Below are 45,044 nucleotides of genomic sequence, written 5' to 3'. Positions count from 1 at the left end.
GTCGAGCCCGAGCCTGTGGTTGAGCCTGTGCAGTCCGATGCGTGGGGTGCTCCTCAGGCCGAGGCTGCTCCCGTGGTTGAGGATGTTCAGCCGGTCGTTGAGCCTGAGCTGGTTGCCGAGCCCGAGCTTGTGCAGTCCGATGGGTGGGGTGCTCCTCAAACTGAGGCTGCTCCCGTGGTTGAGGATGTTCAGCCGGTCGTTGAGCCTGAGCCGATCAACGAGGCGCCCCAGGTGGCACCCGTGACGGAGACTCCTGCGGATATGGCCTCGTCGATCTCGGACGAGGATCTCGAGCGCACGATCGTGGAAGGAACCCGTGAGCGTTCCATGGCCGAGATTGCTGCCGAGGAAAACGCTGCGGCGCAGGCCTCCGCTTACGGCCAGAACCCGGCCCATGCCGCCGGTGCTCCGCAGGGCTACGGCCAGGCGCAGTACGGTTCGCAGGCGGGCCAGCAGTCCCCGTACGCCGCTCAGAGCGGTCCGCAGGGGTATGCGCCGACCGGTCAGCAGTCCCCGTACGCTGCCCCGGGTGCTCAGCAGGGCGCGTCGACTGGACAGCAGTTTGGGGCTGCGGCACAGCAGTTCGGTGCGGCCGCGAACACGGCGTTCAACCAGTTCCAGAACGCTGTCGTCAACGAGACCGGCAAGGTGAAGGGCCGCTCCGTGCGCGCGACGTACGCGCTCATCGGCATGGCGGCGTCCTTCGTGCTCTCGATCGTGTCGATGATCCTGCCGTTCGCGTCGGTGTACGGCATGTCCTTCTCGATGCTGGGGGCGGGCGGTTACGCCTTCTTCCACATCGTCCTCATGCTGGTCGTCCTTGGCCTGGGAGCTGCCTACTGGTTCACGAATCAGAAGTGGGCGTTCCTGTCCTCGGGTATCGCGGCGATCGTGGTTGCCCTGCTGGGCGTGCTCCAGTTCCTGAGCATTCTCGGTAAAGCGACTCCCAGCATTGGCGGTATTCTCTTCTTCCTCTTCTCGATTGGCCTCGGTGTCTCCGGCGGTCTCCTGCTCCTGGAGCTCAAGAATGGCAAGGTTGCGCCGGTCGATAACCCGAACGCTTTCGGTGGCGCTTTCACTGGGGCACCCATGAACCAGCCTGGCCAGCAGCAGTACGGTCAGCAGGGCCAGCAGGGTGGTTTCCAGGCTCCGCAGGGTAACCAGCAGGGCCAGCAGCAGTATGGCCAGCAGGGTGGTTTCCAGGCCCCGCAGGGTAACCAGCAGCAGTACGGCCAGCAGGGTCAGCAGCAGTACGGTCAGCAGGGCCAGCAGGCCGGTTACCCGGGTGCTCAGCAGCAGTATGGCCAGCAGGGTCAGCAGTATGGTCAGCAGGGCGGTTACCCCGGTGCTCAGCAGCAGGGTGGCTTCCAGGCTCCCCAGGCGGCACAGGGCCAGTATGGCCAGCAGCAGTACGGTCAGCAGCCTCAGTACGGCCAGAATCAGTATGGTCAGCAGGGCTACAACCAGGGTCAGCAGGGCGATAAGCCGTACAACCCCTTCGGGACGCGTTCCTGACGCGTTGAGAGAACGCAGGGAGGGCCCGCGGCGAATGCCGCGGGCCCTCCCGTTTGTGTCGAACGTTTACTCGTCGTCGTCTTCGCTGATGTCCACGCCGGCAACGCCGTCGAGGTCGGCGAGCGTGGTGACGAGGAGAGACCGTGAGAGGTCTTGGCGCGTCGTCGCCGTGAATCGGGCGGTGGTGGCGCGCTCGGACGAATCCGTGCGGGTCGATACGCCTGAGACGTTCCAGCCGAGGGAGGAGACCTGGCCGAGCAACGTTGAGAGAACCCCGTGTCCGGGCGTGTAGTGGATGGTGAGCGTGACCTTATGCCCGTGGGTGCGCATGAGGATGAACTGGACGAGTGGGGTTAGCAGGGCGATGACGATGAAGTGCAGGACGGTTCCGGCGAGGGCGAGCCACCACAGGCCAGCGCCGCAGGCCATGCCGATGGCGGCGGTTTCCCAGATTGTCGCGGCGGTCGTGAGGCCTCGGATCGCCCCGTGCCGGGTGAGGATGATGCCGGCGCCGAGGAAGCCGATGCCCGACACGATCTGTGAGGCGACGCGCGAGGGGTCGTAGCGGGTGATGCCGTCGACGAGGATGTCGGAGAAGCCGTACTTGGAGATGAGCATCATGAGGCAGGCGGTGAGGCCGACGATGGCCTGTGTGCGGATGCCTGCGCTCTTGCCTCGGATCTGTCGTTCGAGGCCGATGGATGCAGAGAGGACGAGGGCGAGGAGCATCCAGCCGATGCTCATGAGGGAGTGTGTCATAGGGACCTCCTGCGGTGGCGTGGGTGGGTTTAGTGTAACCGCCTCGTGTGTGTGAGGCGCGTGAGGGGCGACGAGGCGGTGGCAGGGAAGGGGGTGTCAAGAGCGGAACTCGGCCCCGACCTCGTTAAAGAATGAGAAAAGAATCTACCAAGTTCGACACAAGCATTTGTGGGGCTAAGATGGGACTCGACGATCGACAGATGAGGAACCCAGTCATGGAAACCCCCACTCCCGACGACATCGCCACCGATGTGCAGGAGCGCTCCAATACGGCGCTCAAGCGCGGCTTGGCGTCGCGCCACATGCAGATGATCGCTATCGGCGGCGCGATCGGCACGGGCCTGTTCCTGGCCTCCGGTGCGACGGTCGCGAACGCCGGTCCGGGCGGTGCACTCGTCGCCTACGCGGCAATCGGCCTCATGGTGCTGCTCCTGATGCAGTCCCTGGGCGAGATGAGTGCGCATCAGCCGGTCGCGGGCTCCTTCCAGACCTTCGCCACGAAGTTCATTTCCCCGTCCTTCGGCTTCGCCATGGGGTGGAACTACTGGTTTAACTGGGCGGTGACGGTGGCCGCGGACTTGGTGGCCTCGGGCTTGGTGATGGCCTACTGGTTCCCGTCCGTGCCGTCGTGGATCTGGGCGGTGGGCTTCCTCGGCGTCGTCGTCGGGCTGAACGCGCTGTCGGCGAGAGTCTACGGTGAGGCCGAGTTCTGGCTGGCCGCCATCAAGGTCGTCATCGTTATTGTGTTTGTCCTGTCGGGTGTGCTCATGATCGCCGGCGTGATGGGCCAGAATTCGCCGGGCCTGTCGAACTGGACGACCGGGGACGCGCCCTTCCACAACGGTTTCGTCGGCGTCATCGCGGTCTTCATGATTGCGGGCTTCTCCTTCCAGGGCACCGAGCTGGTGGGCGTGGCCGCGGGCGAGTCTGAGAACCCGCGCAGGGACGTGCCGCGTTCGATCCGCACGGTGTTTTGGCGCATCATGTTCTTCTACATTGGTGCGATCGCGGTGATCGGCACGCTGCTGCCGTACACGGATCCGAGCCTGCTGAGTGCGGCCGATGACTCGGCGAACAATATTGCTCAGTCGCCGTTCACGCTCGTGTTCGCGCGCATGGGGGTTGGCGCGGCGGCAGCCGTCATGAACGCGGTCATCCTGACGTCGATTTTATCGGCCGGTAATTCGGGCCTGTATGCGGCCTCCCGTATGCTGCATTCGATGGCCCTGAAGCGTCAGGCTCCCGCGATCTTTGCGCGCGTCACGAAGGGCGGCGTGCCCGGCTACGCGATGGCGGTGACCACGGTGACGGCGGCGTGCGGCTTCCTCACGCAGCTGGTTTTTGAGGACGCCTACATCTGGCTGGTGAACATCGTCGGTATTTCCGGCATCATCATGTGGCTGGGCATTGCGGTCAGTCATATTCGCTTCCGGCGTGCCTACCTGCTGCAGGGGTACCGCCTCGAAGACCTGCCGTATCGTTCGCCGTTCTTCCCGGCTGGTCCCATCGTTGCGTTCATCATGTGCCTGGTGGTGATGGCCGGGCAGAACTATGAAGCCGTGCTTCACGGGCAGGTCTGGGAGGTTGCCTCCTCCTACATCGGTCTGCCGCTCTTTGGTGTGGTTTGGTGGGGCTACCACGTGGCGCGCAAGGATCGGACGGTGCCGCTCGCTGAGATGGACGTGGCCCCCGTCGAGATCGAGCCTGTCACTCGATAGCGGGGACGAGGCCGGGGCGCGGCGGGTGGTTTGCTCGGGTGCGCCGCTTGTCACCCCTGGGTGCTGCCCGGCGTGGCGGTGTGAGAGCTGCGTGCCGCTCCATAGGATGGGCGCATGATCAACACGCGACGCATCCTTGCCGTGACTTCCTTGTCTGCTCTCGTCCTGGGCATTGCTGCCTGTTCTCCGAAGGGCACGACCCCCGAGCAGGGGTCCACGACCTCGTCTGCATCCCCGAGCGCTTCGGCCTCCCAGAGCGGTATGCCCGCGCAGAGCGGCGCGGGCCCCCAGAGCGGCGTGCCCGACGAGGGCAACCAGGCGCCCGAGGTGAACGTCTCCGACAACGACCAGCGCTGCGACCTGTCGAACCTGCAGCCCTCCATCGACTCTCAGCAGGAGGCTGGCGGCACGACCTACGTGTCTGTGGGGTTCACGAATGAGGGCCCCTCGTGCTGGATTGAGGGCTTCCCGCAGATTATTTTCTCTGGCGGCGGCTCGGTTCTCTCGACTGCTGTGCGCGAGGGCGAGGACCCCGGCAACGTGTACACGGTCGCTCAGGGCGGCCGCGTGGGCGTGACCCTGACGGCGGAGTCGACGGACGGCGTCGACGGCTGCAATCCGGCCGATTCGGAGCTGATCGACATCATGCCCGAGGTCGGCAGCGGCGCGACGAGCCTGCAGCTGACCCTGCGCGTGTGCCAGGAGATTCCCTCGGTGTCGGTGAGTCCCTTCGAGCCGCTGTCCTGAGTGAGCGTGTGCTGCTGCCGGATGCGCGTGGGGTGTCTGGCAGCTGCATATGTGGGTGCGCGGCCACACGGAAATAGGTGATTGGGCGCACTGCTGATACGCTGAGTCTGCTAGAAGAAGGAACTCCTCTTTCTCGTCACATCGAAGCGAGTGTGGGCGTGTATGTCCTTCTTCGCCGGTCGACGCGTGACCTGTGCGCGCCGACTGCGCTAACAGAGATCCTGAAGGAGACACTCATGGGTATGCGTTCCACGACGCAGGCATTCCAGTTCAACGTGCCGTTCGAGCAGCTGTTCCCGGCAGCTACCCAGGCCGTGCAGGCGGTCAAGAAGGCGACGCTGACGGGCGCCGACCCGAATGGCCGCGTGATTACTTTCGATACCCCGATGGGCATGATGTCCTGGGGTGAGAACCTCGTCGTCGGTTTCATTCCGAATGAGGAAGGTGTCGTCGTCGAGGTCACCTGTTCGACGAAGGGCATGCCGAACCTCATGCAGAACGGCCTTAACCGTAAGCAGATCGGCGCCTACATCACGGCGCTGTCGAACCTGGTGCAGGCGCCGTTCGTCGAGGTCGCCCGCTCCTGACGCTCCGTCTCACGCTGACTCGGTCCCGGCCTCGTCCATGAATTGACGAGGTCGGGGCCGAGTTTTGTGATGCGCAGTACAAAAGAGTGTGTCTGGTTTGGCCGCTGTGGTTATTCAGTAGATGTATGCTGGCGCGCATATTGCTTCTATCAACGTCGAACTGGGAGTAATGCGATGGCGCGTGGCTACAGGGCAATTGTGGAATTGGATGGCAAGGAAGGCGCGTTGCAGACCGCCGACCGTCTTTTTCACGAGTGGGTGAACAAGAAGTACCCGATGAAGGGTGCGAAGGCAGGTGTCGAATGTGACGCGGAGGGGATCTACCGATTCGGAGAGCTCACCTCCAGCAGGGGTGAAACATCCAGCGTCGTTGCGACCAAGCTGACCGAGGCGTCCGAGGACAAACACTACGAACGCCAACTCCTTGAGATGGTTGAGCGTCGAGACAATGGCGTGCAGTGGACAACGCGTCTCTTCGCCATGCACGCGACCAAGGAATCGCGCTATCGAGACGTTCTCTGGGTGGAGGTTACCCCTCCGCGCGAGAACGAATGGGACGCCAAGCCCCCGCGTCTGGTACGCGATCTCATCACCGAGGGCCACTGCCACGACCGCGGTATGCCGCTGTCAGATTCCCTCCAGACCATCTCCGATGATCGGCAGGTCGAACAGCTGATCGAGTGGATACGTGATGGGCGTCGACGTGCATCCGTCGTCGTCGCCGCTCCTCTCACGGATGGGAACGATTCAGGGGAGCGTGCGGCAGAGCATCGGTGGAAGGATATTCTCGGTTCCCTGACGAAGGATTCCCTCGGTTGTGCCACCTACTTCCTTCTCACCCCTGATGCCTACCGTGAGTTCCACACTCGGATCGGGCAGGGGTGCGCGATGCCCAAGGGGAGCCTGCGCACGTACCTTCCCGACTTCAATCCCGCCGAACCGACGGACACGCTTCGGCACAGGGTACTGACCGCGGGCACGCTGCTGCGAGGCTACGACGAGAAAAGCAAGCGATTCCGCCCCGAACTGTCGGCGATCATCGCGCGAACGCCCTGCGAATACCTGTGGGAAAATGGGCTCGACAAGGAGCTTCGCCGGGCCCAGGCGCCTCTGGATAAGAAACGCCTGTCGGTGCCGACGTTCTATCCGCTGCGCGAGGCGGAGCGGTCGGTAGAACTGCTCGACGAGAAGGTGCGCCAGCGGGTCGCCGAGACACTTTCGACAGTCTCACGGCAGGAGGAGCAGGCCGAGGAGCCCGGTACGGCTGAGCGCGCGCAGGCGGAGGAGTCCGCGCCCCAGCAGCATGCGCCAGAGGCAAGCGGAAAGGCTGTTGCCCCTGAGTCTGCCGCGCAACGCGCGCAGTCTCGGCACTTGGCATGGTACGAGCCGCTACGGCGCCTCATCCGCCGTTTCCTACCCGCCTTCAATCCGCGCACGCACACCGAGCTGGAGAGCGGAATCGCCGCGCTCTCCAGTGGCCTGGACGCCATGAATGAGGCGCACTCGGAACTCTCGTCCGAGCGTGACAAGCTACGCGATGAGCTCGCTGCAGCAATGGATCTGCTCAATGAGCCACCTAGCGACAGTAAGGAAATCACCGAGTTACGGTTGCAGAAGGGGGAGCTCGAGAGTGAGCTGCGTGAAGCGCAGGCGGAGAGAGAAACTCTCAGTAAGAGGAATCGATTCCTCGAATGGAAGCTGAAAAACCCCGACGCGAACGATGGCGATCGTGACTTCGTTGAGGAACAGCTGGACGATAGTCCGCAGAGCATGTCGGAGCTCTTTGATTGGATGACCCAGGGGAGATACGAGTCGGTGACGAGACATGTGGTTCTGAGTGATCCGGATGGAATGATGGGTGACATTCTGAGGCTTGACAGTCTCAATGGCAGCCGCTATTGCGCGGAGTTTTGGAACTATATTCTCGTTCTGCGTGACTACATGCGGGCGCGCGAGGCCGGCGACTTTTCCGGTGGGAACGTGCACGACTACCTGGCTAACCCGCCGGACGGCTACCGCACGTGTTCTGCTTCGCGTCACAAGTCGAATGAGAGCGATACGGTCAAGGGAAACGAGAAGATGCGCAGGGAGCGCACCAGGCCGGTCCCTGTTGAGGTTGATCCGCGCGGTGTCATTGAGATGTGGGCGCATTTCGCTCCCACGCATTGCGACCAGAATGCGCCGCGTATGCACTACTACCCGGATACGGAGAAGACGCACAAGGTCTACATCGGCTACATCGGACGTCACTTGACGAACACGAAGACCAACTGAACGTCAGGGATGCGACTCAGCCCCGGCCTCGTCCATGAATTGACGAGGTCGGGGCCGAGCCTTGTTGCAGCGCACCGGGGCGCTGTCTCCTCCCCGGCTGTGCCCGTGCCGGGGAGTGGGCGTCTTAGCGCCCGGAGACGTTCGTGAGCGTCCAGCGCTGTGACGTGGAGGCGTCAGAGCACTGCGAGATGACCGCCTGCGTGTTCTCCTGCGTGGTGTCGCCCGGGATCGTCAGGCACAGGCCCGACGCGCGGTTCACCAGCTGACCAGAGCCGTTGATATCCCACTTCTGGGACTCAAGCGTCGGGTAGCACGTCCACATGTGCGCGACCGTGCCCTCGTTGGTGTAGCCGCCCACCACGTCGACGCAGCGATCGCCGATACGCAGGTGCCCATCACCCTCGTAGGTAACGATCTGTGCGGCGCTGTTCCCAGCGCAGTTGCTGTTCCACACGGGGGTGCCGTCAGCGCCCTTCGGATCCTGGGAGGTCAGGCACTGGCCGTGGCCGTTGCGCAGCTGGCCGACGACCGTTGCGGGCACGAGCCCCGCATTGTCCGAATTGGCGTTGCCTGACGCGTTCGGATCCTGAGGTGCGGCATCTGCACGGTCCGCAACCTTAGTGGGGGAGAAGACGACCATGTCCCAGGAGGACAGGCGACCCACGTTGAACGTGAGAGTCGTGCGACCCTGCTCATCCGTGCCCGTCGTGAAGTCGAGGGGCATCGGGCGGCCACCGTCAACGTCCGGGCTGACGGCGAAGATCGAGCCGGGGATGGCCTCGCCGTCCTCCAGGTGGTAGGTGACGGACGTGTTGTCGAAGGCGAGGATCTGCTTGGCGGCGTTACGCCAGTACTCGTCGTTGCCCTCGCTGTCGTTCGTGCGCAGGTTGATCAGGTGCAGGGCCGTGCCTGCGTTGGACGTCATGGTGTTCGCCCAGATCGTGTTCGCGGACCCGTCCGTCGAGGTCGGCAGGCCCACGCCGTTCGTCGAGACCTCGACCTGGCGCTCCTTGCGCGTCAGGTTGTCGCCGAAGAGCAGGTTCTCGTAGGCGGTGGAGATGTTGTAGTAGTTCTTCATCCACGTCTGGAGGTCAGTGGACATGGAGCGTCCCGAGTTCACGAAGAACTCGTTGTCCAGCATGCGCCCGTAGTCGCCGAGCTCCAGGTGGTGCGCGCCGTTCGCCGCGAAGGCCGCGTCCGCGAGCTTGACGGAGTCCGTATTGAACTCGCGGAAGGTGATGCAGTCGATGTTGACGGGCGTGTAATTCTTATCGTTGGGTACCCAGTAGGAGATCGTGTGGATACCGGGAGTGAGCTCGACGGTCTCCGTCATGTCCTTCCATGTGTAGTAGCTGCCCGTCTGATCGAAGTGAACGTACTTGATGAGCTTCTGCTGCCCGCTCTTACCCATGTCGAGGATCATCTGGTGGTAGGCGCCGTCTGCGTCCTGTCTCGCGTATCGCGTCGTAAACGTAAACGTGCCGCCCTGACCGGCGTCGACGGTGAAAGTGACGGTGCTGCCGCCCGCGGAGAAGTTGCCAGCGTAGGCGCCGCCCGACGCAGAATCGTCGCCGGAGAGGATCTGGGCACCGCCGCTCACGCTCGCCTGGTCGGACTCGGCCTCGATACGCATCCCCTCATCTGGAGTCACGCCCGGATGGATCGTCTTCTTAGAGTCCTTCGGATCGGGCAAGGAGATTGTGGGGTTGTAGTTGTTTGCGTACGCGGCCACGATCTGCGGCTTGTTACCGGCATTGTTGCGAGCGCTTTGCAGGTAGGACGCAACCTGCGCGTTTGTCTCGTTGTGGTCCCAGAGCTCGGTGTACATGTAGGCAGCGGACGCTTTGTTGATCTTCTCGCTTCCCGCACCATCAGGGAGGTTGATGCCCACCTGGCCACCGACATTCTTGTACGTGTCATCAACGAGGGCTGCCAGGCCGTCGGTCAGGTCGACAGGATTGCCGGAGGCGTCCTTCTTGGATGTTTGCCCGAGCGTGTCGATGTGAGTGCCGTCGAATTTGAATTCGGTCTTCTGCGTCTTGTATTGCCCGGTGATGTAGGTGCGCCAGTCCTCGTTGTTAACGTTCATCATGAACTGGTGGCTCTTGGGCTTGTCCACACCCTTGGGGGTCGGTACCCACCACTGCTCGCCGAGGTCGCGCACCCAATAGGATCCGTTGTCCTCGCGCAGACGCCACTCGTCCTTGATGGTGTTCGTGTCGTAGTTGTCGTTTGCCGCGTACGCCATCGAGTAGGCGAGCGAACCTATGTTCGCCTTCCCCGCGTCTTGGATATAATCGTTGATCGTTTTCTTCGACGCGTAGGTGTCCCGGTACCACAGCGGCCACTTGTCCGCGAGGTCGCCTGTGGCGACTGGCTGCTCGTGGCGGTACTGCCAGTCGTAGTACTGCAGCGCGTTGATGTGGTAGTCCCGGCTGAGCTTGTCGATGTAGTCCTGCGGCTTTTGGAAGAGGAACCCCTCGTAGGTGGTGTGCCCGTCCGTGCCTTCGGGGGCGGTGGGCTTGAAGTGGGAGAGGTAGCCCATGCGCGGGAAGCGCGTCCAACTCGTGGAGGTGTCGATGGCTGTTTCCGCGTGGGTGCCGTCCCCACCGGTCGCGGTGACGAGGTATCCCTGGCCGTCCTCGCTTGGCGTCGTGTAGGTCCACGTGGCCTTACCGTTTTCGACGGTGGCGTCGCCCGAGTCGATCTCGGTGCCGAGGTGGCTGACGGAGAAGTGGACGGTTCCTTCGGTCGAGGCCTCGGCTGTGATCGTCGCCTGCTTACCGGGTTCGTGGGTGGACTTGTCCGTGTAGGCGCGGGTGACGTGTGCCGTGCCCGTGGCGGTGGCCGGAGTGGAGTTCGGCAGGGGTAGGGCCGTGGCCACGACCGCGGTGCCGAGCACGATCGCAGCGGGGATGGTCAGGGGATGTCGTGTCTCCATGACGTGTGTGTCCTCGTAATCGTTGATGAGACGTCCCGGTGGGGGAGTCATGCGCGTGAAACTGCGCCCATTCAACGGTAAAGCGATTTTTCAGTAAATTAACCGACAATATGGTCAAGCTGAACAAAACTGTCCCGTAGTGCGGACAAGTAAAATCGTGGGTCGGTTGAATTTCCAAGTATTTGTCAGGCCTTTTAGGTCCGCGATCTGCTGTTTTGGCTGCAAGGGGCTGAGGGAACCTGTTGTTATTTTCTGAAAGTGTCTAACTGGTCGAGGGTGGGGGAGTATCCTGAAAAGTTGGGTTTTGTGAGTCCGTTTCGCTTGTGCTGTTTTCATTGACGAGGCCGGGGCTGGGATGGGTGGAAATTGGTGTGTTACCGGCCCTTAGCTGGTCGCTTATGCAGTAAGCTAGGCCACATGAATCGCTCACATGTGTTGGTGAGTGAACGTTGAGCAATGGAGATAGCGAGGAGTGTCGTAGCTCCTCGCCCAGAAAAGAGGGCATAGTGGCGGCAGTGATCGAGCGAGCGGAGCTGCATAAGACGATTTGGCGTATCGCCAACGACCTGCGTGGCAGTGTGGACGGGTGGGACTTCAAGAGCTACGTCCTGGGATTCCTGTTCTATCGCTTCATTTCGGAGAATCTGACGGACTACGTGAACGCCTCTGAGCGTAAGGCGATTCTTGCCGAAGGCGGAACCCCCGAGGAGGCGGCGGCCTTCGATTACGCAACCCTCAGTAACGAGGACACCGAGGCGGCGCGTGAGAGCATCGTCAAGGAAAAAGGCTTCTTCATCCGCCCTTCCGACCTCTTTGGGAACGTGCGTGCGCGGGCTGCTGGTGACGAGAATCTGAATGAGACCCTCGCCTATGCCTTCCGCTTCATTGAAAACTCGGCGCGTGGCAGCGGCTCCGAGTCTGACCTGCGCGGCCTCTTCGATGATGTGGACGTGAACTCCACGAAGCTCGGGAACACGGTCGCCCAGCGCAACGCGAAACTCGTGAAGATCATGGATGCCGTCGGCGATCTGCCCCTGGAACACGGTGCTGCGCAGATCGACGCCTTCGGTGATGCGTACGAGTATCTGATGACCATGTACGCCTCGAGTGCGGGCAAGTCGGGCGGTGAGTTCTACACGCCCCAGGAGGTCGCAGAGGTCCTCGCGACCCTCGCCCTGGATGGGCGCTCCGACGTGACGCGTGTGTACGACCCGTGCGCGGGCTCGGGGTCCTTGCTCCTGAAGTTCGCGAAGCTTCTCGGGCCGTCGAGCAGTCGCCAGTATTTCGGCCAGGAGATCAACCTGACGACGTACAACCTGTGCCGCATCAACATGTTCCTGCACGACGTCAACTTCTCGAACTTTGACATTGCGCTGGGGGATACCCTGACGGAACCTGCCCACTGGGACGATCAGCCTTTCGATGCGATCGTGTCGAATCCGCCGTATTCGACGAAGTGGGTGGGCAAGGACGACATCGTTCTTATTAATGATCCGCGCTTCGCCCCGGCGGGTGTGCTGGCCCCCAAGTCCAAGGCTGACCTGGCCTTCACCATGCACATGCTGCACTGGCTGGCCGAGGATGGGACAGCCGCGATCGTCGAGTTCCCGGGTGTCCTGTACCGCGGCGGTGCCGAGGGGAAGATTCGCCGTTACCTGGTGGAGAACAACTTCGTGCATGCGGTGATTCAGTTGCCGCCGGACCTGTTCTTTGGGACGACGATCGCGACGTGCATCATCGTCTTGAAGAAGGCGCGCTCCGACCACAGTGTCCTCTTCGTGGACGCGTCCGCCGAATGTGTGCGTGAGGGAAACAAGAACCGCCTGACGGTGGAGAATCAGCAGCGGATCCTCTCCCTGGTGTCCGAGCGTCAGGCGGTGGACCACGTGGCAGCCTTGGTGTCAATCGACGACATTAAGGACAATGATTGGAACCTGTCGGTGTCCTCCTACGTCGAGCCCGAGGATACGCGCGAGCAGGTGGACATTGTCGAGCTGAACACGCGGATCGCCGGCATCGTGGAGCGCCAGCGCGAACTGCGCGCCTCCATCGACGCGATCGTCGCAGAACTGGAGGCCGACCGATGAGCCGCCTCGCTGAGCTGATTGCGGAGCTGTGCCCGGACGGGGTGGAATATCGACCCCTGGGAGAGATTGCCGATTTGCAACGTGGTAGCGGGATGCCGAAGAAGCTTTTTGTCGATGAAGGTATTCCTGCTATTCATTACGGCCATATCTTCACAAAGTATGGCATTCATACGAAGTGCGCTGCTGCCTATTTGGCTCCTGAGGACGCGGATAAATTGACATGCGTGTATCCGGGTGATCTGGTGGTGGCCAATACGAGTGAAAATCTTGACGACGTGGGAAAGGGAGTCGTGTGGCTCGGTGAAGCAGAGGGGGTTACGGGAGGCCATGCAACTGTGGTGCGCGCTCTTACGGTTGATAGTGTCTTTCTTAGTTACTATCTCCGCACTGATGACTTTGCTGTTAAAAAACGCAAGTATGCCCAGGGAACAAAAGTTATTGAGCTCTCTGCTGTGAGTTTGTCCAAAATTGATATTCCGGTTCCTCCAGTGGAAGTCCAGCGTGAGATTGTGAGAATATTGGATCAGTTCACGACGCTGGAAGCGGAGCTGGAAGCGGAGCTGGAAGCGAGGCGGGCCCAGTATGAGCATTACCGTAACCACTTGCTCTCATATGATTCCCTGGCTGCTCGTGGCCCGGTTGAAATGGTTAAACTTGGAGAGATGCTTGACATGAGAGCGGGAACTTCTATCTCGTCCAAGTATATTTCTGAACAAGCCGATTCTGATTGTATTTTCCCATGTTATGGAGCTAATGGCTTACGAGGATATGTGCAATCTATGAATCATGAATATGATGCTTCGATTATTGGGCGTCAAGGAGCGCTCTGCGGGAACGTAACGTATGCCTTTGGCCCATTCTTTGCGACGGAGCACGCAGTAGTTGTTACCCCTAGGGTCGAGCTCTCCCAGCGATGGTTGTACCACTCACTTGTTGTGGCTAATCTCAGTCAGTACGCAACGAAATCGGCGCAGCCGGGGCTATCGGTTCGACGTGTTGCTGAAGTTGAAATTCCTGTTCCTTGCGTGTCGGAGCAGTATCGTATTGCCGACCTACTGGATCGCTTCGATGCCCTCGTGAACGACATTACGTCGGGCCTCCCCGCCGAGATTGCGGCCCGCCACACCCAGTACGAGCACTACAGGGATCGCCTGCTGTCCTTCCCCGAGAAGAAGCATGAATAATGAACTGAGGGGGCGGGTGTTAGACCCGCCCCCTCAGTAGTAACTAGCCCCTGCTTCGACGGGGATCGTTCCCAGGCTTGATGGTGTCCTGGGCGCGGATTTTCCCGTTCTCTCCTCGCGTCCGCATCTCGCCGCCACCGCGATTAGCCAGAATGTCGCGTGCGCGCTGTTGAGCAGCTGCCTGTGTAGGTTCAACCGCGGATGCTCTGGATGCGTTCGGATCGAAAACACCCCATCCGTCGCCATGTCGGCGTACTTCTCGAATGTTCATTTGTCACCTCCTTCCTTCCACGTAGGTAGGGTAGGAGGAGGCATGCACATCTGCGTCCAGTCCATCAGCAAATGACGAACAGCTGGTGCTCGATTCCGTGCATCCTCTTTAACTTCGCACGTAATTCTCTTCCACGGCTTGTGAAGTGATTTCCCTAGACGTTGACATTCCGCGGAAAAGACTTCGGGCAGCAGGAGCTTGGCTGGGGAATTACGTGCAGGACTCGTTGTTTGTGGTTAGCGATTTCCTCAACAGAGCCTCCGAATAGTTGTGTTTCCCCTCGCGCGTGCGCGAGGGGAAACACAAGGGCGTGACTTCAGCTTGCCGTCCACGAGTGGACTATTACGAGGCCCTGTTTTGTCAGGTTTCGCGGTCGTCGTCTGCAGGTGATCTGCTTCGTACCCGTTTCAGCCCTTGCCCTGGTGGTCATTTTAGTGTCCACAGTGGCACCAGAGCAATAGGGTGCCGTTAGACAATCATGCGAAAACGGGGTGTTCCAGGTAGTAGCTGTGCATTGCTTCCTGCGTGATAACTGCATTCGAGGGAGCGGATGGCGCCAGTCCCTTGCGTGCATTCAGCCAGGGCGATTCAAGGTGCGTCCGTTCACTCAGCTCGGCACCTGTCATGTCGCCCAGCGCAGAACACACGCCATCGATGAGAGCGCGTTCAACATCGGCGAGAGCAGACGAGTCGCCGGACACCAGTTCGCCCGGACGAATCAGGAACATGCCGCGATGCAGTGCATAGAGCTCGGGGGCAACGGGGCCACCGCGCCACGCCTCAAAGTCCTCAGGGAAGAGGGAGGACCCGTACTGAGCGAGGTGCTGAGCTTGAGAATAGAAGGCAAGCTTCTGGAGCTTCATTGTCGGTACCGTATTGGTACGCTGCAGGATGTAGGCTGCAACATCAACGATTGACCGTGCCGTGTTAGTGTCCTCCTCTGCGTAGTTGCCACGCGATTATACTCGGCGTTCATGGCTATATCAGTCGGGTTGAACAGGCTTCAGGTTTGTCTTTCAGCTGACGCCGCCGGGAGAGCCTGGACGCAGATGACGGTGGGTGACGTTAGCATCGGATCAACGTCACCAGACGGGAGGGAAGCCTCCCGCGTGCCAGCCCCGGCCTCGTGAATGAGACCCGTAGAGAAAGGAACGCGAGTGTCCACCGCCGCACCTCGCCCCCGCATCGAACCCGTCGTCGTCTCCGACGAATTCACGGTCGTCGGCCTCTATCACCCGACCCGTGACGAGGAGCAGGACTACCAGAGCGAAGCCGCTCTCGAGGACGACCTCATTAAACAGCTGTGCGCTCAGGCCTACGAATACGTGGATATCCACGATCGTGACGGCCTCGAAGCGAACCTGCGCGTCCAGCTCGAGGCCCTCAATGACTACCGGTTCAGCGACGAAGAATGGAAGCGCTTTTACCGTCACTCGATCGTTGACGCCCCCTCTACTGATGGGAACCCCGTCGTCGCTAAAGCCCGCCGCATCCAGGAAGACCACGTGCAGGTCCTTATCCGTGACGACGGCACCCCCAAAAACATCAGTCTCATCGACAAGATCAACATTCACCGCAACAAGGTGCAGGTGATTCGCCAGTACGCCATCGACACCGGCGCACGCTCTAATCGATACGACGTCACCATCCTCGTCAACGGCCTGCCCTTGGTCCACATCGAACTCAAGCGGCGCGGCAAAGAACTGCGCGAAGCTTTCAACCAGATCGACCGATACCAGCGCGACTCCTTCCACGCGGGCGCCGGCGACGGACTCTTCGGCTACGTGCAAATCTTCGTCATCTCCAACGGTGCCCACACCAAGTACTACTCCAACACCGTGCGCCTCCAGCACATCACCGAAAACCAGGGCACACGCCGGCAGGTTGCCGCCGCCAACGCGCGATCCTACGAATTCACCATGTGGTGGACCGATGCCGCCAACAATCAGATCCCTGACCTCACCGACTTCGCCGCCACATTCCTGGCCAAGCGCACGATCCTCTCCATCCTCACGCGCTACTGCGTGCTCAACACCCGCGATGAACTCCTCGTGATGCGCCCCTACCAGATCGCCGCAACCGAAGCGATCCTCCAGCGCATCAAGACCTCCAGCATGAACAACCAGACGGGCACCGTCGCAGCCGGCGGATACATCTGGCACACCACCGGCTCCGGAAAGACCCTCACGTCCTTCAAGACCGCGAAGCTCGCCGCGGGCATGGAGGGAGTCGACAAGGTTCTCTTCGTGGTTGACCGCAAGGACCTCGACCATCAGACCATCCGCGAATATAACGCCTTCGCCGAGGGAACCGTCTCCGCCAACCAGTCCACACGCCAGCTCGCCAACCAGATCAACGACCCGTCCACACCGATCATCGTCACCACCATCCAAAAGCTCGCGACCTTCGTCAAGAGCCACCGCGGGCACGCCATCTACTCCGGGCATGTCGTCCTCGTCTTCGATGAATGTCACCGCAGCCAGTTCGGCGACATGCACACCGACATCACGCGTGCCTTCCGCAACTACCACCTCTTCGGCTTCACCGGAACGCCCATCTTCGCGGAAAACGCCTCCAGCTCCGGCAAAGCAAACCTACGCACCACCGAGCAGGCCTTCGGCGCCCAGCTGCACTCCTACACTATCGTCGACGCCATCCGAGACAAGACCGTCCTGCCGTTCCGCGTCGACTACCTCAACTCGTTCCGCGTGCGAGACGGCATCGACAACCACGACGTCGAAGGCATCGATACCGACAGCGCCTACATGAACCCGCAGCGTATCTCGGCCGTGGTCTCCTACATCCTCGAACACTTCGACCAAAAGACGAAGAGGCACGCCTCCTTCCAGTACAAGGAACGGCGCGTCAACGGTTTCAACTCCCTGTTCGCTACCTCCTCCATCAAGGCCGCCCGCGCCTACTACCAGGAGTTCAAGCGCCAACAGGCTGATCTGCCGGAGGCACGCAGGCTCAGCGTCGGAATCATCTACTCATACGCGCCAAATGCCGAGGCGCCGGGCACCGGTCTACTCTCCGAAGAATCCATGGACCCCTCGGCCCTCTCCCAGGACGACCGTGCCTTCCTCGACGAGGCGATTGCCGACTACAACAAGCAGTTCGGGGCCAGCTTCGGCACTGACGCCTCGGGATTCGAGGGATACTACACGAGCCTGTCAACAGCTCTCGCTGAACGACGCATCGACCTGGTCATCGTCGTCGACATGTTCCTCACCGGCTTCGACTCCAAGTCCCTCAACACCCTGTGGGTCGACAAGAACCTGCGCGCCCACGGCCTCATCCAAGCCTTCTCGCGCACGAACCGAATCCTCAACTCGGTTAAGACATACGGAAACATCGTCTGCTTCCGCAACCTTGAACAGGCCACCGAAGACGCGATCGCTCTCTTCGGCAACAAAGAGGCGCGCGGCCAGGTCCTCCTGCGCCCATACGGCGAGTACCTGTCCACCTATCTCGAGACCATCGAGCAGCTTCGCATCGACTTCCCGCTGCCCATCGGATCGATCGCCTCTGAAAAGGAACAGAAGCGCTTCATCGACCTCATGGGGCAGGTCCTGCGCCTGCGCAACATCCTCACGTCCTTCGACGACTTCGAGAGCGACGATACGATCGCCCCGCGCGAGCTCGAAGACTACAGGAGCGTATACCTGGACCTTTATCACGAGGCGCGCGAGCGCTCGAAGGTGGAAAAGGAACCGATCGCCGACGACCTCGTCTTCGAAATGGAACTCGTCAAGCAGGTCGACATCAACGTCGACTACATCCTCATGCTCGTCGAACACCATCGGGGCGAGCGCGGGGATGGCGACGACCGGGAAATTCCCGTCGAAATCATGCGCGCCCTTGCTTCGTCACCCGCCCTGCGCGGCAAGCGCGACCTCATCGAAGAGTTCTTCCGCCGGGTCTCCCTCAATGGGGACGTCCCCACAGAGTTCGAGTCCTTCATCGCCGCCAAGCGCGACAGTGAACTCGACGCAATCATCGAGGCCGAACGCCTCGGCGAGGGCGCACGGGACTTCGCGTACGACTCCCTGCGCGAGGGCTACGTCCCCGACGAAGGAACCGGCCTGTCCTCGATCCTTCCGCCGGCCCGCCGCTTCGGCGGCGGTGGCAGCCGCGAAGCCATCCGCTCGCGTGTCCTCGACGCCCTGCGCACCTGGGTCGAACGCTTCTCCGGACTCGGAGGGCTGTGACGAACCGGTCCTGGCCTCGTGAAAGCGAGGTCGGGGCCGGGCAGCATGTTCCTCCTGATGGCAGGGGAGCAGAAGCTCAGAGGGAGGAGACGAACTCCGCGAGGCGCTGTGCGTGCAAGCGCGAACGCTCCACCATGTCGGCGCGCGCCGCCTCATCGGTGCGATTCGCATACGACACGCCGAATAGCGGAAGGCTCCCCGCAAACTCCATGCCCGTCAGCGCACACGTTGCCTTCACGGGCGTCAGCAAGTTGTTGAAATCCACGGAATCCGGCGCGTAGTAAGCCTCCGACGCGCCCGTCGTCACCGACACCACCAGCTTCTTACCGCGCAGCGCCGTGCCCGTAGACCCGTGGCTGAAACCGCGCACGAACACCTCCTCCATCCACTTCTGCAGCAGCGCCGGCCAGCCATACCACCACAGCGGATACTGCAACACGATCACGTCCGCCGCGGCAAGCTTGTTCTGCTCCGCCTCAACATCAAACACGTAATCGGGATACAACTCGTCAAGGTGATCAATTTCGACGCCCGGAAGCAGAGACGCCAGCTCCTCCAGGATCGTCTTATTCGCCACCGAATCATCGCCGGTGCGAGGGTGCCCCGACACGACCAGAACCTTGGACATCGCATTTCCTTTCGTCAATGCCAGAAGTCTACGCCCGCCCAAATCGCCGCGAACAGGACGCACACACGGGTTTCGCGTGGGGTGAAGACGCAGAAAAGAAGACGCTTCTACGCCGAACTACAATAGAGACATGGCCCACACCGACTCCCAGTTTCTCACCCTGCGCCGCATCCTCCTCGTCATCGCGACGGGAGTCGGTGCAGGATTCCTTTCCGGACTCTTCGGAGTGGGCGGCGGCCTCGTCATCGTGCCGGCCCTCATGGCGGTCCTCGGCATGGACCAGCGCCGCGCCTCGGCCACGTCCCTCGCCGCCATTATCGTCACCGCAGCCGTCGGCTCGGGCACCTACGCCCTCCACGGCGAGGTCTCCTGGGCGGGTGGCGCGCTCCTCGTCGTCGGCGCGCTCATCGGCTCGCAAATCGGCGTGTGGCTCCTGCGCCGTCTCCCGGCCCCCTCCCTGCCGTGGATCCTCATCGGCTTCACGGTCTTCGTCATCGTCTCCCAATACCTCCACGTCCCCACACGCGAGGGGGCCTTCTCACTGACCCCGGCCTCGTGTGCCCTACTGATCCTGGTGGGCCTGTGCGCCGGCATCCTCTCTGGCCTGGTGGGCGTGGGCGGCGGATCCGTCATCGTGCCCGGCATGGAACTGGCCGTCGGCGCGGGAGACCTCATCGCGCGCGGCACATCCCTCCTCGTCATGATCCCCACCGGCATCGCCGGCACCGTCACCAACCTGCGCCACGGCATGGTCGACCTGCGCGTCGGACTCATCGTCGGCGCCTCCGCCGCGGCCACGGCACCCGTCGGGCGCCTCGTCGCCACGCTCGTATCCCCGAGCGTCGGCGCGATCCTCTTCAACATCTTCCTGCTCTCCATCATCGCCTCGACGATCATCAAGATGCGTAAGAAAGCCAGCGCCCAGGGCTGAGTGATTCCGTGCGGACTAGCGGCTTTGCCTGCGAGTTTGCCCGAAACGTCAAGGGAAGGTGACTGCCGAACCAGCCACGACTGCGGTCACCCGGAAATTTCGCATGCAATTCCCCGTGCCTCGATCATCGTGATGGTGAGAAAACCGCATGATTCCAACGATCGGATTTCAAAAGTCAAAACAGTTGAGCGGGAATTGCATGCGAAATTGGGGAGAGGGCGGGAAATATCGTCAGGAAGCCTGGCATCATGCCGGGACTGACCTCATGCATCAAGCGCACCTGCACCCGCCGCACGGATACCTGTATGTGCAAACGGCCCCGACCTCGAAAATAAACGAGGCCGGGGCCGAAGCGTCAGCGCGGCGAGAGCGTCAGCGCGGCGAGTGGATCACTCGTCGGCGGCGCTGGGGTGCGTCATGTCGGCGGGAACGACCCACGCGTCGAACTCCTCGGCGGTCAGGAAGCCGAGCTCGAGCGCGGACTCGCGCAGCGACAGGCCCTTGTGATGCGCGTTCTTCGCGATCTTGGACGCCTTGTCGTAGCCGATGTGGCGGTTCAGGGCCGTCACCTGCATGAGGTTGATGTCCAGGTTGTGCTTGATCTTCTCGTAGTTGGGCTCGATGCCGTACGCGCAGTGCGTATCGAAGGACACGCAGGCGTCGCCCAGCAGGCGGATGGACTCCAGGACGTTCCACGCCATGACGGGCTTGAAGACGTTGAGCTGGAAGTTGCCCTGCGAGCCGGCGAAGCCGACCGTCGCGTCGTTGCCGAACACCTGGGTGGCGACCATGGTCATGGCCTCGCACTGGGTCGGGTTGACCTTGCCCGGCATGATGGATGAGCCCGGCTCGTTCTCGGGGATGATCAGCTCGCCGATGCCGTTACGCGGACCCGACGCGTACCAGCGCACGTCATTCGCGATCTTCATGAGGGCGTCGGCCAGGACGCGCAGCGCGCCCGAGACCAGCACCAGCGCGTCGTGCGCGCCCAGGGCGGCGAACAGGTTGTCGGCCTGCTTGAACTCGATGCCCGTCTCCTCGGAGATCTTCTTGGCGGTGAGCTCACCGAACTTCGGGTGAGCGTTCAGGCCGGTGCCCACGGCGGTGCCGCCGATGGCCAGCTCGCGCGCACGCGTGTCGGCGTACTCGATGCCGTCGAGGGCGAAGTCGATCTGAGCAACCCAGCCGGAGATGACCTGGCCCAGGCGGATCGGGGTGGCGTCCTGCAGGTGGGTGCGGCCCACCATGATGACGTCGTCGAACTCCTTGGCCTTCTTGTCCAGGGTGTCACGCAGCTGGCGCACGCGCGGGTACATGTCGTGCAGCTCGGAGACGACCGCGATGTGCATGGCGGTGGGGAACGTGTCGTTGGAGGACTGGCCGCGGTTCACGTGGTCGTTGGGGTGCACGGGGGACTTGGTGCCCATGGTGCCGCCCGCGAGCTCGATGGCGCGGTTGGAGATGACCTCGTTGGCGTTCATGTTCGACTGCGTGCCCGAACCGGTCTGGAAGACGACCAGCGGGAAGTTGTCGTCGAGCTTGCCGGAGATGACCTCGTCGCCCGCCTGCGCGATGTAGCCGGCGATGTCGGCGGGCAGCTCGCCCAGCTCGGCGTTGGCCAGGGCCGCGGACTTCTTCAGGATGCCAAGGGCGCGCACCATCGGGCGACCCCACACGAAGGTGTTGCGTCCAATGTCGAAGTTGTGCAGCGAACGCTCGGTCTGAGCGCCCCAGTAACGGTTCGCGGGGACCTCAACGGCTCCCATCGAGTCGGTTTCGGTACGGGTTTCTTGTGCCACAGGTGGCTCCTTCGCGTAGGGCTTACGTACCCTTCTAGGATAGCGCCGTACGCGCACTGAGGCGTGGGGCACTCGTCCTAGTCGCCTCCTAGCTCAGCGTACGATCCGCGCTGCGTGTTCGGTGCAGCAGCCACCAGGCGCACGCGCACGACAGCGCGACGAGTGAGAGCGCCAGCGCGAAGGGCGACAGGGGCATCCACCCGTACAGGGCGGTGGCGCTCACGGGGGCGACGATCCAGGTGATCGCGCCGGTCGCGTTGATGACGCCGGCGATGCCGCCCTGCTCGCGCGCGCTCACCGCCAGGGACGCGCCCGCCGAGTAGCCGGGAGAGGCCATGCCCGAGGCAACGCCCATCGCGAACGTCGAGGCGGCCAGCGCCCACAGCGACGGCGCGATCGTCAGGCAGGAAAGGGCGATGAGTGCGAGCGTCATACCCGCCCGCAGCAGTCTGCGCGGGCTCCATCCCAGGCGAGGCACGACGATCAGCTGCATGAGCATCGCTCCGGCCGCGTTGGCCAGCAGCATGAGCGCGGTGACCGAGACTGCGGGCGCGGGGTCGAGTCCGCCGCGGTCCTGGACGAGGAAACCCATCGTGATCTGAACGACGCCATTCGCGAAATAGATGCCGAACACCGAGGCGATCCACGGGGCGATGCGTCGGTCGGTCCACCGCACGCGCGGGGGCAGTTCGGCGGTGCCCTTCGCACCGCTCGCGTTTTCCTCCGCGGGCTCATTCGACGAGGCCGGGGCCGCTTCCTCGGATTCCGCATCCTCATCGGTCAGGCGGGGCAGGCGCCTCCTCGGGCGCGCGGATGCTCCGTCGCGGGGTAGCCAGATGAGGGCGATGGCCAGCGCGACGAGGACGAAGATTGGGGTGGCATGCACGGGGCCGAAAATCCACCAGGCACCCAGCGCCGACGAGACGAGGGAGCCAACCATGACGGACAGGTTGATCGCGCCGGAGAACGCGGACGTGCCGCGCACGCGCGAGGCCTCGTCGGGGGTCACCTCGGCGACGAGGGCCTGGCCCGTCGGTGGGATCGCCGCGACCGCCGCGCCGAAGAAGGGGCCGCGCGCCGCCATGATGGCACCCGCCGCAACAAGCGCGCCGATGGAGCCGGCCGCCCGCGCCCACACGGCCGCCGAAAAGAGCGTGCCCGCCGTGAGCGCCAAGAAGAGAGCCAACAGAATGACGCGCCTGCGCCCCCACGCGATCGAGCGGCGCCCCCAGAACTGGCTGAGCGCCGTCACCGCGGCAGCCGCCAGGGACACCGCCGCGCCCACGATCCACTCGGGCAGGTTGAGGGCGCGCGAGAGGGGAGCGATCGACACGTTGAGCATGTTCTGCGCCGTGTACGTAAACAGCGCGATCGCCACGAGCGCGCGCAGCGTCGGATTCGTCAGTAAGGGTGATGAGGGCACAGTGCATCCTACGACGAAGGCCCCGCGCGATGCGCGGGGCCTTGCCGGACAGGTAACGAAACGGAGAAACGCTTAGCGTTGCACCCAGGTGCTCACCTTCCAGCGTGCGTCCCCCGAGCGTTCACGCCAATCGGCGTCGCTGCGTTCCTCGTCCCTGTGCCACAGCGCCGGATCCAGCGGCGGCGCGTACACGAACGTCGAGCCCTCGGGCGCGCTCGCGGCCACGTCCAGATCCAGGTCGGTGACCACGGCCTCGTCCAAGAGCGGGAGAGTCTGCGCATAGAGCTGAGCCCCACCCGCGATCCAGATGTACGGGGCGTCCGTACGCGCCGTTTCCTCGCGCGCGGCCTCCAGGGCCTCGTCGATCGAGGAGACGACGAGCGCACCTGCGGCCTCGTACCCGGGCGTACGGGTGATGACGATGTTTGTGCGGCCCGGCAGGGCGCGTCCAAGAGCCTTCCACGAGCGGCGACCCATGATGATTGGGCAGCCCATCGTGGACTCCTTAAAGTGGCGGAAATCCGCGGGAACATGCCAGGACATGGCCGTGCCCGTCCCGATGATCCCGTTGCAATCCTGTGCCCAAATCGCTCCCAGCTTCGTCATACCGCGACCGGAGCCTTGATCGTGGGGTGATGCTGGTAGTCCGTCACCGAAATATCGTCGAAGGAGTACTCGAACATCGAGGGAGCCTTCGCGAGCTCCAGGCGCGGGAACGGGTAGGGCTCGCGGCTCAGCTGTTCGGTCACCTGCTCCGTGTGGTTGGAGTAGATGTGGCAGTCTCCGCCCGTCCAGATGAAGTCGCCGACTTCCAGGCCCGCCTGCTGGGCGAACATGTGGGTGAGCAGCGAGTAGGACGCGATGTTGAAGGGCACGCCCAGGAACATGTCCGCGCTGCGCTGGTAGAGCTGCAGCGACAGGCGGCCGTCGGCCACGTACAGCTGGAAGAACGCGTGGCAGGGCTGGAGCGCCATCTCGGGCAGGTCGCCGACGTTCCACGCGGAGACCACCATGCGGCGCGAATCCGGGTTCGTCTTCAGCGTCTCGAGGACCTGGGAGATCTGGTCGATGTGGCGGCCGTCCCCGGCGTTCCACGAACGCCACTGGACGCCGTACACCGGGCCCAGCTCACCGTCCTTGTCCGCCCACTCGTTCCAGATGCGGATCCCGTTGTCCTGGAGCCAGGACACGTTCGAGGAACCGGAGAGGAACCACAGGAGTTCGCCGACCACCGACTTGAGGTGCACACGCTTCGTCGTGATCAGCGGGAAGCCCTTGGACAGGTCGTAGCGCAGCTGCGCCCCGAACAGGGAACGCGTGCCCGTGCCGGTGCGGTCACCCTTGGGGGTGCCCTCACGCATAATGCGCGCCAGCAGGTCCTCGTACTGGCGGTCGACGGCGCTCACCTCAGTTGATCCGCTCGTTCGTCCATGTGTGCGAGGCCGGCAGAGCCTGGTCGACGACCGAGTGCTCGATCGTGCAGTTGCGCTTGATTGCGGCATCGGCGCGACGCTTGAGATCCTCGATCTCCTCGTCGGACAGGGCAGACATGTCCTGGACCAGCTCGACGTCCACGTGCGTGAAACGATCATTCTGCTGGTCGTAGTCGCCGGACACGCCGACGAACTGCTCGAAATCGTCGCCCAGGCGAGCCGCCATGCGGGCATCCGAGCTCATCGCGTTGCAGCCCGCGATCGCGAGCTTGAGCAGATCACCGGGGGAGAAAAGGCCGGGGCCGTGACCGATGCGGATCTCGGCGCCGTCCTGGTTGCGGGCGACGTACTGACGCACGCCCGTGCGCTGCATGTACAGAGACTTCGGGGTATCACTCATGGGGTCTATTGTGTCGCGAAAAGACCCCGCCCGCCCGGCAACATGCGCCGGGTGGGCCGGGTTCCTCGCAGAGCGTAGAAAAAGCTTTAGCGATGCTCCTCCAACCACTGCGCGGCGCTCGCCTGCTCGTTGTCGGTCAGGCGACCCACGCGGGCCACCGCCTCCTTCTCGATGCGTCCGCCCAGCAGGGGCACGCGCACCGACAGGTTGCCGCTCACCTCGCGGGTGCAGCCCGCATCGGTTGGGGTCAGCGTGGACGTGGCCTCGACGGACACGGGCGCGCCGTCCACGGCCACGGACGTGCGGGAGGTGGCCCCGGCCTCGTTGAGTGTCCACTCCTCGGTGAAAGTGATGCGCAGATCAGACTTGACAAATCGCGCTGCCGCCGCCGGAATCAGCTCGGGGCGCACGGTACCCGCGTACGACACGCGCTCACCGTCCACGGACACGGTCGTCGAGCCTTCCACGACAAACCGACCGAAGCGTCGCTCCAGGTAGTCGGGGGTCAGGTACATGGCGACAACCTCGTCGACCGTCCCGGGATACGAAATAGACTGCGTGAACTGCATGGCTCTCCTGACGAAAGAAGCAGCGCCGAAGCGTGTCCCGGCGCTCATTTACAACGAAGGTCCGCCCTCGCGGCCCCACTCCCTTTAGAGTAGATGCATGCGTAGTCTCATGCAGTTAGCTGAAGAAGCCTCTTCGACGCCGTTGTCGGAGCAGGACATCGATTGGCTGCACCTCCTCCTCGCGGACTGGCAGGTGCTCGCTGACCTGGCGGCCGCCGACCTGGTTTTGTGGCTGCCAGCCGACGACGGTCGCTTCATTGCCGCCGCCCACTGCCGCCCCGCGACCTCCGCGACCGTCCACGTGGACGACATCATCGGCCTGCACCTGCCCGCCGCCCGCGAAATCGATCTGCGTCGCGCCCTGCAGTCTGGGGAGGTCGTGCGCTCGACGGCCGCGCGCTGGGCGGGCACCTACTCGATGATGGAAACATGCGTGCCCGTGTGCCACGACGGGCGCATCATCGCCGTCGTCACCCGCGAGGCGAACCTGTCGAGCCCGCGCCTTTCCCTCGGTTTTGAAGGATGGACGGTGGCGGCTGCCGACACCCTGTGCCAGATGATGGCGCGCGGCGAATACCCCTACGACTCGACCCCGCAGGTCACCTCCCACGGTGTCCCGCGCGTCCTCGACGGAGCCCTCCTGCTCGATGCGGAGGGGCGCGTCCAGCACGCGACACCTAACGCTGTGTCCTGTCTGCGCCGCCTCGGCATCCGCACGCACGTGACCGGCAAGGTCCTCGCCCAGGAGATCACCGAGGTCATCGGCGAGGGGACCCTCATCGAAGAATCCATGGCGGTCGTTGTCATGGGCCGAGCCTCCTGGCGCGTCGAGATCGCCGCGCGCGCCTCCACCGTCAGCATGCGCGCCCTGCCCCTCGTCAACGGGCGCAAGCGCCTGGGTGCCGTCATCCTCACGCGCGACGTGTCCGAGGTGCACCGACACGAGCAGGAACTGATGACGAAGGACGCGACGATCCGCGAGATCCACCACCGCGTGAAGAACAACCTGCAGACCGTGTCCGCCCTGCTGCGCCTGCAGTCGCGCCGCTCATCTGAGGAGGCTGTCAAGGTGGCGCTTGCCGAGGCCGAGCGCCGCGTGCAGGCGATCGCGACCGTGCACGCCGCCCTGTCGCAGAACGTGGATGAGTCGGTGGACTTCGACGAGGTCGCGCGCACGATCGTGCGCATGGCCGGTGCGATCGCCTCGACGGACCACGCCGTTGAGGTCATCACGACCGGTAGCTTCGGTACCATTCAGGCCGACCAGGCCCAGGCTCTGGCGACCGTCCTCAACGAGCTGGTCGCCAACTCTGTCGAGCACGGCCTCGCGGACCGTGATGGCCTTATCGAGGTGCGCGCCGAACGCCTGGGCTCGTCCATGACGGTGACCGTCGCAGACAATGGCGTGGGCTTCGTGCCGGGTACGCCGATGAGTGGCCTGGGCACGCAGATCGTCCATCAGATGGTGCGTGGCGAGCTCAAGGGCTCCATCGAGTGGGCCCCGCGTGAGGGCGGCGGCACGCTCGTGACGCTCCACGCGAACCTGGACCCCGCCTGACGGGGTCCGCGCGGGCTGGCTCAACGTTTCACCTATGAACGAGGCCGGGGATCCATGGTGGATCTCCGGCCTTGATCGTTGGTGCGCCGCGGGGCGGCGGTGGTCTGTTAGCAGCCCGCGCGGCGTGCGCGTGCGGCGCGGCGCTTGAGCGCGCGGCGCTCTTCCTCGCTCATACCGCCCCAGACGCCGGCATCCTGGTTGTTGTCGATGGCCCACTGCAGGCAGATGCCCGCGACCTTGCACTCACGGCATACGGCCTTGGCCTCGGCGACCTGTGCGATGGCTGGACCCGTGTTCCCGATGGGGAAGAAAAGTTCCGGGTCAACTGTCAGGCATGCCGCCTTACTCCGCCAATCCATGATGTGTCTTTCGCTCCTCGACTGCCATGCGCTCGGGATGTTTTGCTTGTTCTCTAGTCAGTGTCCGTTCGTCATCTTAGTCGCGCAAGGGGGAGGCAACAGCGAAATGACAACGTCACTATGCGGCTGCTCACGGAGCCCGAATAAGATGGGACTTAGGTATTAACTGACCCAACGGTTAGTTGGACTGTTGTCAGCGTATCACCCTCGCAGATCAGTCCGCATGAAGGGGTCCAGCGTCGCGCGAGGACGGAGAGCGGGGATGCGTGGCAGTGTTGAATTAACGCGCGAATGACATTGTTCGTGGGATTCATCGCGAGAACTCTGTGCCCATCCCATCTGGCGATACGAGTCCATGCTCCTTGAGGAATTACGTCAGAAATTGTTGGCGTTTCTGCCCATCCGAGATGCGCGTGGAGTGCTGTGAGGATGGACGCGTCCTCCTGTCTGCCGATGATGATCCAGGGCAGCGGGTGATCCCATGTCGGCACCTCGTACGTGGGGCCGATCAGGACCGGTGCATCCGTATTTCTGACCAGCGCCGAGACAGTGGCCGGGCTGGGGATGCGCCAGCTGCTTCTCTCATGTTCCGGATGAGCTTCCAGGTCACACGCGGTCCTGGGTATGCATGCGAGGAGGGTGCGTTCTCCGGGCCGTGCGAGCAGCGCCTGCCCAGGGCCGAGTGTGCGGAGGTCGGTGGGGGAGATGCCCGCATGGAGTGCTTCGTCCGCGTCCCGTGCGCGCACGAGGCGTGTCGAAAACGCGCCCATCGTGGCACTCGATGCGGTGAAGCGCCCCGGGTAGGCTGCGACGATAATGACGCCGGCTCGCCGTGCCCCACCCAGCAGTGCGGCCCAGAGGGAATCCGCCTGCGGGGCTGACAGTGCCTGGGTGAGGGAGGCGCGCAGTGCGGCCGCGTCGGTGATAGCCAGGATCGCTGGGCCGTGCTCGCAGATGCCCTCCAGCAGGTCGATGGTGGAGACGTCGTCGCAGGCCAGGAATGACGCGCAGCCCGCAGCGCCCTCGTCTCCGATCACGTGGAGGGGATAGTCGCACCGACTCGCGATGCGCGTCGCGAGGGCGAGGGCCCACCGCGAGGCGAGGCTGGCCTCGTGCGCGCTGGCCTGAATCTGGATGCTTCCGCCGTCCCACACGAAGGGGGAATGCTCCTCGATCCCCTCGACGAGGCCGAGGGTGAGAACCCCCGCATTCGCCGGGGTGGGGCCTGGGTGCTGGTGTGTCAGCGCGGTTGCGGATCCGTTCGCAGCATCAACCTCGCCCCACGTGAGGGTTTCGGGCAGCTCGGGTGCCCACAAAGGAGCCGTACCCCCCTGTGGCCACGACAGCGCGCAGCGCGAGACGACCTCGGCGACGTTATCCATGTAGGCCAGCTGGATGACGCCGACGCCGTCGAGGATAGCGCGCCCGGGAACCCGGGGCAGCGAGGCGGCCCGTGCGTCCCCGAGGATGTCGGTCGAATCGGCGGCGCTCACGCAGCGCAGGGACAGGCGGATGTCCATGTTGGCGCGCATCTGCGCACTCACGGCCCCCGACGGTCGCTGGGTTGCGGCGATGAGGTGGAGACCCAGGCTGCGCCCCTGCGCGGCGAGCCGCAGCAGGACCTCCATCGACGAGGGGTGGGCCTGGGCGAGGAAACGGAACTCGTCGATGGCGACGATGAGCCTGGCAGGGGCCTTGGGGACCGAGGAGGGGTCGCCCTCGTGGGCGCGCTCCCACGTGGCCAGGTCGGGGAACCCGCGTGCACGCAATTGCTCCTCGCGGCGCTGTAGCTCGGCAGCGATCCCCTCGAGAGCCCGTGTCGTCGCACCGGGATCCAAATCGGTGAGGAGCGCGTGCGTGTGGGGCAGTGCCTGCAGGCGGGCGAATGTCGAGCCACCCTTGTAGTCGATGAGGACGAAGCGCACCTTGTCGGGGCTGTAGCAGTGCGCGATGGAGGCAAGCCAGCCGATCAGCGCCTCCGATTTCCCGGAACCCGTGCAACCAGCGACGAGAGCGTGCGGGCCATCCGAGACCAGGTCCAGCTCGACGGGGCCGGACTGCGACATCCCGATCCGCACGCTCAGGACACCGGAGGATCCGCGGGCATGGTCTGGATCCCATCCCACGCGCGAGGGGAGAGCGTCGCGCGCATCCGCTCGGGTGACCGTCCACCACCACTGAGGTGCGACCGGCAGATCGTCGGTGATGCACACCTGCGCGCACCAGGACGGCAGGCGTGCGACGGAGGATGCGTACCCGATGTGCACGGTCGGTCTGTCATCCTCCGCGCCTCGCGCGCAGTGCGGGCACGACTCGCCAGCACTCACGTGGATGTCCACGCCCGCGTGCCCCAGCAGGACGGGGGAGGCGCTGTTCCACCACACCCTCGCGCCTCCCACCTGCGCGGCTATCTGCCCCGCGCACCACAGGGCACACTGGGTGGCGTGGAGTCCCGCGATACCGAGCGCGGAGCGCCCCGGCTCATCCGACGACGTCGAGAGGAGCACGCGTTGACGGGGGCTCGTGGCCCGTCCCGGCCACACGCTCGCCCGCACGCTCCGGGGCGAGGGGCCGCAGTCAGGTAGTCCAGCGAGCACCAGTGAGAGCGTGGCACCATCCCAACCCCTACGCCGCCGACGCGCACGCCAGCAGAGAATGATCGCGGTGACGCAGGCGACGGCCGCCACCAGCGAAGCGATACCGATCCATAACCGTGGAGCGCTCGCGGCTGCTCGCAGGCGCCAGCCCATGAAACCGAGCATGACGACGACGGAAACCAGGGGTGCGCCCCTGAGCAGGGACGATCCCGTGAGCGAGCCCCGGCCTCGTCGCTCGACGCCCGGCCAGGCCAAGCGCATCGGGCGCGCGCGGACCTCGAAGACGTCGTCGCCGAGGCGCAGGCGGGCCCCGGCGGTCATCTCCCGCGCGGTGCGGGCACTGCGCCACCAGCGCGCGCGGGTGCGCAGACGAAACGGAGGGGAATCCGGTCGGGCATCAAGGAACGCGCGACCCTCACGCGTGGTGAAAACCGCGTGTGTGCGCGCCACGCTCGCGCATGACAGGGGCATATCGCCCGCGCGACCGACCGTGCCGGGGGCCACTACGACACCAACGTCGGGTCCCTGAACGCACGCGAGGTGCAGGTCGGTGCGCAGGGCAGTGCGGGCGAGACAACCAGAATCTTTCATAACCCAACGATCCCGCCCCTTGTGGGCGCATTCAAACGCCAGGACAAGCCCTGTGGATAACCGTTCACGCCCCCGAAGCCCTGTGGATAAACACCGTCGCCCGCCCATGTGGCTATGACCACCTCCGCCTTCCGAACGCCCACCCACCGGCCCGCCAGCCTCCCGGAATGCAAGAATGGATCCCATGGCTGACTCCACGTTCGAGACGACACGCGACCGTTACAACGACCTCGTTGAGCGCATCAACGAGGCCCGCGCCGCCTACTACGACCGTGATTCGCCGACTCTTGCGGACGCAGACTACGACCGCATGTATCGCGAGGTTGAGGAGATCGAGGAGCGCTACCCGCAGCTGCGCGGAGCTGACTCGCCCACGATGAGCGTGGGCGGCAGCGTCGACTCCGGCTTCGCCGAAGTCCGCCACCTCGCCCAGATGATGTCGCTCGACGACGTATTCTCCCTGGAAGAGCTCGCCGGGTGGGAGGCCCGAATGGCCGAAGCCACGGGCATCGACGACCTGGAGATGACAACCGAGGTCAAGGTCGATGGCCTCTCGATCAACCTCCTCTACGAGAACGGCCGCCTCGTGCGCGCCGCGACCCGAGGCGACGGCTACGTCGGCGAGGACGTCACCGCCAACGCGCGCACGATCGCGTCGATCCCGCAGACCCTCACCGGCACCGTGCCCACGCGCATCGAGGTGCGTGGCGAGGTCTACTTCCCGGTCGCCGACTTCGCCGCTTTCAACGAAGCCCGCGTCGAGGCCGGAGAAAAGACCTTCGTCAACGCGCGCAACGCGGCCGCCGGTTCCCTGCGCCAGAAGGACCCCGCCGAGACCGCCAAGCGCCCCCTCGCGATGGTCGCCCACGGCATCGGCTTCGTCGAGGCCGGGGATGAGTTCAGCGAGCCGACTACCCAGATGGGCTGGTACGAGCAGCTGCGCGAATGGGGCCTGCCCGTCTCGCCCTACACGCGCCTGCTGACGGGCCGCAACGCCATTGAGGACCGCATCGCGGAGATTGGCGCGGACCGCCACGGCCTCGTGCACGAGATCGACGGCGTCGTCGTCAAGGTTAACGACCTGGCCCTCCAGCGTTCCCTCGGCTCGACCTCGCGCACCCCGCGCTGGGCGGCTGCCTACAAGTTCCCGCCCGAGGAGGTGCACACGCGCCTGCTCGACATCCGCGTCCAGGTGGGCCGCACCGGGCGCGTCACCCCCTACGGTGTCATGGAATCCGTGCTGGTTGCCGGCTCGAACGTCGCGCGCGCAACCCTGCACAACGCCCAGGAGGTCGCGCGAAAGGGAGTCCTCATCGGCGACCTCGTCGTTCTGCGCAAGGCCGGCGACGTGATCCCCGAGATCGTCGCCCCCGTCGAGGATGCGCGCAACGGCTCCGAGCGCCCCTTCGTCATGCCTGCCGAGTGCCCCTCCTGCGGGACCCCCCTCGTGCAAGAGAAGGAAGGCGACGTCGACCTGCGCTGCCCCAACAAGGGCGCATGCCCCGCACAGATCACCGAGCGCCTCGCCCACGTCGGCGCCCGATCCGCCCTGGACGTGGAGGGCCTCGGCGACGAGTCCGCACTGGCCATGACTCAGCCCGAAAACGACCGCGACGAGGTGGCAGCCGCCCTGGTCGCCGGCCACAGCGTCACGCTGGAGGACGGCACTGTCCTCACGCTCGAGGGTGGCCGCGAGCTGCCCCACGGTGAGCAGATCACCCGCGCCGAGGAACTCCTGCCCGCCCCGCAGGCCCCCGCCCTGCGCACCGAGGCCGCGCTCTTCGACCTGCGTGCCGAGGACCTGCGCGACGTCATGGTGTGGAAGCCCGTCAAGAAGAAGGGCGAGGAAACCGGGGACTGGAAGCAGGTCCGCTACTTCTGGACCAAGGCGTACAAGCCCCGCAAGCTGCGTGGCCAGACCGTTTTCGAGCCTATCGAGCCCAGCGCCTCCAAGGGCACTGAAAAGATGCTCGCCGAGCTGGAGAAGGCCAAGAGTCAGCCCCTCGCTCGCGTCCTCGTCGCCCTGTCCATCCGCCACGTTGGCCCTACGGCGGCCCGTGCGCTCGCAGAGAAGTTCCTATCGATGGACGCCCTGCGCGCCGCCTCGGTCGAGGAACTCTCCGCCGTTGAGGGCGTGGGCGAGGAGATCGGCCGCTCCCTGCGCGACTGGTTTACCGTCGATTGGCACCTGGAGGTGCTCGAGGCGTGGGCGCGCGCGGGCGTGCGCATGGCCGACGAAGCACCCGAGCCGGCCTCGGACGTGCTCGCGGGCCTCACCATCGTGGTTTCGGGCGCGATGCCCGGATACGACCGCGAGGGCGCCAAGGAAGCGATCACCTCGCGCGGCGGCAAAGCAGCGGGCTCGGTCTCCAAGAAGACCTCGCTCGTGGTCGCCGGCCCGGGCGCGGGTTCCAAGGCCGCGAAGGCCGAGGCCCTGGGCGTCCCCGTCATCACGGAAGCGCAGTTCGCGGACCTCCTCGAGGGAGGCCTGGCGGCCGTCGGCCTGTAACGAGGCCGGGGCTCAGACGAGGGGCTCCAAGGGGCCCAGCAACACCTCGCCCACGCGGGTGAGGGTCGAGCGCTTCTCCCACTCGTCGATCGTCAGGCGGCGGGCCGTCGTCAGGTCGTTCGCGAAAATCTCCTCCATGCGCGCGGCCAGCGGGCGAGAGAAGAACTGCAGGCACACCTCGTAGTTGCCACGCATCGACAGGCGATCGATGTTCGCCGTGCCGATCGTCGACCAGCGACCGTCCACCGTCATCGTCTTCGAGTGGACCATCGCGTGACGGTACAGCCAGATCTCCACGCCCTCGCGCAGCAGCTCACCGTAGTAGGGGCGCGCCACCCAATCCGCCAGGATGTGGTTGGAATACTCGGGGATCAGCACCTGGACGCGCACGCCGCGGCGGGCCGCGGCGATCAGGGAGCCGAGGACCTCGCGGTCGGGGATGAAGTACGCCGTCGTGATGAGGACACGGTCGGTCGCGCGCTCGATCGCGTCGATGTACATGCCGCGGATCGGGAAGAGGAGGTAGTGCGGCAGGTTGAACTGCGCGGTCACGTCCGCGCTCCACGCGCGCGCACCCTGATCCGGTAGCTCGGGGCTGGTTGCGGGGCGGAAGTGGTTCCAGAAGTCGACGAAGCCGTTTTCCAGCTCCCACACGGCCTCGCCCGTGATGCGCACGTGGGTGTCGCGCCACTCGTTCGCAAACGGATCGCCAATGTTGTAGCCGCCCACGAAGCCGACCTCGCCGTCGACCACGAGGATCTTGCGGTGATCCTGGCCCGTGCGACGAATGTTCAGGGTGAAGAAGCCCGAGCGCAGCGTCGGGAACTTGCGCACGTGCAGGTTCGGCAACTCGGGGAACTTGTAGAAGCGCGGATCCTGGTTGAGGACACCGAAGCCATCCCAGATGCAGAAGACCTCGACACCGCGCTGTGCGGCGGCGATCAGCGCGTCCTTGAATCGCTGTCCCCAGCTGTCCGAGCGCCAAATGAAGGTCTCGAAATAAATGTGATGCGTCGCCCCTTCGATGGCCTCCAGCATGTCCTCGTACAGGGAGTGTCCCTCCGTGTACGTGCGCGCCACGGTGTCGCCGATCTGGGTGTCGGCGGGAGGCAGGGTCGGGAAACCGTGCACGCCACCGGGGATACGGGCGGTGCGCATGCGGTCGATCGCGTGGACGGTGACGACCGCCGCCGCCTGGGCGGCGAGCAGGGCAATGCCCGCTTTTTTGACGATCGACCACGTCTGCCTGGTGAGTTGGCGTCGCTGTGAAAAGGCCATACGGGTAGGATGCCACACATGTCACGCATTAGTACTGACGAGGTCGCCCGCGTCGCGGGCCTGGCCCATATCGCATTGACCGACGAGGAAATTACGCGTTTCGCGGGTGAACTCGACGCGATCGCCGACGCCGTCTCCAAGGTGTCCGAGGTCGCCACCCCCGAGGTTCCCGCCACGTCCCACCCGATTCCGCTGACCAACGTGTGGCGCGAGGACGTGGTGGGCGAAACCGTGAACCGCGACGAGGTGCTCGCCCAGGCGCCCGCCGCCCAGGATGGTCAGTTCCTGGTTCCGCAGATTCTGGGGGAGGACTGATGAACGAGCTGCTGAAGAAGAGCGCCCTCGAGCTGGCGGATATGCTGGCCGCCGGCGAGATCACCTCCGTCGAGCTGACTCAGGCGTGCCTGGACCGCATCGATGCCATCGATGACCGCGTCAACGCCTTCATCACCGTCGACCGTGAGGGCGCCCTGGCCACCGCGGCCGACGTGGACGCGCGCCGCGCGGCGGGGGAGACCCTGCACCGCCTGGCGGGCGTGCCGATCGCCGTCAAGGACAACGTGGTGACGCGCGGCCTGCGCACCACCTGCGCCTCGAAGATCCTGGGCGACTGGGAGCCTCCCTACGATGCGACCGTCACCACCAAGATCAAGGAAGCCGGCCTGCCCATCGTCGGCAAGACCAACATGGACGAGTTCGCCATGGGTTCGTCCACCGAGCACTCCGCGTTCGGTGCGACGAAGAATCCGTGGGACACCGAGCGTATCCCCGGCGGCTCCGGCGGTGGCTCGGCAGCGGCTGTTGCAGCCTACATGGTGCCCCTCGCGCTCGGTTCCGATACGGGCGGCTCGATCCGCCAGCCCGCGTTCGTGACCGGCACGGTCGGCGCGAAGCCCACGTACGGCGCGGTGTCGCGTTACGGCCTGGTGGCCATGGCCTCGTCCCTGGACCAGATCGGCCCCGTCACCCGCACGGTCGCCGACGCGGCCGTACTCACCGAGCTGATCGGCGGCTACGACCCCCACGACTCGACGTCTCTGAACGAGCCGGTTCCCGCGCTCACCGAGGCTGTCGAAACCGTGGCTGCACAGGGCTCCATGAAGGGCTTGAAGGTCGGCGTCGTCAAGGAGCTGAGCGGCGAGGGTTACCAGCAGGACGTCATCGACGCCTTCAACGCCACCGTCGAGAAGCTGCGCGAGGCTGGCGCGCAGATCGTCGAGGTCTCGTGCCCGCACCTGGAATACTCGCTGGGCGCCTACTACCTGATCATGCCCGCCGAGGTCTCTTCGAACCTGGCCCGCTTCGACGGCATGCGCTACGGCATCCGCGTCGAGCCCACCGAGGGCCCCGTGACCGCCGAGCGCGTCATGGCCGCCACCCGCGAGGCCGGCTTCGGCGACGAGGTCAAGCGCCGCATCATCCTGGGCACGCACGTGCTTTCGGCTGGCTACTACGACGCCTACTACGGCAGCGCGCAGAAGGTGCGCACGCTCATTCAGCGTGACTTCGACGCGGTGTTCGAGCAGGTCGACGTCCTCGTGTCCCCGACGGCGCCCGAGACGGCCTTCAAGTTCGGCGAGAAGACCTCCGATCCGCTGGCCATGTACCTCTACGACGTCGCGACGATCCCCGCGAACCTCGCGGGTATCCCCGGCATGAACGTGCCCAACGCGGTGTCCTCCGAGGGCCTGCCCATCGGCTTCCAGGTGCTGGCCCCCGCGCGCGGCGACCTGGTCATGTACAAGGTGGCGTCCCTGGTGGAGGCGCTCAGCGACGACGTCGCGGGTCAGTGCCCCGCAGCTAACTGGGAGGAAAAGTGATGACTGAGCTCATGGATTACGACGAGGCGGCCCGCCGCTTCGACCCGGTTCTCGGCATTGAGGTGCACGTCGAGCTGGGCACCAAGACCAAGATGTTCGACGCCGCCCCCAACGCCTTTGGTGGCGACCCGAACACCTACGTGACCCCCGTGTCGCTGGGTCTGCCCGGCTCCCTGCCGGTCGTCAACCACAAGGCCGTCGAGTACGCCATCAAGATCGGCCTGGCCCTGAACTGCGAGATCGCGGAGTACTGCCGTTTCGCCCGTAAGAACTACTTCTACCCGGACCTGACGAAGGCCTTCCAGACCTCTCAGTCCGACGAGCCGATCGCTCACGACGGCTACGTGGACGTCGAGCTCGAGGACGGCACCATGTTCCGCGTGCAGATTGAGCGCGCGCACATGGAGGAGGATGCGGGCAAGAACACGCACATCGGTGGCGCTGACGGCCGTATCCAGGGCGCGGACCACTCGCTCGTGGACTACAACCGTGCGGGCGTCCCGCTCGTGGAGATCGTAACCCGCCCGATCGAGGGCGCTGGCGAGCGTGCGCCCGAGGTGGCTGCCGCCTACGTGCAGGCCCTGCGCGACATCTTCCGTGCCCTCGACGTGTCCGAGGCCCGCATGGAGCGCGGCAACGTGCGCGCCGACATCAACGTGTCGCTGCGCCCGACGCCCGAGTCGCCCCTGGGGACGCGTACCGAGACGAAGAACGTGAACTCCTTCCGTGGCATCGCCTCGGCCGTGCGCTACGAGATGCAGCGTCAGGCCCAGATCCTGGCCGATGGCGGCACGATCCTGCAGGAGACCCGCCACTACCACGAGGAGGACGGCTCAACGTCGTCCGGTCGTGAGAAGTCGGATTCCGAGGACTACCGCTACTTCCCCGAGCCCGACCTGGTCCCGATCCGCCCGGATCGTGCGTGGGTGGAGGAGCTGCGCGCCTCGCTGCCCGAGCTGCCCGTCGCCAAGCGCCGCCGCCTGCGCTCCGAATGGGGCTACGCGGACATGGAGATGCGCGACGTCATCAACGCTGGCGCCCTGGAGCTCATCGAGGCCACGGTTGCCGCTGGCTGCGATCCCGCCTCCGCCCGCAAGTGGTGGATGGGCGAGATCTCGCGTCGCGCCAAGGAACGCGAGGTTTCCCTGGACGAGGCCGGGGTCAGCCCCGCTCAGGTCGCTGAGCTCCAGGGTCTCATCGACTCTGGCCGCATCAACGACAAGCTGGCGCGTCAGGCCCTCGAGGGCGTCCTCGCGGGCGAAGGTGACCCGACGCAGGTCGTCGAGGCCCGAGGCCTCGAGGTTGTCTCCGACGACGGTGCCCTGACGGCGGCCGTCCAGGAGGCCCTGGACGCCCACCCCGACATCGTCGAGAAGATCAAGGGCGGCAAGGTCCAGGCGGCCGGCGCCCTCGTCGGTGCGGTCATGAAGGCCACCCGCGGGCAGGCTGACGCCGCCCGCGTGCGCGAGCTGATCATGGAGATGGTCGGCGCCTGAGGTTCATCCTCGCGAGCGAAAGGGGCCGGGATCGATGCGATCCCGGCCCCTTTCGTCGTGTTGGGACTGTGCATACTGCTTCGCGGACAGGATTCGGCGAACGCACCCCGGCCTCGTGCGTGCTTTCCCCAGAAGGAGCCCCGGCCTCGTCCCTGATCATGCGCACGTGTCCACGTTGTGGCCTCCCCCTTCCGGCAGGTGTACAAAGTTACTTAGGATGAGCGCGTGAGGACAGCCTGACCGCCTGTGGCCGGGCGCCCAACGAAAGGACAGATATGCGCACATCGCCGTCGTACACCGCCTCCTACCGCATCGAGGTGGACGAGAAGACGACTTCCATCGCGTCCATTGTTGACGCTGTCTCTTCGACTGGAGCGGAGATCAAAGGCCTCGACGTGGCCGACTCCGACCGTGGGCGCATCATCATCGACCTGACGTGCGACATGCGCGATTCCGAGCACCGCCGCGAGGTCCGCGACGCCATCAACGCGCTGCCTGGCGTAGCCTCCGACTCGGTCGCCGACCAGACCTTCATGAGCCACATCGGCGGCAAGGTGGAAATCCACTCCAAGGTGCCGCTGCGCAACCGTGACGACCTCTCGCGCGCCTACACCCCCGGCGTTGCCCGCGTGTGCACCGCCATCCACGACATGCCCCAGAAGGCCCACCTGCTGACCATGAAGGCCAACACGGTCGCGGTCGTCTCCGACGGCACCGCGGTGCTCGGCCTGGGCGACATCGGGCCCGAGGCCGCCCTGCCCGTCATGGAGGGCAAGGCCGTCCTGTTCAAGGAATTCGGCGGCGTCGACGCGTGGCCCGTCGTCCTGGACACCAAGGACACCGAGGAGATCATCGCGATCGTCAAGGCCATCGCGCCCGCGTACGGTGGCATCAACCTGGAGGACATCTCCGCGCCGCGTTGCTTCGAGATCGAAGAGCGCCTGCGCGCCGAGCTCGACATCCCCGTCTTCCACGACGACCAGCACGGCACCGCGATCGTGGTGCTCTCCGCGCTGATCAACGCGCTGAAGATCGTGGGCAAGAAGATCGAAGACGTGCGTATCGTCGTCTCCGGCGTCGGCGCCGCCGGTAACGCAATCATCCGACTGCTGCTCGCTCAGGGCGCGCGCGACATCATCGGCTGTGGTCGCGACGGCGCGCTGTCCGGCGACGCCACCGAAGGCATGCACCCCTCCCGCAAGGCCCTGGCCGAGGCGACCAACCCCCGCCACGTCCACGGCTCCCTCAAGGAGGTCCTGAAGGGCGCCGACGTCTTCATCGGCGTCTCCTCCGGCAACATCCTCGAGCCCGCCGACATTGAGACCATGGCCGACGACGCGATCGTCTTCGCCCTGGCGAACCCCACGCCCGAGGTTGATCCGATCGGCGCCGGCAAGTACGCCGCCGTCGTCGCCACCGGACGAAGCGACTACCCGAACCAGATCAACAACGTGCTGGCCTTCCCCGGTCTGTTCCGTGGTCTCCTCGATGCGAAGGTCAAGGAGATTACGACCGAGGTCCTGCGCGTTGCCGCCGTAGCTATCGCGTCGGTGATCTCCGAGGACGAGCTCAGCCCGTCCTACATCATCCCCGGTGCCTTCGATAAGCGGGTTGCGCCCGCCGTCTCCAAGGCCGTGCGTCGCGCCGTGCGTGACCTTCCGACCGTGGATATCCCCGTCCAGCCCGACATGGATGTGAACTGAGAGTCATTTCGGCTGTTTTGCGGGCCCGATCGCGCTTCTGAGGCGCGGTCGGGCCCGCCCTTTTGATGCTGAAGTGGGGGAGTGCAAGAGAAATTGAAGTCGACTTTTCGTTGTGTTTGTTGGGTTTGTGGGGTGTGTGTTGGGGGTCACGGTGTTTTGGTTTGACTTTGGGTGTGGGGGTGAGTAGATTATTCACCTGTCGCCGCGAGCTTGTGAGTGGGTTTGTGGTGGTGGTTCACTGCTTTGGTGGCTGGGTTTTGTGGCTTGGTTGTTGGGGTGTGTGGGTGTTGTTTGTGAACTCGATAGTGTGTTTGTTTGTTTTTTATGCCTGTTTTTTGTTTTTGAGTGTTTTTGGTTGGGATTGCTGGCTGGCCTTGTTTGGTTGGTTGGTTTTTCTGGGCTTTAACGTTTTTGTTTTTGTTCGGAGAGTTTGATCCTGGCTCAGGACGAACGCTGGCGGCGTGCTTAACACATGCAAGTCGAACGCTGAAGCCCAGCTTGCTGGGTGGATGAGTGGCGAACGGGTGAGTAACACGTGAGTAACCTGCCCCCTTCTTTGGGATAACGCCCGGAAACGGGTGCTAATACTGGATATTCACTGATCTTCGCATGGGGGTTGGTGGAAAGGTTTTTTCTGGTGGGGGATGGGCTCGCGGCCTATCAGCTTGTTGGTGGGGTGATGGCCTACCAAGGCTTTGACGGGTAGCCGGCCTGAGAGGGTGACCGGTCACATTGGGACTGAGATACGGCCCAGACTCCTACGGGAGGCAGCAGTGGGGAATATTGCACAATGGGCGAAAGCCTGATGCAGCGACGCCGCGTGAGGGATGACGGCCTTCGGGTTGTAAACCTCTTTCGCTCATGGTCAAGCCGCAGCTTTGGGTTGTGGTGAGGGTAGTGGGTAAAGAAGCGCCGGCTAACTACGTGCCAGCAGCCGCGGTAATACGTAGGGCGCGAGCGTTGTCCGGAATTATTGGGCGTAAAGGGCTTGTAGGCGGTTGGTCGCGTCTGCCGTGAAATCCTCTGGCTTAACTGGGGGCGTGCGGTGGGTACGGGCTGACTTGAGTGCGGTAGGGGAGACTGGAACTCCTGGTGTAGCGGTGGAATGCGCAGATATCAGGAAGAACACCGGTGGCGAAGGCGGGTCTCTGGGCCGTTACTGACGCTGAGGAGCGAAAGCGTGGGGAGCGAACAGGATTAGATACCCTGGTAGTCCACGCTGTAAACGTTGGGCACTAGGTGTGGGGGCCACCCGTGGTTTCTGCGCCGTAGCTAACGCTTTAAGTGCCCCGCCTGGGGAGTACGGCCGCAAGGCTAAAACTCAAAGGAATTGACGGGGGCCCGCACAAGCGGCGGAGCATGCGGATTAATTCGATGCAACGCGAAGAACCTTACCAAGGCTTGACATGCACGGCGACACTGCAGAGATGTGGTGGCATTTAGTTGGTCGTGTGCAGGTGGTGCATGGTTGTCGTCAGCTCGTGTCGTGAGATGTTGGGTTAAGTCCCGCAACGAGCGCAACCCTTGCCCTATGTTGCCAGCACGTGATGGTGGGGACTCGTGGGGGACTGCCGGGGTTAACTCGGAGGAAGGTGGGGATGACGTCAAATCATCATGCCCCTTATGTCTTGGGCTTCACGCATGCTACAATGGTTGGTACAGAGGGTTGCGATACTGTGAGGTGGAGCGAATCCCTTAAAGCCAGTCTCAGTTCGGATTGGGGTCTGCAACTCGACCCCATGAAGGTGGAGTCGCTAGTAATCGCAGATCAGCAACGCTGCGGTGAATACGTTCTCGGGCCTTGTACACACCGCCCGTCACGTCACGAAAGTTGGTAACACCCGAAGCCCATGGCCTAACCGTTTTTGCGGGGGGAGTGGTCGAAGGTGGGATTGGCGATTGGGACGAAGTCGTAACAAGGTAGCCGTACCGGAAGGTGCGGCTGGATCACCTCCTTTCTAGGGAGCCCAGTTTTGTGGGGGACGATCATTGCGCCTGTTGTGGGTGTGTGGTTGTTTTCTTGTGCCTGCATGTGTACGCCACCTGATGTGGGTGGTGGGTGTGGGTGCGTTTCGTGGGTTGGGCATATAAAGTTTTTAGCAGATGAGCACACTGTCGGGTTCACGTTCAACACCGTGTGAGCGTCCGCCGCTTGTTGTGGTGGTTGCCTGCATGCCCGGCCTGGATCGTTTGTGGTTTGGGTGTCTGGGTGTGTGTGGTGGGTTGTTTGTGATTTGTATAGTGGTTGCGAGCATATTTGTTCTGTACTGTTTTTTGTGTTTTGTTTAGTTTTATTGGGCATTCGGTGGATGCCTTGGCATCAAGAGCTGATGAAGGACGTTGCGGCCTGCGATATGCCTCGGGGAGCTGGCGAGCGAGCGTTATTATCCGAGGGTGTCCGAATGGGGGAACCTAACCTGGGTTGTGCTGGGTTACCATCATCTGAACGTGTATAGGGTGGTGGGGGGAACGCGGGGAAGTGAAACATCTCAGTACCCGCAGGAAAAGATATTCCGTGAGTAGTGGCGAGCGAAAGCGGAGGAGGCTAAACCAGATGCGTGTGAGAGGCGGCGGCCGTTGCGTGTTTGGTGTTGTGGGGCCACATCGGATCCTTCTGCCGGGGGGTCGCGCGTGTTGTTGCTGGGAGTTGAACAGTCTGGGATGGCTGACCGTAGAGCGTGAGAGTCGTGTAAGCGGACCGGTGGCAGGGCGTGTGGGTGTGGTACCCGAGTAGCGCGGGACTCGTGAAATCTCGTGTGAATCTGCCAAGACCACTTGGTAAGCCTAAATACTACTTGATGACCGATAGTGCATAGTACCGTGAGGGAATGGTGAAAAGTACCCCGGGAGGGGAGTGAAATAGTACCTGAAACCGTGTGCCTGTAAGCCGTCAGAGCCTTGTGGGGTGATGGCGTGCCTTTTGAAGAATGAGCCTGCGAGTTAGTGATACGTGGCGTGCTTAACCCGTGTGGGGTATGCGTAGCGAAAGCGAGTCTGAAAGATGGCGTTTGTCGCGTGTTCTAGACCCGAAGCGGGGTGATCTACCCATGGTCAGGTTGAAGCAGAGGTAAGACTGTGTGGAGGACCGAACCCACCAGGGTTGAAAACCTGGGGGATGAACTGTGGGTAGGGGTGAAAGGCCAATCAAACTCCGTGATAGCTGGTTCTCCCCGAAATGCATTTAGGTGCAGCGTCGCGTGGTCCCTGGTGGAGGTAGAGCTACTGGATGGCCGATGGGCCCTATGGGTTACTGACGTCAGCCAAACTCCGAATGCCATTAGGTGTAGCGCGGCAGTGAGACTGCGGGGGATAAGCTTCGTAGTCGAGAGGGAAACAGCCCAGATCATCAGCTAAGGCCCCTAAGCGTACGCTAAGTGGGAAAGGATGTGGAGTCGCGGTGACAACCAGGAGGTTGGCTTAGAAGCAGCCATCCTTGAAAGAGTGCGTAATAGCTCACTGGTCAAGTGGTTCTGCGCCGACAATGTAGCGGGGCTCAAGCGTACCGCCGAAGCTGTGGCAACAACACGCAATGCTGGCGCCAGGAACTGGAGTGCTGGTGTGTTGTTGGGTAGGGGAGCGTCCTGCACGAGGTGAAGCCTGGAGGGAACTTCTGGTGGATTGTGTGGGAGTGAGAATGCAGGCATGAGTAACGAATCTGCGGTGAGAATCCGCAGCGCCGATTGACTAAGGGTTCCAGGGCTAGGTTTATCCGCCCTGGGTTAGTCGGGTCCTAAGGCGAGGCCGACAGGCGTAGTCGATGGACAACCAGTTGATATTCTGGTACCGCGTTATGACCGCCCATGCTGAAGTCATTGTGCTAACCAATTTGCTCACGCCGCCACTAAGCCTTCGGGTTTGTTGGTGTGTGTGGGTCTTGGGGCCCCGGTGATTGTAGGCAAGCGTGTTAACAGGGGTGACGCAGACAGGTAGCTGCAGTGCGCCGATGGTTGTGCGTATTTAAGGTTGTGGCCCGCCGCCCAGGTAAATCCGGGGGGCATGGAGGGTGAGAACTGATGAGGGACACACGCGTGTGTGGACTTGTGGTGATCCTATGCTGCCGAGAAAAGCCTCGACGTGAGGGCATAACGCGCCCGTACCCTAAACCGACTCAGGTGGTCAGGTAGAGTATACCGAGGCGTTCGAGTGAATCGTGGTTAAGGAACTCGGCAAAATTCCTCCGTAACTTCGGGATAAGGAGGACCCCGTGACTTCCCCGTGCCTTGCGCGCGGTGTGGGGTTGTGGGGTCGCAGAGAATAGGGAGAAGCGACTGTTTATCAAAAACACAGGTGCGTGCGAAGCCGTAAGGCGATGTATACGCACTGACGCCTGCCCGGTGCTGGAAGGTTAAGAGGAACCGTCAACACTCCTTGTGGGTGTGAAGCGGTGAATTTAAGCCCCAGTAAACGGCGGTGGTAACTATAACCATCCTAAGGTAGCGAAATTCCTTGTCGGGTAAGTTCCGACCTGCACGAATGGCGTAACGACTTCTCCGCTGTCTCAACCGCGAACTCGGTGAAATTGCAGTACGAGTAAAGATGCTCGTTTCGCGCAGAAGGACGGAAAGACCCCGGGACCTTTACTATAGCTTGGTATTGGTGTTCGCTTGGACTTGTGTAGGATAGGTGGGAGACTGTGAAGCTGCCGCGCCAGCGGTGGTGGAGTCGTCGTTGAAATACCATTCTGGTTCAAGCGGTCACCTCAACCTAGACCCGTGATCCGGGTTGGGGACAGTGCCTGGTGGGTAGTTTAACTGGGGCGGTTGCCTCCTAAAATGTAACGGAGGCGCTCAAAGGTTCCCTCAGCCTGGTTGGTAATCAGGTGGCGAGTGCAAGTGTACAAGGGAGCTTGACTGTGAGACCGACGGGTCGAGCAGGTGCGAAAGCAGGAACTAGTGATCCGGCCATGGCACGTGGGTGCGTGGTCGCTCAACGGATAAAAGGTACCCCGGGGATAACAGGCTGATCTTGCCCAAGAGTCCATATCGACGGCATGGTTTGGCACCTCGATGTCGGCTCGTCGCATCCTGGGGCTGGAGTTGGTCCCAAGGGTTGGGCTGTTCGCCCATTAAAGCGGTACGCGAGCTGGGTTCAGAACGTCGTGAGACAGTTCGGTCCCTATCCTCTGTGCGCGCAGGAAACTTGAGAAGGGCCGTCCCTAGTACGAGAGGACCGGGATGGACGAACCTCTGGTGTGCCAGTTGTACCGCCAGGTGCATGGCTGGTTGGCTACGTTCGGAAGGGATAACCGCTGAAAGCATCTAAGCGGGAAGCCTGCTTCAAGATGAGGTTTCCACGCCCCCACTGTGGGGTGAGAGGCCCCCGCCAGACTAGCGGGTTGATAGGCCAGAGGTGGAAGCACCGCGAGGTGCTCGTGAGCCGACTGGTACTAATGGGCCAACACTAAACAACACCCAACACACAAACAACGTTGGGGTGAACAAAAACCAGGCAACGAAACAGCCGCAACCACTATACAAACCACGATCAACCCACACCCCACCAAACACGGTGAGGGGAGTGTTGAACACCAATTCTTGTGGTGGTCATAGCACCGGGGAAACGCCCAGCCTCCATTCCGAACCTGGAAGCTAAGCCCGGCAGCGCCAATGGTACTGCAACCGCCAGGTTGTGGGAGAGTAGGACACCGCCACAACAC

29 protein-coding genes and 3 rRNA genes are annotated in these 45,044 nt (G+C 63.4%); 18 read left to right on the top strand and 14 right to left on the bottom strand.

Features of this window, described 5'->3' with window-relative positions:
- On the top strand, window positions 1–1,515 hold a 1,515-nt coding region (locus HMPREF1478_RS00155), incomplete at its 5' end, for a hypothetical protein (RefSeq protein ID WP_016460061.1).
- Window positions 1,516–1,581: 66 nt separating this feature from the next.
- Here HMPREF1478_RS00155 and HMPREF1478_RS00150 read toward each other — a convergent pair.
- Complete coding sequence (locus tag HMPREF1478_RS00150; protein ID WP_016460060.1) at window positions 1,582–2,274, bottom strand: MgtC/SapB family protein; 693 nt, start codon at window positions 2,272–2,274, stop codon at window positions 1,582–1,584.
- A 215-nt stretch (window positions 2,275–2,489) separates the two neighbouring features.
- Between HMPREF1478_RS00150 and HMPREF1478_RS00145 the strand changes: the two genes are divergently transcribed.
- The 4 genes from HMPREF1478_RS00145 (at window position 2,490) to HMPREF1478_RS00130 (ending at window position 7,600) form a co-directional block, all read left to right on the top strand.
- Entirely contained in the window at window positions 2,490–3,992 is a 1,503-nt protein-coding gene (locus HMPREF1478_RS00145; protein WP_016460059.1) for an amino acid permease, read from the top strand.
- Between the two features lie 114 nt (window positions 3,993–4,106).
- Window positions 4,107–4,739, top strand: a complete 633-nt coding sequence (locus HMPREF1478_RS00140; RefSeq protein WP_016460058.1) for a DUF4232 domain-containing protein — start codon at window positions 4,107–4,109, stop codon at window positions 4,737–4,739.
- A 236-nt stretch (window positions 4,740–4,975) separates the two neighbouring features.
- The gene (locus tag HMPREF1478_RS00135) at window positions 4,976–5,326 is read left to right on the top strand and encodes a hypothetical protein (protein ID WP_016460057.1); all 351 of its coding nucleotides are present in this window, start codon (window positions 4,976–4,978) and stop codon (window positions 5,324–5,326) included.
- Window positions 5,327–5,500: 174 nt separating this feature from the next.
- Window positions 5,501–7,600 (top strand): hypothetical protein, encoded by a 2,100-nt coding sequence (locus HMPREF1478_RS00130; protein WP_016460056.1) that lies wholly within the window; start codon window positions 5,501–5,503, stop codon window positions 7,598–7,600.
- A gap of 124 nt (window positions 7,601–7,724) precedes the next feature.
- Here HMPREF1478_RS00130 and HMPREF1478_RS00125 read toward each other — a convergent pair whose 3' ends face one another.
- A complete protein-coding gene (locus HMPREF1478_RS00125; RefSeq protein WP_016460055.1) occupies window positions 7,725–10,541 on the bottom strand; it encodes a glycoside hydrolase family 66 protein in 2,817 nt (938 codons plus the stop codon).
- 506 nt (window positions 10,542–11,047) lie between these two features.
- On the opposite strand from HMPREF1478_RS00125, the gene HMPREF1478_RS00120 reads away from it, so the two are divergent.
- Both HMPREF1478_RS00120 and HMPREF1478_RS00115 read left to right on the top strand, forming a co-directional pair.
- Complete coding sequence (locus HMPREF1478_RS00120; protein ID WP_016460054.1) at window positions 11,048–12,628, top strand: type I restriction-modification system subunit M; 1,581 nt, start codon at window positions 11,048–11,050, stop codon at window positions 12,626–12,628.
- A complete protein-coding gene (locus HMPREF1478_RS00115; protein WP_016460053.1) occupies window positions 12,625–13,812 on the top strand; it encodes a restriction endonuclease subunit S in 1,188 nt (395 codons plus the stop codon). The genes HMPREF1478_RS00120 and HMPREF1478_RS00115 overlap by 4 nt, the downstream gene beginning before the upstream one ends.
- Before the next feature lie 43 nt (window positions 13,813–13,855).
- Here HMPREF1478_RS00115 and HMPREF1478_RS10135 read toward each other — a convergent pair whose 3' ends face one another.
- Together HMPREF1478_RS10135 and HMPREF1478_RS00110 are read right to left on the bottom strand one after the other, a co-directional pair.
- Window positions 13,856–14,083, bottom strand: coding sequence for a DUF2188 domain-containing protein (locus HMPREF1478_RS10135; RefSeq protein ID WP_083940046.1), 228 nt, complete (start codon window positions 14,081–14,083; stop codon window positions 13,856–13,858).
- Between the two features lie 476 nt (window positions 14,084–14,559).
- Window positions 14,560–14,946 (bottom strand): Panacea domain-containing protein, encoded by a 387-nt coding sequence (locus tag HMPREF1478_RS00110; protein WP_016460052.1) that lies wholly within the window; start codon window positions 14,944–14,946, stop codon window positions 14,560–14,562.
- A gap of 294 nt (window positions 14,947–15,240) precedes the next feature.
- Between HMPREF1478_RS00110 and HMPREF1478_RS00105 the strand changes: the two genes are divergently transcribed.
- Window positions 15,241–18,294 (top strand): type I restriction endonuclease subunit R, encoded by a 3,054-nt coding sequence (locus HMPREF1478_RS00105; RefSeq protein WP_016460051.1) that lies wholly within the window; start codon window positions 15,241–15,243, stop codon window positions 18,292–18,294.
- 76 nt (window positions 18,295–18,370) lie between these two features.
- Here HMPREF1478_RS00105 and HMPREF1478_RS00100 read toward each other — a convergent pair whose 3' ends face one another.
- Window positions 18,371–18,922 carry an NAD(P)H-dependent oxidoreductase gene (locus tag HMPREF1478_RS00100; RefSeq protein ID WP_016460050.1) on the bottom strand — a complete coding sequence of 184 codons (552 nt, stop codon included), beginning with the start codon at window positions 18,920–18,922 and terminating at the stop codon, window positions 18,371–18,373.
- A 130-nt stretch (window positions 18,923–19,052) separates the two neighbouring features.
- Between HMPREF1478_RS00100 and HMPREF1478_RS00095 the strand changes: the two genes are divergently transcribed.
- A complete protein-coding gene (locus HMPREF1478_RS00095; protein ID WP_016460049.1) occupies window positions 19,053–19,853 on the top strand; it encodes a sulfite exporter TauE/SafE family protein in 801 nt (266 codons plus the stop codon).
- Between the two features lie 389 nt (window positions 19,854–20,242).
- Here the strand turns inward: HMPREF1478_RS00095 and fumC are convergent, their stop codons facing one another.
- The 6 genes from fumC to HMPREF1478_RS00065 all read right to left on the bottom strand — a co-directional run bounded on the left by fumC (window position 20,243) and on the right by HMPREF1478_RS00065 (window position 25,477).
- The gene (fumC, locus tag HMPREF1478_RS00090; protein WP_016460048.1) at window positions 20,243–21,652 is read right to left on the bottom strand and encodes a class II fumarate hydratase; all 1,410 of its coding nucleotides are present in this window, start codon (window positions 21,650–21,652) and stop codon (window positions 20,243–20,245) included.
- An 88-nt stretch (window positions 21,653–21,740) separates the two neighbouring features.
- Window positions 21,741–23,075, bottom strand: a complete 1,335-nt coding sequence (locus tag HMPREF1478_RS00085; RefSeq protein WP_016460047.1) for an MFS transporter — start codon at window positions 23,073–23,075, stop codon at window positions 21,741–21,743.
- Between the two features lie 72 nt (window positions 23,076–23,147).
- Window positions 23,148–23,681, bottom strand: a complete 534-nt coding sequence (locus HMPREF1478_RS00080; protein WP_016460046.1) for a dihydrofolate reductase — start codon at window positions 23,679–23,681, stop codon at window positions 23,148–23,150.
- Complete coding sequence (locus HMPREF1478_RS00075; protein ID WP_016460045.1) at window positions 23,678–24,481, bottom strand: thymidylate synthase; 804 nt, start codon at window positions 24,479–24,481, stop codon at window positions 23,678–23,680. The genes HMPREF1478_RS00080 and HMPREF1478_RS00075 overlap by 4 nt, the downstream gene beginning before the upstream one ends.
- A 1-nt stretch (window position 24,482) precedes the next feature.
- On the bottom strand, window positions 24,483–24,908 hold the full coding sequence (locus HMPREF1478_RS00070; RefSeq protein ID WP_003789918.1) for an OsmC family protein: 426 nt from the start codon (window positions 24,906–24,908) through the stop codon (window positions 24,483–24,485).
- An 86-nt stretch (window positions 24,909–24,994) separates the two neighbouring features.
- Window positions 24,995–25,477 (bottom strand): DUF2505 domain-containing protein, encoded by a 483-nt coding sequence (locus tag HMPREF1478_RS00065; protein WP_016460044.1) that lies wholly within the window; start codon window positions 25,475–25,477, stop codon window positions 24,995–24,997.
- A 97-nt stretch (window positions 25,478–25,574) separates the two neighbouring features.
- Between HMPREF1478_RS00065 and HMPREF1478_RS00060 the strand changes: the two genes are divergently transcribed.
- Window positions 25,575–27,035, top strand: a complete 1,461-nt coding sequence (locus HMPREF1478_RS00060; protein ID WP_016460043.1) for a sensor histidine kinase — start codon at window positions 25,575–25,577, stop codon at window positions 27,033–27,035.
- A 107-nt stretch (window positions 27,036–27,142) separates the two neighbouring features.
- Here HMPREF1478_RS00060 and HMPREF1478_RS00055 read toward each other — a convergent pair whose 3' ends face one another.
- Both HMPREF1478_RS00055 and HMPREF1478_RS00050 read right to left on the bottom strand, forming a co-directional pair.
- Window positions 27,143–27,394, bottom strand: a complete 252-nt coding sequence (locus tag HMPREF1478_RS00055; protein WP_016460042.1) for a WhiB family transcriptional regulator — start codon at window positions 27,392–27,394, stop codon at window positions 27,143–27,145.
- A 155-nt stretch (window positions 27,395–27,549) separates the two neighbouring features.
- The gene (locus tag HMPREF1478_RS00050) at window positions 27,550–30,582 is read right to left on the bottom strand and encodes an FtsK/SpoIIIE domain-containing protein (RefSeq protein ID WP_016460041.1); all 3,033 of its coding nucleotides are present in this window, start codon (window positions 30,580–30,582) and stop codon (window positions 27,550–27,552) included.
- Between the two features lie 175 nt (window positions 30,583–30,757).
- Here HMPREF1478_RS00050 and ligA point away from each other — a divergent pair, with 175 nt between their 5' ends.
- Window positions 30,758–33,091: an NAD-dependent DNA ligase LigA gene (gene ligA, locus HMPREF1478_RS00045; RefSeq protein ID WP_016460040.1), complete on the top strand. Its 2,334-nt coding sequence runs from the start codon at window positions 30,758–30,760 to the stop codon at window positions 33,089–33,091.
- A gap of 12 nt (window positions 33,092–33,103) precedes the next feature.
- Here ligA and HMPREF1478_RS00040 read toward each other — a convergent pair whose 3' ends face one another.
- Complete coding sequence (locus tag HMPREF1478_RS00040; protein WP_016460039.1) at window positions 33,104–34,369, bottom strand: phospholipase D-like domain-containing protein; 1,266 nt, start codon at window positions 34,367–34,369, stop codon at window positions 33,104–33,106.
- 18 nt (window positions 34,370–34,387) lie between these two features.
- Between HMPREF1478_RS00040 and gatC the strand changes: the two genes are divergently transcribed.
- From gatC to rrf, 7 genes are all read left to right on the top strand, one after another.
- Complete coding sequence (gene gatC / locus HMPREF1478_RS00035) at window positions 34,388–34,684, top strand: Asp-tRNA(Asn)/Glu-tRNA(Gln) amidotransferase subunit GatC (RefSeq protein WP_016460038.1); 297 nt, start codon at window positions 34,388–34,390, stop codon at window positions 34,682–34,684.
- Window positions 34,684–36,189: an Asp-tRNA(Asn)/Glu-tRNA(Gln) amidotransferase subunit GatA gene (gene gatA, locus HMPREF1478_RS00030; protein ID WP_016460037.1), complete on the top strand. Its 1,506-nt coding sequence runs from the start codon at window positions 34,684–34,686 to the stop codon at window positions 36,187–36,189. Before gatC ends, gatA begins: the two co-directional genes overlap by 1 nt.
- Window positions 36,189–37,685, top strand: a complete 1,497-nt coding sequence (gene gatB, locus HMPREF1478_RS00025) for an Asp-tRNA(Asn)/Glu-tRNA(Gln) amidotransferase subunit GatB (RefSeq protein ID WP_016460036.1) — start codon at window positions 36,189–36,191, stop codon at window positions 37,683–37,685. Before gatA ends, gatB begins: the two co-directional genes overlap by 1 nt.
- 275 nt (window positions 37,686–37,960) lie before the next feature.
- Window positions 37,961–39,388: an NAD-dependent malic enzyme gene (locus HMPREF1478_RS00020; protein WP_016460035.1), complete on the top strand. Its 1,428-nt coding sequence runs from the start codon at window positions 37,961–37,963 to the stop codon at window positions 39,386–39,388.
- Between the two features lie 418 nt (window positions 39,389–39,806).
- Window positions 39,807–41,346: ribosomal RNA gene (locus tag HMPREF1478_RS00015) — 16S ribosomal RNA — on the top strand.
- 324 nt (window positions 41,347–41,670) lie between these two features.
- A 23S ribosomal RNA gene (locus HMPREF1478_RS00010) occupies window positions 41,671–44,797 on the top strand.
- Between the two features lie 126 nt (window positions 44,798–44,923).
- Window positions 44,924–45,041: ribosomal RNA gene (gene rrf, locus HMPREF1478_RS00005) — 5S ribosomal RNA — on the top strand.
- The 16S, 23S and 5S rRNA genes sit together here, the layout of an rRNA operon.
- Window positions 45,042–45,044: the final 3 nt, after the last annotated feature.

The organism is Actinomyces sp. HPA0247, assembly GCA_000411415.1.
In the GTDB taxonomy this organism is placed as follows: domain Bacteria; phylum Actinomycetota; class Actinomycetes; order Actinomycetales; family Actinomycetaceae; genus Pauljensenia.
This window is presented reverse-complemented; position numbering and strand designations above follow the sequence as displayed.

Excerpts from the sequence above, each read along its gene's own strand:
- HMPREF1478_RS00150 (WP_016460060.1), bottom strand. The coding sequence starts at position 2,274 with ATGACACACTCCCTCATGAGCATCGGCTGGATGCTCCTCGCCCTCGTC.
- HMPREF1478_RS00145 (WP_016460059.1), top strand. The coding sequence starts at position 2,490 with ATGGAAACCCCCACTCCCGACGACATCGCCACCGATGTGCAGGAGCGC.
- HMPREF1478_RS00140 (WP_016460058.1), top strand. The coding sequence starts at position 4,107 with ATGATCAACACGCGACGCATCCTTGCCGTGACTTCCTTGTCTGCTCTC.
- HMPREF1478_RS00135 (WP_016460057.1), top strand. The coding sequence starts at position 4,976 with ATGGGTATGCGTTCCACGACGCAGGCATTCCAGTTCAACGTGCCGTTC.
- HMPREF1478_RS00130 (WP_016460056.1), top strand. The coding sequence starts at position 5,501 with ATGGCGCGTGGCTACAGGGCAATTGTGGAATTGGATGGCAAGGAAGGC.
- HMPREF1478_RS00125 (WP_016460055.1), bottom strand. The coding sequence starts at position 10,541 with ATGGAGACACGACATCCCCTGACCATCCCCGCTGCGATCGTGCTCGGC.
- HMPREF1478_RS00115 (WP_016460053.1), top strand. The coding sequence starts at position 12,625 with ATGAGCCGCCTCGCTGAGCTGATTGCGGAGCTGTGCCCGGACGGGGTG.
- HMPREF1478_RS10135 (WP_083940046.1), bottom strand. The coding sequence starts at position 14,083 with ATGAACATTCGAGAAGTACGCCGACATGGCGACGGATGGGGTGTTTTC.
- HMPREF1478_RS00110 (WP_016460052.1), bottom strand. The coding sequence starts at position 14,946 with ATGAAGCTCCAGAAGCTTGCCTTCTATTCTCAAGCTCAGCACCTCGCT.
- HMPREF1478_RS00100 (WP_016460050.1), bottom strand. The coding sequence starts at position 18,922 with ATGTCCAAGGTTCTGGTCGTGTCGGGGCACCCTCGCACCGGCGATGAT.
- HMPREF1478_RS00095 (WP_016460049.1), top strand. The coding sequence starts at position 19,053 with ATGGCCCACACCGACTCCCAGTTTCTCACCCTGCGCCGCATCCTCCTC.
- HMPREF1478_RS00080 (WP_016460046.1), bottom strand. The coding sequence starts at position 23,681 with ATGACGAAGCTGGGAGCGATTTGGGCACAGGATTGCAACGGGATCATC.
- HMPREF1478_RS00070 (WP_003789918.1), bottom strand. The coding sequence starts at position 24,908 with ATGAGTGATACCCCGAAGTCTCTGTACATGCAGCGCACGGGCGTGCGT.
- HMPREF1478_RS00065 (WP_016460044.1), bottom strand. The coding sequence starts at position 25,477 with ATGCAGTTCACGCAGTCTATTTCGTATCCCGGGACGGTCGACGAGGTT.
- HMPREF1478_RS00060 (WP_016460043.1), top strand. The coding sequence starts at position 25,575 with ATGCGTAGTCTCATGCAGTTAGCTGAAGAAGCCTCTTCGACGCCGTTG.
- HMPREF1478_RS00055 (WP_016460042.1), bottom strand. The coding sequence starts at position 27,394 with ATGGATTGGCGGAGTAAGGCGGCATGCCTGACAGTTGACCCGGAACTT.
- HMPREF1478_RS00050 (WP_016460041.1), bottom strand. The coding sequence starts at position 30,582 with ATGAAAGATTCTGGTTGTCTCGCCCGCACTGCCCTGCGCACCGACCTG.
- ligA (WP_016460040.1), top strand. The coding sequence starts at position 30,758 with ATGGATCCCATGGCTGACTCCACGTTCGAGACGACACGCGACCGTTAC.
- HMPREF1478_RS00040 (WP_016460039.1), bottom strand. The coding sequence starts at position 34,369 with ATGGCCTTTTCACAGCGACGCCAACTCACCAGGCAGACGTGGTCGATC.
- gatC (WP_016460038.1), top strand. The coding sequence starts at position 34,388 with ATGTCACGCATTAGTACTGACGAGGTCGCCCGCGTCGCGGGCCTGGCC.
- gatA (WP_016460037.1), top strand. The coding sequence starts at position 34,684 with ATGAACGAGCTGCTGAAGAAGAGCGCCCTCGAGCTGGCGGATATGCTG.
- gatB (WP_016460036.1), top strand. The coding sequence starts at position 36,189 with ATGACTGAGCTCATGGATTACGACGAGGCGGCCCGCCGCTTCGACCCG.
- HMPREF1478_RS00020 (WP_016460035.1), top strand. The coding sequence starts at position 37,961 with ATGCGCACATCGCCGTCGTACACCGCCTCCTACCGCATCGAGGTGGAC.